This window comes from Corynebacterium guaraldiae (assembly GCF_053480195.1).
This window is the reverse complement of record NZ_JBRBAU010000004.1, coordinates 113,762-169,781: the sequence shown is the minus strand read 5'-3', so window position 1 is coordinate 169,781 and position 56,020 is coordinate 113,762. Positions and strand designations below refer to the sequence as shown.

General features: G+C 60.7%; 54 protein-coding genes and 1 pseudogene (1 of these 55 only partly in view). 38 read left to right on the top strand and 17 right to left on the bottom strand.

What is annotated here, in order from left to right; genetic code table 11:
• Positions 1-639, top strand: partial view of a DUF4921 family protein gene (locus tag ACUY3D_RS04830; protein WP_448240436.1) — the final stretch only. The gene continues 675 nt to the left of window position 1, outside the view; the window shows 639 of its 1,314 coding nt (coding positions 676-1,314); the start codon falls outside the window, past its left edge; its stop codon occupies positions 637-639.
• A 44-nt stretch (positions 640-683) separates the two neighbouring features.
• On the opposite strand, the gene yaaA is transcribed toward ACUY3D_RS04830, so the two are convergent.
• Entirely contained in the window at positions 684-1,406 is a 723-nt protein-coding gene (gene yaaA / locus ACUY3D_RS04825) for a peroxide stress protein YaaA (protein WP_448240435.1), read from the bottom strand.
• A 32-nt stretch (positions 1,407-1,438) separates the two neighbouring features.
• Here yaaA and ACUY3D_RS04820 point away from each other — a divergent pair, with 32 nt between their 5' ends.
• Complete coding sequence (locus ACUY3D_RS04820; protein WP_448240434.1) at positions 1,439-3,208, top strand: proline--tRNA ligase; 1,770 nt, start codon at positions 1,439-1,441, stop codon at positions 3,206-3,208.
• A gap of 27 nt (positions 3,209-3,235) precedes the next feature.
• Positions 3,236-3,631, top strand: a complete 396-nt coding sequence (locus tag ACUY3D_RS04815) for a DoxX family protein (protein ID WP_070754140.1) — start codon at positions 3,236-3,238, stop codon at positions 3,629-3,631.
• Between the two features lie 30 nt (positions 3,632-3,661).
• Here ACUY3D_RS04815 and ACUY3D_RS04810 read toward each other — a convergent pair whose 3' ends face one another.
• Complete coding sequence (locus ACUY3D_RS04810) at positions 3,662-4,516, bottom strand: hypothetical protein (RefSeq protein WP_448240433.1); 855 nt, start codon at positions 4,514-4,516, stop codon at positions 3,662-3,664.
• A 37-nt stretch (positions 4,517-4,553) separates the two neighbouring features.
• Here ACUY3D_RS04810 and rimP point away from each other — a divergent pair, with 37 nt between their 5' ends.
• From rimP to ACUY3D_RS04765, 9 genes are all read left to right on the top strand, one after another.
• Positions 4,554-5,120 carry a ribosome maturation factor RimP gene (gene rimP / locus ACUY3D_RS04805; RefSeq protein WP_448240432.1) on the top strand — a complete coding sequence of 189 codons (567 nt, stop codon included), beginning with the start codon at positions 4,554-4,556 and terminating at the stop codon, positions 5,118-5,120.
• A 3-nt stretch (positions 5,121-5,123) separates the two neighbouring features.
• A complete protein-coding gene (gene nusA / locus ACUY3D_RS04800) occupies positions 5,124-6,140 on the top strand; it encodes a transcription termination factor NusA (protein ID WP_448240431.1) in 1,017 nt (338 codons plus the stop codon).
• A gap of 120 nt (positions 6,141-6,260) precedes the next feature.
• Positions 6,261-6,596 (top strand): YlxR family protein, encoded by a 336-nt coding sequence (locus tag ACUY3D_RS04795; RefSeq protein ID WP_448240430.1) that lies wholly within the window; start codon positions 6,261-6,263, stop codon positions 6,594-6,596.
• A gap of 109 nt (positions 6,597-6,705) precedes the next feature.
• Complete coding sequence (infB, locus tag ACUY3D_RS04790; RefSeq protein WP_448240429.1) at positions 6,706-9,426, top strand: translation initiation factor IF-2; 2,721 nt, start codon at positions 6,706-6,708, stop codon at positions 9,424-9,426.
• A gap of 150 nt (positions 9,427-9,576) precedes the next feature.
• The gene (gene rbfA, locus ACUY3D_RS04785) at positions 9,577-10,020 is read left to right on the top strand and encodes a 30S ribosome-binding factor RbfA (protein ID WP_448240428.1); all 444 of its coding nucleotides are present in this window, start codon (positions 9,577-9,579) and stop codon (positions 10,018-10,020) included.
• The gene (locus ACUY3D_RS04780; protein ID WP_448240427.1) at positions 10,021-10,983 is read left to right on the top strand and encodes a DHH family phosphoesterase; all 963 of its coding nucleotides are present in this window, start codon (positions 10,021-10,023) and stop codon (positions 10,981-10,983) included. It abuts the gene before it with no gap.
• The gene (locus ACUY3D_RS04775) at positions 10,984-12,282 is read left to right on the top strand and encodes an MATE family efflux transporter (RefSeq protein ID WP_448240426.1); all 1,299 of its coding nucleotides are present in this window, start codon (positions 10,984-10,986) and stop codon (positions 12,280-12,282) included.
• 44 nt (positions 12,283-12,326) lie between these two features.
• Positions 12,327-13,148: a metallophosphoesterase family protein gene (locus ACUY3D_RS04770; protein WP_448240425.1), complete on the top strand. Its 822-nt coding sequence runs from the start codon at positions 12,327-12,329 to the stop codon at positions 13,146-13,148.
• Positions 13,141-13,815, top strand: coding sequence for a 4'-phosphopantetheinyl transferase family protein (locus ACUY3D_RS04765; protein WP_448240424.1), 675 nt, complete (start codon positions 13,141-13,143; stop codon positions 13,813-13,815). Before ACUY3D_RS04770 ends, ACUY3D_RS04765 begins: the two co-directional genes overlap by 8 nt.
• On the opposite strand, the gene truB is transcribed toward ACUY3D_RS04765, so the two are convergent.
• Complete coding sequence (gene truB, locus ACUY3D_RS04760; protein ID WP_448240423.1) at positions 13,812-14,705, bottom strand: tRNA pseudouridine(55) synthase TruB; 894 nt, start codon at positions 14,703-14,705, stop codon at positions 13,812-13,814. The genes ACUY3D_RS04765 and truB overlap by 4 nt on opposite strands.
• A gap of 37 nt (positions 14,706-14,742) precedes the next feature.
• Here truB and ACUY3D_RS04755 point away from each other — a divergent pair, with 37 nt between their 5' ends.
• The 4 genes from ACUY3D_RS04755 (at position 14,743) to ACUY3D_RS04740 (ending at position 19,403) form a co-directional block, all read left to right on the top strand.
• On the top strand, positions 14,743-15,723 hold the full coding sequence (locus tag ACUY3D_RS04755) for a bifunctional riboflavin kinase/FAD synthetase (protein WP_448240422.1): 981 nt from the start codon (positions 14,743-14,745) through the stop codon (positions 15,721-15,723).
• A complete protein-coding gene (locus ACUY3D_RS04750) occupies positions 15,724-16,641 on the top strand; it encodes a nucleoside hydrolase (RefSeq protein ID WP_448240421.1) in 918 nt (305 codons plus the stop codon).
• Between the two features lie 80 nt (positions 16,642-16,721).
• On the top strand, positions 16,722-16,991 hold the full coding sequence (rpsO, locus tag ACUY3D_RS04745; RefSeq protein ID WP_010190317.1) for a 30S ribosomal protein S15: 270 nt from the start codon (positions 16,722-16,724) through the stop codon (positions 16,989-16,991).
• A gap of 141 nt (positions 16,992-17,132) precedes the next feature.
• A complete protein-coding gene (locus tag ACUY3D_RS04740; protein WP_448240420.1) occupies positions 17,133-19,403 on the top strand; it encodes a polyribonucleotide nucleotidyltransferase in 2,271 nt (756 codons plus the stop codon).
• 90 nt (positions 19,404-19,493) lie between these two features.
• Here ACUY3D_RS04740 and ACUY3D_RS04735 read toward each other — a convergent pair whose 3' ends face one another.
• The 3 genes and pseudogenes from ACUY3D_RS04735 to ACUY3D_RS04725 form a co-directional block, all read right to left on the bottom strand.
• Complete coding sequence (locus ACUY3D_RS04735; protein ID WP_448240419.1) at positions 19,494-20,153, bottom strand: AMIN-like domain-containing (lipo)protein; 660 nt, start codon at positions 20,151-20,153, stop codon at positions 19,494-19,496.
• A gap of 10 nt (positions 20,154-20,163) precedes the next feature.
• Positions 20,164-20,552 (bottom strand): annotated as a pseudogene (locus ACUY3D_RS04730) (VOC family protein).
• Between the two features lie 224 nt (positions 20,553-20,776).
• The gene (locus ACUY3D_RS04725; protein WP_448240418.1) at positions 20,777-22,066 is read right to left on the bottom strand and encodes an HNH endonuclease signature motif containing protein; all 1,290 of its coding nucleotides are present in this window, start codon (positions 22,064-22,066) and stop codon (positions 20,777-20,779) included.
• A gap of 307 nt (positions 22,067-22,373) precedes the next feature.
• Between ACUY3D_RS04725 and dapB the strand changes: the two genes are divergently transcribed.
• The 7 genes from dapB (at position 22,374) to ACUY3D_RS04690 (ending at position 32,203) form a co-directional block, all read left to right on the top strand.
• The gene (gene dapB / locus ACUY3D_RS04720; protein ID WP_448240417.1) at positions 22,374-23,120 is read left to right on the top strand and encodes a 4-hydroxy-tetrahydrodipicolinate reductase; all 747 of its coding nucleotides are present in this window, start codon (positions 22,374-22,376) and stop codon (positions 23,118-23,120) included.
• On the top strand, positions 23,120-23,869 hold the full coding sequence (gene thyX, locus ACUY3D_RS04715; RefSeq protein WP_448240416.1) for an FAD-dependent thymidylate synthase: 750 nt from the start codon (positions 23,120-23,122) through the stop codon (positions 23,867-23,869). The genes dapB and thyX overlap by 1 nt, the downstream gene beginning before the upstream one ends.
• A 71-nt stretch (positions 23,870-23,940) precedes the next feature.
• A complete protein-coding gene (dapA, locus tag ACUY3D_RS04710) occupies positions 23,941-24,849 on the top strand; it encodes a 4-hydroxy-tetrahydrodipicolinate synthase (protein ID WP_448240415.1) in 909 nt (302 codons plus the stop codon).
• Positions 24,850-24,851: 2 nt separating this feature from the next.
• On the top strand, positions 24,852-26,921 hold the full coding sequence (locus ACUY3D_RS04705; protein ID WP_448240414.1) for a ribonuclease J: 2,070 nt from the start codon (positions 24,852-24,854) through the stop codon (positions 26,919-26,921).
• Between the two features lie 43 nt (positions 26,922-26,964).
• Complete coding sequence (locus ACUY3D_RS04700; RefSeq protein ID WP_448240454.1) at positions 26,965-27,606, top strand: TIGR03085 family metal-binding protein; 642 nt, start codon at positions 26,965-26,967, stop codon at positions 27,604-27,606.
• 77 nt (positions 27,607-27,683) lie between these two features.
• Positions 27,684-30,905 carry a DNA translocase FtsK 4TM domain-containing protein gene (locus ACUY3D_RS04695; RefSeq protein ID WP_448240413.1) on the top strand — a complete coding sequence of 1,074 codons (3,222 nt, stop codon included), beginning with the start codon at positions 27,684-27,686 and terminating at the stop codon, positions 30,903-30,905.
• 179 nt (positions 30,906-31,084) lie between these two features.
• Positions 31,085-32,203, top strand: a complete 1,119-nt coding sequence (locus tag ACUY3D_RS04690; RefSeq protein WP_448240412.1) for a TerC family protein — start codon at positions 31,085-31,087, stop codon at positions 32,201-32,203.
• Positions 32,204-32,247: 44 nt separating this feature from the next.
• Here ACUY3D_RS04690 and ACUY3D_RS04685 read toward each other — a convergent pair whose 3' ends face one another.
• Positions 32,248-32,538 carry a YciI family protein gene (locus tag ACUY3D_RS04685; RefSeq protein WP_448240411.1) on the bottom strand — a complete coding sequence of 97 codons (291 nt, stop codon included), beginning with the start codon at positions 32,536-32,538 and terminating at the stop codon, positions 32,248-32,250.
• Positions 32,539-32,585: 47 nt separating this feature from the next.
• Here ACUY3D_RS04685 and pgsA point away from each other — a divergent pair, with 47 nt between their 5' ends.
• The 4 genes from pgsA (at position 32,586) to ACUY3D_RS04665 (ending at position 34,994) form a co-directional block, all read left to right on the top strand.
• Positions 32,586-33,176: a CDP-diacylglycerol--glycerol-3-phosphate 3-phosphatidyltransferase gene (gene pgsA, locus ACUY3D_RS04680; RefSeq protein ID WP_448240410.1), complete on the top strand. Its 591-nt coding sequence runs from the start codon at positions 32,586-32,588 to the stop codon at positions 33,174-33,176.
• Complete coding sequence (locus ACUY3D_RS04675) at positions 33,173-33,658, top strand: nicotinamide-nucleotide amidohydrolase family protein (protein ID WP_448240409.1); 486 nt, start codon at positions 33,173-33,175, stop codon at positions 33,656-33,658. Before pgsA ends, ACUY3D_RS04675 begins: the two co-directional genes overlap by 4 nt.
• Before the next feature lie 45 nt (positions 33,659-33,703).
• Positions 33,704-34,051: a helix-turn-helix domain-containing protein gene (locus ACUY3D_RS04670; RefSeq protein ID WP_448240408.1), complete on the top strand. Its 348-nt coding sequence runs from the start codon at positions 33,704-33,706 to the stop codon at positions 34,049-34,051.
• Between the two features lie 106 nt (positions 34,052-34,157).
• Entirely contained in the window at positions 34,158-34,994 is an 837-nt protein-coding gene (locus tag ACUY3D_RS04665) for a PspA/IM30 family protein (RefSeq protein WP_070527143.1), read from the top strand.
• A 3-nt stretch (positions 34,995-34,997) separates the two neighbouring features.
• Here the strand turns inward: ACUY3D_RS04665 and ACUY3D_RS04660 are convergent, their stop codons facing one another.
• The 3 genes from ACUY3D_RS04660 to ACUY3D_RS04650 are packed head-to-tail and all read right to left on the bottom strand — an operon-like array spanning position 34,998 to position 36,891.
• On the bottom strand, positions 34,998-35,612 hold the full coding sequence (locus ACUY3D_RS04660; protein ID WP_448240407.1) for an energy-coupling factor transporter transmembrane component T family protein: 615 nt from the start codon (positions 35,610-35,612) through the stop codon (positions 34,998-35,000).
• A gap of 5 nt (positions 35,613-35,617) precedes the next feature.
• Positions 35,618-36,310 carry an energy-coupling factor ABC transporter ATP-binding protein gene (locus tag ACUY3D_RS04655; protein WP_269948082.1) on the bottom strand — a complete coding sequence of 231 codons (693 nt, stop codon included), beginning with the start codon at positions 36,308-36,310 and terminating at the stop codon, positions 35,618-35,620.
• Between the two features lie 5 nt (positions 36,311-36,315).
• Entirely contained in the window at positions 36,316-36,891 is a 576-nt protein-coding gene (locus tag ACUY3D_RS04650; protein WP_070524504.1) for a biotin transporter BioY, read from the bottom strand.
• Positions 36,892-37,119: 228 nt separating this feature from the next.
• Here ACUY3D_RS04650 and ACUY3D_RS04645 point away from each other — a divergent pair, with 228 nt between their 5' ends.
• The 6 genes from ACUY3D_RS04645 (at position 37,120) to ACUY3D_RS04620 (ending at position 42,835) form a co-directional block, all read left to right on the top strand.
• Complete coding sequence (locus ACUY3D_RS04645; protein ID WP_269948083.1) at positions 37,120-37,524, top strand: hypothetical protein; 405 nt, start codon at positions 37,120-37,122, stop codon at positions 37,522-37,524.
• A 238-nt stretch (positions 37,525-37,762) separates the two neighbouring features.
• Positions 37,763-38,896, top strand: coding sequence for a recombinase RecA (gene recA / locus ACUY3D_RS04640; protein WP_070524502.1), 1,134 nt, complete (start codon positions 37,763-37,765; stop codon positions 38,894-38,896).
• Positions 38,897-38,905: 9 nt separating this feature from the next.
• A complete protein-coding gene (recX, locus tag ACUY3D_RS04635; protein WP_144014986.1) occupies positions 38,906-39,505 on the top strand; it encodes a recombination regulator RecX in 600 nt (199 codons plus the stop codon).
• An 8-nt stretch (positions 39,506-39,513) separates the two neighbouring features.
• Positions 39,514-41,064 (top strand): tRNA (N6-isopentenyl adenosine(37)-C2)-methylthiotransferase MiaB, encoded by a 1,551-nt coding sequence (gene miaB, locus ACUY3D_RS04630; protein ID WP_269948084.1) that lies wholly within the window; start codon positions 39,514-39,516, stop codon positions 41,062-41,064.
• A 21-nt stretch (positions 41,065-41,085) separates the two neighbouring features.
• Positions 41,086-41,718: an Rv2732c family membrane protein gene (locus ACUY3D_RS04625; RefSeq protein WP_269948085.1), complete on the top strand. Its 633-nt coding sequence runs from the start codon at positions 41,086-41,088 to the stop codon at positions 41,716-41,718.
• 28 nt (positions 41,719-41,746) lie between these two features.
• Entirely contained in the window at positions 41,747-42,835 is a 1,089-nt protein-coding gene (locus ACUY3D_RS04620; protein ID WP_448240406.1) for an alkene reductase, read from the top strand.
• Here the strand turns inward: ACUY3D_RS04620 and ACUY3D_RS04615 are convergent.
• Both ACUY3D_RS04615 and ACUY3D_RS04610 read right to left on the bottom strand, forming a co-directional pair.
• Positions 42,817-43,893 carry a GNAT family N-acetyltransferase gene (locus tag ACUY3D_RS04615; RefSeq protein WP_269948086.1) on the bottom strand — a complete coding sequence of 359 codons (1,077 nt, stop codon included), beginning with the start codon at positions 43,891-43,893 and terminating at the stop codon, positions 42,817-42,819. The genes ACUY3D_RS04620 and ACUY3D_RS04615 overlap by 19 nt on opposite strands.
• An 18-nt stretch (positions 43,894-43,911) precedes the next feature.
• Complete coding sequence (locus ACUY3D_RS04610) at positions 43,912-45,228, bottom strand: DUF349 domain-containing protein (protein WP_070596677.1); 1,317 nt, start codon at positions 45,226-45,228, stop codon at positions 43,912-43,914.
• Positions 45,229-45,359: 131 nt separating this feature from the next.
• Between ACUY3D_RS04610 and ACUY3D_RS04605 the strand changes: the two genes are divergently transcribed.
• Genes ACUY3D_RS04605 through dapF form a run of 3 tightly spaced genes read left to right on the top strand, consistent with a single transcriptional unit; the run spans position 45,360 to position 47,766 of the window.
• Positions 45,360-45,992, top strand: coding sequence for a hypothetical protein (locus tag ACUY3D_RS04605; protein ID WP_269948087.1), 633 nt, complete (start codon positions 45,360-45,362; stop codon positions 45,990-45,992).
• Positions 45,992-46,918 (top strand): tRNA (adenosine(37)-N6)-dimethylallyltransferase MiaA, encoded by a 927-nt coding sequence (miaA, locus tag ACUY3D_RS04600; protein WP_269948088.1) that lies wholly within the window; start codon positions 45,992-45,994, stop codon positions 46,916-46,918. The genes ACUY3D_RS04605 and miaA overlap by 1 nt, the downstream gene beginning before the upstream one ends.
• 11 nt (positions 46,919-46,929) lie before the next feature.
• On the top strand, positions 46,930-47,766 hold the full coding sequence (gene dapF, locus ACUY3D_RS04595; protein WP_269948089.1) for a diaminopimelate epimerase: 837 nt from the start codon (positions 46,930-46,932) through the stop codon (positions 47,764-47,766).
• A 17-nt stretch (positions 47,767-47,783) separates the two neighbouring features.
• Here the strand turns inward: dapF and ACUY3D_RS04590 are convergent, their stop codons facing one another.
• Positions 47,784-48,317 (bottom strand): hypothetical protein, encoded by a 534-nt coding sequence (locus ACUY3D_RS04590; protein ID WP_070524492.1) that lies wholly within the window; start codon positions 48,315-48,317, stop codon positions 47,784-47,786.
• A gap of 21 nt (positions 48,318-48,338) precedes the next feature.
• On the bottom strand, positions 48,339-49,121 hold the full coding sequence (locus tag ACUY3D_RS04585) for a hypothetical protein (RefSeq protein WP_448240405.1): 783 nt from the start codon (positions 49,119-49,121) through the stop codon (positions 48,339-48,341).
• 122 nt (positions 49,122-49,243) lie between these two features.
• Here ACUY3D_RS04585 and hflX point away from each other — a divergent pair, with 122 nt between their 5' ends.
• Together hflX and ACUY3D_RS04575 are read left to right on the top strand one after the other, a co-directional pair.
• Positions 49,244-50,722, top strand: coding sequence for a GTPase HflX (gene hflX / locus ACUY3D_RS04580; protein ID WP_070686213.1), 1,479 nt, complete (start codon positions 49,244-49,246; stop codon positions 50,720-50,722).
• Between the two features lie 34 nt (positions 50,723-50,756).
• The gene (locus tag ACUY3D_RS04575; RefSeq protein ID WP_070531384.1) at positions 50,757-52,037 is read left to right on the top strand and encodes a uracil-xanthine permease family protein; all 1,281 of its coding nucleotides are present in this window, start codon (positions 50,757-50,759) and stop codon (positions 52,035-52,037) included.
• A 363-nt stretch (positions 52,038-52,400) separates the two neighbouring features.
• Here the strand turns inward: ACUY3D_RS04575 and ACUY3D_RS04570 are convergent, their stop codons facing one another.
• From ACUY3D_RS04570 to ACUY3D_RS04560, 3 genes are read right to left on the bottom strand one after another with little or no spacing between them, the layout of a single operon-like run.
• Entirely contained in the window at positions 52,401-52,670 is a 270-nt protein-coding gene (locus tag ACUY3D_RS04570) for an HPr family phosphocarrier protein (RefSeq protein WP_010190265.1), read from the bottom strand.
• 58 nt (positions 52,671-52,728) lie between these two features.
• Positions 52,729-54,825 (bottom strand): PTS fructose transporter subunit IIABC, encoded by a 2,097-nt coding sequence (locus ACUY3D_RS04565; protein WP_448240404.1) that lies wholly within the window; start codon positions 54,823-54,825, stop codon positions 52,729-52,731.
• 22 nt (positions 54,826-54,847) lie between these two features.
• Entirely contained in the window at positions 54,848-55,819 is a 972-nt protein-coding gene (locus tag ACUY3D_RS04560) for a 1-phosphofructokinase family hexose kinase (protein WP_448240403.1), read from the bottom strand.
• Between the last annotated feature and the right edge of the window lie 201 nt (positions 55,820-56,020).

Here is a 56,020-nt window from a genome sequence, read left to right as displayed (position 1 = left end):
AACCGCTATGCCTCCTATGTCGCCGTGTTCCAGAACTGGCTGGCACCGGCGGGCGCGTCCTTCGACCACCTGCACAAGCAGCTCGTCGCGATTGATGCTCTGGGAATGGCGGCCCACCAGGAAAATGCGATTCTGCGTGCGCACCCCAACATGTACAACGATTGGGCAGTTGGGTATGCGGCAAAGCGCAACCTCGTTATCGCAGAGAATGATTATGCGGTGCTCTTCGCTGGTTTCGGCCACCGCTATCCCACGCTGGAGATTTTTTCCAAATCGCCGCGCTGTGAACCGTGGGAACAGACCCCCGGCGAGGTACGCGGGATGTCGGATCTGATCCATGCAGCTCACGCCGCAGTGGGGCCGGATGTGGCCTGCAATGAAGAGTGGCACCACCGCCCACCCAGCGTGGATCTGCCGCAGCCGTGGCGCGTGATGATCAAGCTGCGCGTGTCCACGCTGGCCGGCTTTGAGGGCGGCACGAAGGTCTACATCAACACCATCGATCCGTGGGGCTTGCGTGATCGCGTCGTGGACGCCATGTTCCGCCTTCGCGAGCGCGGAAAGATTGCCTCCGGCATCTCCATCGCCACTGAGTGCGAGCTCAAACGCAATAGTTTGCGTTATAACCCGCTGGTTTGAATAGTCCACTCCTCCGCAGGCAGATAAATTGATAAATAGATAAATCAGACCACGAGCGCTAGCTCGGTGCCGCGCAGTTCGGTGCTCATGCCCGCCTCCTGGGCTACGCGAGCGGCATCCTCGAGGGAGGAGACGCTCTCGCCCTGGAGGGCGAGTACGCGAGCGAGCTCGCCCTTGTAGTGCTTGTTGAAGTGGGAGACTACCTTGCGGGAGCCATCCTCTTGCACTGACTCCACGCGCACGGTGGCAGCGTCCTTGAGCTTGCCCAGTTGCTGGTAGGTGCCCGAGCGCATATCGATGAGGAACTCGCCTGCGGCGACAAGCGCGCGCAGCTCATCCGTGATCGCCGTACCCCAGCGTGACTTCAGCGTGCGCCCGCCCAGCTTGGTGCCGCCGGAGAGGCGGTAGTGCGGGATGAGATCATCGGCGCGCAGCAACCCGAAGAGTGCATCACCCACAGCGAGGTGTTGACGCGCGGCTGGGGGAAGGGAGGGGGAATCGAGGGCGTCGTAGAGCACGCCCGTAAAGCGCTCCAGCGCGGGCATGGTGGGGGAGGACGCCAACTCGCGGTTGGACTCGGCTTCCCCACGCAGCTTGTCCGAGAGCTTGAGTACCTTTTGTGCCTCGTCGAGGTCCAAAGACGACAATTCAGCAGCTATTTCTTGACGGATCGGATTTAGAGCGGGGAAAGAGAGCTCGTCCCAGTTCAGGGCCGCGCCGCTGCCGCCGTGTGCTTTGGTCTCAGAAGGAGGGAGGATGATCAGCATGGCTACATGCTAGCGATGTAGACTGAGCAACCATGATTACACGTCTTTCTGAGCTTTTCCTCCGCACTCTTCGTGAGGATCCGGCTGATGCCGAAGTCCCCAGCCACAAGCTTCTCGTCCGCGCAGGCTATGTGCGCCGCGTCGCGCCGGGTGTGTACACCTGGTTGCCATTGGGACTGCGCGCCATGCGCAAGATCGAAGACGTTATCCGCCAGGAAATGAACGCCATCGGTGGCCAGGAGATGCTCTTCCCAGCGCTGCTGCCGCGCGATCCTTATGAGCAGTCGAACCGTTGGACGGAATACGGCGATAACTTGTTCAGGCTTAAGGATCGCAAGGGTGCAGACATGCTGCTGGGCCCGACCCATGAGGAGATGTTCGCCACCGCGGTGAAGGATATGTACTCCTCCTACAAGGACTTCCCGGTCACGCTGTACCAGATTCAAACGAAGTACCGCGATGAGGAGCGCCCGCGCGCTGGCGTGCTGCGCGGCCGCGAGTTCACTATGAAGGACTCCTACTCCTTTGACATGACGGATGAGGGGCTCGATGAGTCCTATGCCCGTCACCGCAAGGCCTACCAGAACATCTTCGACCGCTTGGAGATCGATTACGCGATCTGTAAGGCCACCTCCGGTGCGATGGGCGGCTCGGCCTCCGAGGAGTTCCTCGCCGTGTCCGAGGTGGGCGAAGATACCTTCGTGCGCGCCACGGAGGGAGATTACGCGGCCAACGTGGAAGCGGTCGTGACCCAGGCGCCGGAAGAGATTCCCTTCGACGGTCTGCCGGAGGCGCAGGAGCACGAGACCCCGGACGCCGAGACTATTGAGTCTCTGGTGGAGTGGGCACAGAGTGCTGGCATTACTGTCGACGGCCGTGCGGTCACCCCAGCGGACACCCTGAAGTGCATGATGATCAAGGTGGCTGCGCCCGCGGCCGCAGAGGAAGAGAAGGAATGGGAGCTCGCCGCCGTTCTCATTCCGGGCGACCGCGAACTGGATGAAAAGCGCCTGGAGGCGTCGCTGGAGCCGGCCGAGTTTGAGCTCGCCGGTGACGGTGACTTCAAGAAGAATTCCTTCCTGGTCAAGGGCTATGTCGGGCCGCGCGCCCTGAACGCTCACGACGTGAAGGTTTATGCTGACCCGCGCGTTGTCTCCGGTACCTCCTGGATTACCGGCGCGGATGCCCCGCAGCGCCACGTTGTCGGACTGGTGGCTGGCCGTGACTTCACCGTGGATGAGTTCATCGAGGCCGCGGAGGTCAAGGAGGGTGACCCGGCACCGAACGGTCAGGGCACTCTGACCTTGGAGCGCGGCATTGAGCTTGGCCACATCTTCCAGTTGGGCCGCAAGTACACCGAAGCATTCGACGTCCAGATTCTGGATGAGAACGGCAAGCGTGCCGTGCCGACCATGGGCTCCTACGGCATTGGTGTCACGCGCATGCTTGCTGTGCTGGCGGAGCAGCGCCACGATGAGAAGGGCCTCAACTGGCCAGTGGCCGTGGCGCCCTACCAGGTGCATGTCGCCGTGGCCAACAAGGACGCCGCCGCGCTCGAAGCCGGCCAGAAGCTTGTGCAGGACCTGGACCGTGCGGGCATCGAGGTGCTTTTCGACGACCGCCCCAAGGTTTCCCCGGGCGTGAAGTTCAAGGATGCGGAGCTGCTGGGCATGCCGTTCATCGCCATCCTGGGCCGCTCCTTCAAGGACGGCATCATTGAGCTGCGCATCCGCGGCGGCGAAACCCGTGAGGTCCCCGCAGACTCCATCGTGGACACCTTAACGGAGCTCATCCGCGGCTAGGTGCGTTAAGCGCGTTGGCTCGCGGGTATGAGTTCTCACAACCCCGCACTGACATATTCAATGGCTGCAGCACTCTCTGCCATGGGAGTGCTGCATTTTGCTAAGCCGAAGCCCTTCGAGTCCATCATCCCGCCACAACTTCCAGGGTCGGCTCGCTTCTACAACTTCACCTCTGGCGCCTGGGAAGTGGTGACCGGTGCACTCCTGGCGAACCCATCGACGCGGCCTGCAGGCGGCCTTTCAGCCCTAGCTTTGCTCGCCGCCGTGTGGCCGGCGAACTTCTACCAGGCCTACAGGGACTTAGAAAGCGGCAAGGCATCAACCGGCAAGAAGATCTACCACGCGGTGCGTCTGCCGTTGCAGATTCCGGTCATGCGCTATGCCTGGTCGCTGTACGCCGAAAAGAACGCCAAACGTCGGTAGCTCAGGAAAATCGAGCCCGCGAGGGAGGAATTAAGCTGCACTGATGCGGTGAGATTGGGCGGCTACAGAAATAAGCCAGCTTCGCCATTCAGCATTGGGTGCCGCTTGGTTGGGCGCCTCCTGTGAGGCGGCGGAGGCCCATGTCACCGTGTCACTATGCGCGACGTCGTCAAGGAACGCGCGCGCTGAGGCGGCGTCTACGGGCAGCTCACCGGAGGACGAGGTGTAGGCCGCTGCGGGCTGTGGGACTGGTCCGATTTTGGCTACTGCTTCTTGGAGTGCGAGGACGCGGTTCTCGTGCAGAGCGAGGCGCTCATCAACCAGCTCTTCGACGTCAGGTGTGACATAGGAACGAGCAAAGTCCAAGGCATACACCTGCTGGTATTCCCAGTCCAAGAGTTCGGTGGCGAGGTCAGCGTCATCCTCTGTCAGCTCCGGCACAGCGCCCGGTTCATCGGTGGAGCGGGCCTCCATTGCGATGGCTTGGGCCACGAGCAAGGGCCGAGATTCCGGGGAGACCGCGTCAAGCTGCTCCTCAGTCGATGAAGAAGCTGCGGCAAGCACGGCAGCCGCATCAGCGGCCTCGTGTGCTTCACCCTCACGATTCACTTCGCAGGAGCGCGGAACGTGTCCTTCCTCGTCGCGGCCGCAGAGGCGCTCAATTTCGGAGTAAAGCTCGTCTGCGTGCTGCGCGCGCAGGGACGCGGCATCGGGATCGAGTTCCTGCAGTGCGTGGGCGTCGGCGCTGGCATCGTGAGCCAGAGAGGTCAACGTAGGGTCTGCATGGGGGCCAAAATAATCCACGATCGCGTCGGTGGCTTGGCAGCCGCCCAGCCAGGGGGCGGCGCAGACTAAGAGGGTGGGCACAACTACTCGGCGGTTCACGCGATAGACCCTACCCGGGTGTCCTAGTCTAGAGCGCATGGCATTCCCAACACCCGCGCAACTAACCGAAATCCTGCAGCCTGTCGCCGCCGCGCGCGGCCTCGACATTGAAGACGTGAAGACCACTCGTGCAGGAAAGAAATCCCAGGTCATCATCCGTGTTGACGGTGACGAACGCCCAAGCTCCGATCTCATTGAGGAGCTTTCGCAGGAGATTTCGGCGCTCTTTGACGCCCAGGAAGAGGCGGGCGCCCTCAACTTTGGCGCGGGCTACACCCTGGAGGTGTCGACGCCGGGGGTGGACTTTCCGCTGAGCGCTCCGCGCCACTGGCGCCGCAACCGAGGAAGGCTCCTGGGCTACGCACTCACCGAAGAACCTGGCACGACCCGCGTCGCCCGCATCGGCGCGCTGTCCGAGGATGAAGAATCCGTGGCGCTCATCACCACCGTGAAAAAGGAGGTGCGCTATCAGGTTGAGCGATTGGAAAATCTAAGCCGCGCAGTGGTAGAAATTGAATTTGCCCAACCTTCAGCCATGGAGCTGGAGGCGGCAAAGCAGACGTTCGACTTCGCCGAGCAGAACTCGGCAACCCGAGAGGACTAACAAGTGAATATTGACCTAGAGGCACTTCGCACGATTCAGCGCGAGCGCGGCGTCCCAGTAAAGGACCTGCTCGAAGCGATTGCGGGTGCCCTTTTGTATTCCTACCTGGATCACCGTTCCGAGTCAGCCGAGACCAAGGCGGAAGGTACGAAGTCACGCGTCGACATCGACGCCGACAGCGGTGCTGTCACCGTCATCGTGACTGAGAGTGATCCGGAGACTGGAGAGGTCATCAGTGAATACGACGACACCCCGGACAACTTTGGGCGCATCGGCGCGCAGGCGGTCCGCGATGCCATCTTGCGTAAGCTGCGCGAGAATGAGGCGGAGCGAACCTACGATTCCTATTCGGAGCTCACCGGAACGGTTGTGTCGGGCGTCGTCCAGCGCGATATCCACGCCAACAAGCGCGGCGTCGTCGTGGTGCAGCTGGGCACGGAGCATGACTCCCAGGATGCTTTCCTTCTGCCTGCCGAGCAGCTGCCGGGGGAGAAACTCGAACACGGTGACCGCGTCAAGGCCTACGTTGTGGGCGTGAACCGCAACGGTGCCAAGGTGCAGATTACGCTGTCGCGTACCCACCCAGAGCTGGTGCGCGGCCTGTTCGAGCTGGAGGTCCCGGAGGTTGCTGATGGCTCGGTCGAACTCATTGCTATTGCCCGTGAGGCCGGCCACCGCTCGAAGGTATCCGTTCGCGGTCACGTTAAGGGGCTCAATGCCAAGGGCGCGTGCATCGGCCCGAAGGGTTCGCGCGTGAGCAACGTGATGCGTGAACTTGGTGGTGAGAAGATTGACATCATCGATTTCAACGAAGATCCTGCCGTCTACGTGGGCAACGCCCTTGCTCCGTCGAAGGTCGTTCGCGTAGAGATCCTCGACTCGGAGGCACAAGTGGCTAAGGTGACTGTGCCGGATTATCAGCTCTCGCTCGCAATTGGTAAGGAAGGTCAGAATGCCCGCCTCGCGGCGCGCCTGACTGGATGGAAGATTGATATTCACTCTGATGCCGCTCGCGATTAGCTTTCCAACGAGCCTGCGGTGGGATTAAAGGTTTGGCCCGTTTTCGCGTAGACTAGACAACGGCCCACATGCAGGAATGCTGTGGCGCAGGAATAGTGGCGATACGACGTAAGGAGTTGGATGTCTCAAGGACAGCGGCTCCGCACGTGTATTGCTACGCGTCAAAAGCATCCCGACACGGAACTGCTCAGGGTGGTCGCAGATAGGGACGATCCTTCAGGGTGCCGTGTTGTTCCGGATCCAGGCCGCCGCCTTCCCGGTAGGGGAGCGTGGATTAGACCGGATCTGGAAGCAGTAGAGCTGGCGGAGCGAACCCGTGCCTTCAGGCGCGCGCTCCGATTGTCCACAGACGTGGACACAGGTCACGTACGTGAGTACCTCGCTGCGAAGCAGCAGGTGCAGTCGGCGGGCAATCGCCCGTGCGACCCAGAGTTAAAAAGGAAGACCGAACACTGATGAGCGCACAACGATGAAGCAGCATCAGCGATGAAAGTCCATAGCCATTAACTAGGGGTCAAGCCGTGTTCCGCGGCCTTGGCTCCTAGAAAGATTAAAGAGGAGACAAGTGCCCGGAAAGCTACGTGTACACGAGTTGGCAAAGCAGCTCGGTGTAACCAGCAAGGAACTGCTCGCCACGCTGAAGGAACAAGGCGAGTTCGTCAAGACCGCATCCTCGACCATCGAACCGCCGGTGATCAAGAAGATGCGCGCACACTATGAAGCAAAGGGCGGCAACGACAAGCCCGCAGACAAGAAGGCGTCTGCAGCCACCCCCGCTTCCGCCGCCAAGAAATCTGCTGCCAAGAAGACTGCAGAGGCGAAGCCGGCTGATAAGAAGCCAGCAGCCACGCCAAAGCCTGGTCCGAAGCCGGGCGGCGCCCCCAAGCCAGGGGCTGCCCCCAAGCCGGGTGCTGCTCCGAAGCCAGGCGGTGCCCCGAAGCCGGGCGGCGCTCCCAAGCCCGGAGCACAGCGCAAGGGTGGCGAACGCGCTGTTACCCCGCGTTCTATGCCGAAGCCTGGCGGTACCCGCCGCGTGGCCAATAACCCGTTCTCCACGGGTAGCTCCAGCGATCGACCCAGCCCAGGGCCGCGCCCGGGCGGCAGCAAGGGTCAGCGCTCTGGCGGCAAGCCTGGAGATAACCGCGGTGGTAAGGGCGGCGCACGCCCGCAGGGCGATGGCAACCGCGGCGGTGGACGTCGTCCTTCGCCAGCGATGATGCCTTCGCATCCGAATCCGGCCAGCATGCCATCGAAGGCCGCAGGTAGCGGCGGTGGCGGTCGCGGCCGTGGCGGCCGCGGTGGTGGTCCAGGCCACGGCGGTCCAGGCCACGGAGGTTTCCGTGGTGGACGCGGCGGACGCCGCGGTGGCACCGCTGGTGCTTTCGGACGTCCCGGTGGCGCACCGCGTCGCGGAAAGAAGTCGAAGCGTCAGAAGCGCCATGAGTTTGAAGAGCAGCAGAAGCATGAGGTAGGCGGCGTACGCTTGCCTGATGGCGGCGGTAAGGTTGTTCGCCTTCGCCGCGGTGCTTCCCTGGCTGACTTCGCCGAGAAGATTGGTGCGGATCCCGCAGCATTGGTGCAGGCGCTCTTCAACCTCGGTGAGATGGTGACTGCTACGGCCTCCGTATCTGAGGACACCCTTCAGCTCTTGGGCTCGGAGATCAATTACGAGGTCCAGGTTGTCTCCCCTGAGGATGAGGACCGCGAGCTGCTCGAGTCCTTCGACCTGCAATTCGGTGAGGACGAGGGCGGCGAAGAAGCCCTTGAGAAGCGCCCGCCAGTCGTGACCGTGATGGGTCACGTTGACCACGGTAAGACCCGCCTTCTGGATACCATCCGTAAGACCAACGAAGGTGCGGGCGAGGCCGGCGGTATTACGCAGGGCATCGGTGCTTACCAAACTACGGTGGACGTTGAAGACGGTCCGCGCACCATCACCTTCCTGGATACCCCGGGTCACGAGGCGTTTACCGCCATGCGTGCCCGCGGTGCTAAGTCCACCGACTTGGCCATCCTGGTGGTTGCTGCCGATGACGGCGTGATGCCGCAGACCATCGAGGCAATCAACCACGCGAAGGCAGCGGATATCCCTGTGGTCGTCGCGGTGAACAAGATTGATAAGCCGGAAGCTTCCCCTGACAAGATCCGTGGTCAGCTCACTGAGTACGGCCTTGTTCCGGAGGAGTACGGCGGCGACACGATGTTCGTGGACATTTCTGCGAAGAACAACATCAACATCGACGACCTGCTCGAGGCTGTCATCCTGACCGCGGACGCTTCCCTCGAGCTCACCGCTAACCCGGACATGGACGCGCAGGGTTCTGCCATCGAGGCTCACCTTGACCGCGGTCGAGGCCCGGTGGCGACGGTCATCATCCAGCGCGGTACGCTGCGCATTGGTGATTCCATCGTGGTCGGCGATGCCCACGGCCGCGTGCGTCGTATGCTCGATGAATTCGGTAACGATGTGGAAGAAGCCGGTCCGTCCCGTCCGGTCCAGGTGCAGGGCCTCAATGGCGTGCCAGGTGCCGGCGATAACCTCTTGGTTGTTGAGGACGACCGCGTGGCTCGCCAGATCGCCGCACAGCGCGATGCTCGCAAGCGCTCCGCCCTGCAGGCGAAGGCGCGCAAGCGCGTATCCCTCGAGGATCTGGATGCAGTGCTCAAGGAAACCTCGACGCTCAACCTCATCCTCAAGGGCGACAACGCCGGTTCCGTCGAGGCACTGGAAGATGCCCTTCTGGATATCGAGGTCGACGACGAGGTACAGCTCAACATCATCGACCGCGGTGTCGGTGCGGTGACGCAGACCAACGTCACCCTGGCTGCTGCTTCCGACGCCGTCATCATCGCCTTCAACGTCCGCGCTGAGGGTAAGGCCACCGAGGAGGCCAACGCCGAGGGCGTTGATATCCGCTACTACACGGTGATTTACCGTGCTATCGAAGAGGTTGAGGCAGCGCTGAAGGGCATGCTCAAGCCCATCTACGAGGAGCGCGACACCGGTGCAGCGGAGATCCGCGCGCTGTTCAAGTCCTCCGCGGTCGGCACCATTGCCGGTTGTATGGTCACCGAGGGCAAGGTCAAGCGCAACGGCAAGGTGCGCCTCGTGCGCGACGGAAACGTCATTACTTCCGATGCCAAGATCGAGTCCCTGCGCCACGAAAAGGATGACGCCAACGAGATTAACGCCGGATACGAGTGCGGTATGGTTCTGTCCTACCCGGACATCCAGGTAGGCGATATCATTCAGGCCTACGAAGAGGTCGAGGTTCCGCGCGACTAGCCGCACCTGAGTTCTTCACTTAGTAGCAGAGCTCAGATACTAAAGCCCAGCCAGTTAATATTCTGGCTGGGCTTTAGTCGTTTCGGCCGAACGGCGTCGAATCGGTATCCTAGACTAGTTGCCAGTAACCGTACGCAAAGGAGCTTCACCATGGTTGATCACGCACGCGCCGCACGCATGGCTAAGCGCATTCGGACAATCGTTGCGAGTGCGATTGAACGCCAGATTAAGGATCGCCGCCTAGAGCTGGTTACCATCACAGATGCCCGCGTTACGGGTGACCTGCATGATGCCACCGTGTATTACACGGTGCGCGGAACGGATATTGATTCCGAGCCGAATTTTGACCAAGCGGCCGAAGCTCTTACGAGGGCCAAGGGCCAATTGCGCAAGATCGTGGGTGATGAGCTGTCCGTTCGCTTTACCCCGACGTTGTCTTTTGAGCTCGATACCGTTCCTGAAGCCTCCGCTCACATGGAGGATGTGCTTGCACGCGCACGCGCACGCGATGCGGAGCTGGCCAAGCTGAAGGAAGGCGCGAAGCCGGCGGGGGATGCGAACCCGTATAAGACCTCGGATGAGGAAGAAGACTAAGTGTCACGAACCAACTACGAAGCCGCAGTTGATGCGCTGGTCCAGGCCAGCAGCATTTGCATCATTACCCACTTGCGCCCCGACGCCGACGCGGTTGGCTCAGCGGCGGCCCTCACGTTGGCGCTTCGCCAGCGCGGTAAGCAGACCCGCACCGTGATTGGCCAGCGCCGAGACATTTCCGCCAACCTGTTTTCCATTCCCACCGTGGATGAAATCGAGTTGGTAGATGAGCTCCCGCAGGGCTATGACCTCTATGTCACTGTGGACTGCGGATCGATCGACCGGACCGGGTCGGTAGCACAGGGTATTGAGGAGATGGCGGCCGTTGGACGCGTCCTGTGTATTGATCACCACGCTTCGAACGACGGCTTTGGTGCGATCAATGTTGTGGATCCGGTATGCGAGTCCACCACGGTGGTGTTGCTCGATATCTTAGATAGGCTGTCCATCCAGATTGATCGCGTCATCGCGCACTGTCTGTACGCGGGGCTAGTGACCGACACAGGTAACTTCCGGTGGGGCCGCCCAGCGATGCACGATATCGCCGCGCGCCTGATGCTCTATGGGCTCGATACCAAGCAGATCGCGTTGGAGCTTATGGATGCCAGCACCGCCGATGACCTGCAGATGATCGGTCGCGTCCTCTCCGGCCTCAGAATCGAAGCAGCAGGAGAGCACCGCCTCGCTGTCCTCTTCGTGCCGCATGAGGAAGTCAGTAGGCATGCGGATTCAGCGATTGAGTCCTTCGTCGATTATGTCCGCGCCCTGAAAGGCACAGACATCGGGGTTGTGTTCAAGGAGCAGGCCCCCGAAGTGTGGGCGGTGTCTTTGCGCTCCTCAGTAGTGAACTGCGCCGAGGTGGCCCTCACTTTTGGCGGAGGAGGCCATATTCCAGCCGCCGGCTATACCGCGCACGGCACGCCTGAGGAGGTTATTGCGCAGCTGGTAGGTGTGTTGTCCTAAATGGCTTCCGAGCAACCAGTCAAGGTTTCTGCGGCGGAAGTCTTCCGCCTCGCTGTGCCCGCTTTGGGTGTTTTAGCGGCCATGCCGCTGTATTTGCTTCTGGACACCGCGGTAGTGGGGCGGTTAGGCGCGCAGGATCTGGCCTCGCTGGGAGCTGCGGCCACGATCCATTCGGTGGTCACTACCCAGCTGACCTTCCTGTCCTATGGCACAACCGCGCGTGCTTCGCGTCTGTTCGGTGCAGGCAAACGTGAGGAAGCCGTAGCCGAAGGCGTTCAGGCCACCTGGGTTGCCGTCGGCGTTGGGCTGGTCCTGGCGATCCTTATGTGGCTCTTCGCCGGGGTCTTTGCCTCTTGGCTAACCGGCAACCCCGAAACGGCGAAGGGGACCGCGCAGTGGCTGCGCATCGCCGCCATCGCGATTCCCTTTACCCTTATCACCATGGCCGGCAACGGTTGGATGCGAGGTGTTCAAGACACCCGCAAGCCCTTGTACTTCACCCTTGCCGGTATGATTCCTGGCGCTATTGCAGTGCCCATTTTTGTCCACGCGTGGGGGTTGCAGGGATCGGCTTTAGCCACGGTGCTGGGGATGGGAATCATCGCGGCATTCTTCCTATGGGAACTGCGTCGTGAGCATACCGGCTCGTGGGAAGTCCGCTGGCGCGTCGTACGCCGACAGCTCGTACTGGGGCGCGATCTCATTGTGCGTTCGCTGAGTTTTCAAGTGGCCTTTCTATCCGCAGCAGCTGTGGCTTCGCGCATCGGAACCGCACAACTGGCTGCGCATCAAATCTTGATGCAGTTGTGGAACTTCTTGTCCCTTGTGCTGGATTCACTGGCAATCGCCGCCCAGGCCTTGACCGGCGCGGCGCTGGGTGCAGGCTCAGCGCGCTATGCCCGCACGGTGGGTAGAAAGGTGACGCTCTACTCGACGTCCTTCTCCCTTGGGCTTGCTGTGATTCTTGCGCTGGGTTCCGGTATCATCCCGCGGATCTTCACCACGAGCCCGGAAGTCCTCGAGGTGATCTCCGGGCCTTGGTGGGTTATGACGTTCCTCGTCATCATCGGCGGGGTGGTCTTCGCCTTGGACGGTGTTCTCCTCGGCGCTGGGGATGCAGCGTTTCTTCGCACGCTGACCTTGGCGTCGGTACTTCTAGGCTTCCTTCCCGGCGTCTGGTTGGCTTTTGCTCTCGGCACCGGGCTCAGCGGAGTATGGGGCGGGATTGCCGCGTTCATCTTCATCCGCATGGTGGGCGTCGTCTGGCGCTTTCGCTCAATGCGCTGGGCGCGGGTCTAAGCCTGTGGTAGAAGTAGAGGGAATGTTCGTGTGAAGGAGGCATTATGACCACTCTGTGGGCCGTCTCCGATCTCCACGCGGCGGTGCGCGTCAACGGTGAGCGCATCGATGAACTCGTGCCACCGAATCCCCATGACTGGTTGATTGTCGCAGGAGACGTCGCCGAGCGCATTGACCTGGTGATCAACACCTTGGCGCGGCTGAAGAACCGCTATGCCACCGTCATTTGGGTGCCCGGCAACCATGAGCTCTTTTCTCGGGGACAGGATGCATTTAAAGGCCGATCGAAGTACGACCGGCTTGTTGAAGGCTGCCGTGAGATCGGCGTGATTACCCCAGAGGATCCTTTTCCGGTCTTCGGAGGGGTGACCGTCGTCCCGCTGTTTACGCTGTACGATTACAGCTTTCGTCCGCCAGGCACCACGGTCGAACAAGAGCTTGCGAGCGCAAAGCAAAAGCAAATCGTTATGACTGATGAATTTGCCATCGCCCCCTTTGTCGATGTGCGTGCGTGGTGCTGGGATCGACTGGCCTATTCAATTAAGCGTCTGTCACGGGTGGAAGGGGAGACCGTCCTCATCAATCACTGGCCATTAGTCCAGGAGCCGACCCTCTACTTGCGCTGGCCCGAAGTGGCATTGTGGTGCGGTACCCGCCACACGCGTGCGTGGCCGCGACGTTACAACGCCAAAGCCGTGGTCTATGGACATCTTCACATGCCAAACCGAGCCAATATCGACGGCGTGGACCACATCGAGGTTTCGCTAGGGTATCCGCGTGAATGGCAAGCACACGGAGGTCTTCAACCGTGGCCGTATCCGGTGCTCACCATCGATGAGAAGACAGGGAGGGCCGAGCATGCTTGAGCCTTCCCTCTTTCCGGAGTCTGCGCGCTACTGCTACGTGCGCACGGATGAGTCGATGACTAATCTCCTCAATTTCCATCACCTATCCCCAGAAGAGCGCGCTGTGGTCTCGCAGGCCGTGGACATCCGCAAATCGGAATTCGGGGATGCCCGCTGGTGTGCTCACCGGGCGCTGAAGGAGCTTAACTACACCGGAGACGAACCGATTTTGCGCGGTGAGCGGGGCATGCCGCTGTGGCCGGAGGGCTACACGGGATCGATGACGCACACCGAGGGGCTGCGCGCAGCGGTAGCAGCGCCCACCACACACGTACGCTCGATGGGACTCGATGCCGAACCCGCGGAGCCCTTGCCGGAACACGTGCTGACGATGATCGCCCGGCCAGGGGAGATGCCGCAGCTATCCCGCCTCCGCGCAGCGGGCATCTCATGCCCGGACCGCCTGTTGTTTTGCGCGAAGGAAGCCACCTACAAGACGTGGTTCCCCATGACACGGCGGTGGCTCGATTTCGATCAGGCCGAAATCGACTTGCGCCTCGACGGAACTTTAGTCTCCTACCTCCTAGCGCGACCGACCCCAGTGCCGTTCATTACCGGCCACTGGATCATTCGGGACGGCTATGTCATCGTCGCTGCCGCGGTCCCGGCGCTCAACTTTGAGGACTAAAGAGTGGAGGGGCGAGCGACAAAAACCGTGGCCAGGCGCTTGCCCTTCTCTTTGATCAGAGCGACAGATCGGCCCTGCGGATCGACGGCCGCGTAGGTGCCTTTCAACCCACGCGGCTCCAGCCACTTACCCATGGCCAAGGCCTGGGCTTCGTCATCGGTGACCTCCAAGACCGGATAGCTACGGGCGAGCGCCTCGTCGAGGCTCAAGGACAGCTTCGGGGAGGCTTCGAGGGCGTCGAGGGGGAGGGCGTCGTCAAGCGTAAAAGGCCCTACCTCCGTGCGGCGCAGCGCGGTGAGATGGCCGCCGACGCCGAGCGCTTCCCCCAAATCCCGAGCCAGCGAGCGGATGTAGGTGCCCGAAGAACAGGCCACCGACACGTCCAGATCAATGAACTCTCCGGTGCGCCGCGTATCGAGGATATCGAAGCGGCTGACCGTGACCGGGCGCGCTGGAATCTCAACCTCTTCGCCCGCCCGCACCCGTTCGTGGGCACGCTTGCCATCGATTTTGATCGCGGACACCGCTGCCGGACGCTGCATAATATCGCCGGTCAAGGCAGCGACCTCGTGTGCAATGGCTGAATCCTCTATGGCGTCCGCCGATGCGCCCCACGTGCTTTCCCCCTCCGCGTCGTCGGTGTGGGTCGCCATGCCCAGCCGGATCGTGGCGTCGTAGGCCTTGGTGGAGGCCACCATGTGGGCGAGGAACTTGGTGCCGCGTTCAATGCCCACGACGAGCACCCCCGTGGCCATGGGATCAAGCGTGCCTGCGTGGCCCACTTTGCGGGTGTGGAAGAAGCGGCGGAGTTTTCCCACGACGTCGTGCGAGGTCATGCCGGCGGGTTTATCCACGACGACGAGTCCGGAGCGTTCGAGCGGATCAGTCATGCCCTGCAGTCTAGGGCACTGTCTGTTGTGGGATAGCATGGTGCCCGTGGATATTTGGTACGGAATCGATAGCATCCCCGCTGACCTCGGTCCGACGTCGGTGACGATTGGCGTCTTCGACGGCCTGCACCGGGGCCACCAGCAGCTCGTGACGAAGGCAGTCGAGCACGCGCGCAATAATGACCAGCGCGCCGTCATGGTGACCTTCGATCCGCACCCTGTGTCCGTCTTCTTGCCGGAGCGCGCGCCGTTGTCCGTGATTACGTTTGAGCGCCGCATGCAGCTGGCGGAAGAGATGGGCATCGAAGCCGTGCTCGTCATCGACTTCACTGAGGAACTCCGGGGCGTTGAGCCACGCGAGTACGTGACAGACCTCCTTGTGGGGCGCTTGCACGCAGAACACGTCGTGGTGGGGGAGAACTTCACGTTCGGCGCGGGCGCGGCCGGCACGGCGGAGTCCTTGGCGGAATTTGGCGCCGAGTTCGGCTTCGGCGTTGACATCGTGCCCTTGCTTGACGACGACGGTGAGCGCATCTGCTCCACCAACATCCGCGCCGCTCTTGCCAAGGGCGATATTGCGCGTGCGAATTGGGCGCTGGGGCGTCATTTTACGGTGACTGGGCCCGTCGTGCGTGGTGCGGGGCGCGGTGGAAAGGAACTGGGTTTCCCAACCGCCAACCAGTACTTCCCGGAATCTGTCGCCATCCCAGCCGATGGCGTCTACGCGGGCTGGTTCGTGGTCGAGCCCACCGGCGCCCCTTTGGAAGGCGATATGGAGCCCGGCGTTCCTTATCCAGCGGCCATTTCGGTGGGCACGAACCCCACCTTCGGCGACGAGGAGCGCTCTGTGGAGTCCTTCGTGTTGGACCGCGATGCCGACCTCTACGGCCACGAGGCCACCGTGCATTTTGTCGATCACGTTCGCGACATGGAGAAATTCAACTCCGTTGAGGAGCTCCTAGCGGCTATGGAGCGCGACGTCGCCCGAGTCTGTGACATCCTTGCTCGCGAGGCCTAAATGAAGATCATCCTCGACCTCGACACCGGAATCGACGATGCCCTTGCGCTCGCCTATGCCATAGCGCACCCCGACCTCGAATTGATCGGGGTCACGGGCACCTATGGCAACGTTCCGGTGGCGTTGGGCGTGCGCAACACGCTGGCGTTGCTCGAGCTTCTCGACGCCGAAGATGTCCCCGTCTTCACCGGCCCGACGCGGCCGGGCTTTAGCGTTGCCCCCATTTCAGCTTTCATCCATGGCCGCAATGGCCTTGGGGAAGTACTTCTGCCTCCGCCGCGCCGCAAGGCATACGAGGATGCAGTGGGCTTTCTTGTCCGTTCGGTCCGGGAGCATGGTGAGGATCTGGTCATTGTGCCGACGGGGCCGTCGACAAGCATCGCAGCCGCCATGCGCAAAGACCCGGACTTTGCCCGCAACGCACGCATCGTGATGATGGGCGGCGCACTGACCGTGCCCGGGAACGTCACTCCTTATGCCGAGGCCAACGTCTTCCAGGATCCCCAAGCCACGGACTATGTTTTCCGCCATGCCTGTGACCTCACCATGGTGGGGCTCGATGTCACGCTACGCACGTTGCTCACCACGGAGCAGACGAAGCAGTGGCGAGGAACACGGACGGGCAAGATTTACGCGGACATTGTGGATTACTACATCCGCGCCTACAAAACGACCTCCCCGCACCTCGGCGGTTGTGGGCTCCACGATCCCTTGGCGGTAGCAGTGGCAGCCGATCCTTCGCTGGTCACATGCCTCGACCTTAATCTGCGGTGTGAGGATAATGGGCGCACCATCGGTGACCCGGAACGCCTGGATAACCCCACCACCCGCGTGGCCGTTGCTGTCGACGACGCGCGCTTCGTCGAGGATTTGATGTCGAAGCTGGGAAGCCTCTATACTTCTACTTCGGCTTGCTGACTGCGGTCCACAGTAGTCACGGGCAGCGCCTTTTAGGCGCAACATTTCATGTGGACTGAAATACAATAGGAGATTTTTTCATGGCTTTGAGCACCGAGAAGAAGGCTGAAATCCTTAAGGAGTACGGCCTGCACGAGACCGACACCGGCTCCCCGGAGGCACAGGTTGCGCTGTTGACGTCCCGCATCAACAACCTGACCGAGCACCTCAAGGATCACAAGCACGATCACCACTCCCGTCGTGGTCTGCTGCTCATGGTTGGTCGCCGTCGTGGCCTGCTGAAGTACCTGGCCGCTAACGACGTTGATCGTTACCGCGACCTGATTTCTCGCCTGGGTCTGCGCCGCTAAGCGTTCGACATTTCAGCCCCCGCACCTAGCGTGCGGGGGTTTTCTTATCTCATCTGCTAAAATCCTTGGGCGTTGTCAGAAAACATCGAAGAAGAGGCGGCACCGAAGATCGCCATGACAGCTCCAAGGAGAGTCACATACATGAGCGCTAAGAACGCTAAGAATCAATCGAACAACTCCGTCGAGTTTCTTATCGACGACGATTACGGCATCACCGAGGCCATTGCCACCCTCGACAATGGTGACTTTGGCACCCGTACTATCCGGTTTGAGACGGGCCAGCTGGCTCGCCAAGCCGGTGGCTCCGTGACCACCTACCTGGACGAGGACACCATGCTGCTGTCCACGACCACCGCTTCCAACCAGCCGCGTGAGGGCTTCGACTTCTTCCCGCTGACCGTGGACGTCGAGGAGCGCATGTACGCCGCCGGCAAGATCCCGGGTTCCTTCTTCCGTCGTGAGGGTCGTCCCTCTACTGAGGCGATTCTGGCCTGCCGCCTCATTGACCGTCCGCTGCGCCCGACCTTCGTGAAGGGCCTGCGCAACGAGGTCCAGGTCGTCGTCACCGTGCTTTCCATGGACCCGGAGGAGTACTACGACGTCGTCGCCATCAATGGTGCTTCTGCCTCCACCCAGCTTTCCGGTTTGCCGGTTTCTGGCCCGGTGGGTGGCGTGCGCATGGCACTGATTGCCGATGACAAGCACCCGAAGGGTCAGTGGGTGGCCTTCCCGAACAACGAGCAGCACGAGCGCGCCCTGTTTGAGATGGTCGTGGCTGGCCGCATTGTGCAGAAGGGGCGCAAGGACGACGTCGCCATCATGATGGTGGAGGCGGGTGCCGGCGTGAACGTGGCCGAGCGCATCAAGGAAGGTGCTCCGGCTCCGCAGGAATCCACCGTGGCTGAGGGCCTTGAGGCTGCCAAGCCTTTCATCAAGACCCTGTGTGAGGCACAGGCAGGTCTGGCCGAGCGCGCCGCCAAGGAGACCCAGGAATTCCCGCTCTTCCCGGCCTATGGGGATGATGTCTACGCTGCTGTCGAAAAGGCTGCATCCAAGAAGCTGGAGAAGTTGCTTACCATCCCGGGCAAGCAGGACCGCGACGATGCCACCAATGACTACATGGAGCAGGTCGAGGCAAAGCTCATCGAAAACTTTGATGACCTCGACGAGGCCGATGCATCCAAGCAGATTCGCAATGCTTTCAATGCAGTGATGAAGGCAATCGTCCGCAACAAGATCCTCACTGAAGGATTCCGCATCGATGGCCGTGGTGTGACCGATATTCGCGACCTCGGCGTTGAGGTTGATCTCGTTCCGCGCGCCCATGGATCCTCCCTCTTTGAGCGCGGTGAGACCCAGATTCTGGGTGTAACTACGCTGGACATGCTCAAGATGGAACAGCAGATCGACTCCCTGACCCCAGTCGAGTCCAAGCGTTACATGCACCACTACAACTTCCCGCCGTATTCCACCGGCGAGACCGGCCGCGTGGGGTCCCCGAAGCGCCGCGAAATCGGCCACGGTGCTCTGGCTGAGCGCGCCCTGCTGCCGGTTATCCCGTCCCGTGAGGACTTCCCTTATGCCATCCGCCAGGTTTCTGAGGCCCTCGGCTCCAACGGCTCGACCTCGATGGGCTCCGTCTGTGCGTCCACCCTTTCCCTGTACAACGCGGGCGTTCCGCTGAAGGCGCCGGTGGCAGGTATCGCCATGGGCCTCGTTTCTGGTGAGGTCAATGGCAAGGAAAAGTTCGTGGCGCTCACCGATATCCTCGGCGCTGAGGACGCTTTCGGAGATATGGACTTCAAGGTCGCTGGCACCTCCGAGTTCATCACCGCTCTGCAGCTGGACACCAAGCTGGATGGCATTCCTTCGCACGTGCTTGCCGACGCCCTCGAACAGGCCCGCGACGCCCGTGCCGCCATCCTCGACACCATGGCTGAGGTCATCGAAGGCCCTGACGAGATGTCTGGACTTGCGCCGCGCATTACCTCGGTGACTATCCCGGTGAACAAGATTGGTGAGCTCATTGGCCCGAAGGGCAAGACCATCAACGCCATCACTGAGGAAACTGGCGCCGATGTCTCCATCGAGGAAGACGGCACTGTGTATATCTCTGCCGCTACCGGTGAAGCCGCTGAGGCAGCCATTGAGCGAGTGAATGGCATCGCTAACCCGCAGCTACCTAAGGTTGGTGAGCGTTTCCTCGGCACCGTGGTAAAGACCGTGGCCTTTGGTGCCTTCGTCTCCCTGACTCCGGGTCGTGACGGCCTGGTGCACATCTCGAAGCTGGGCGGAGACGAGCGCATTGAAAAGGTCGAAGACGTCGTCAACGTCGGTGACAAGATTCAGGTCGAAATTGCCGACATTGATAATCGCGGCAAGATCTCCCTGGTTCCGGTTGAGGAGGACTAATCCTCAGATCACCTAGGAACTACTAGGACGAGGGCCCTGCCACATAGCTTTTAACTAGCTGAGGCAGGGCCCTTAGCGTTGCCGTGGCCGCTAATCTTGGAAGTCGAGTACCAAGCGCTTGGGGTGCTCAAGGAAAGTCACCGAATACGGTGTCTTCTTGTGTAGGCCAATGATCAATTGGGTTTGTGCCTCGAATGAGGTGGTGTATACGACCTCCCTCACCACACCAGTACCGGGAGTAGTTCCCGGCTTCATAAATTTTTCTTCAAGCTGGGGAGTGGAAGGCCACGGGGTGCCTTCGATTCCCAGGTTGAGAAAAGCGTTTCCTTTCACCTCGACTGGGTGGCCTGAAGCCTGTTGATGAGGGCTGTCGGTAAATGCCGTGAACCATCCCGGCTCACCTTCTCCTTCGAGATCAACGACCACCCGCGTGAAACCGTCGTGACCGCCTACGCGCACACCTGTCGGGGTGAGGTTGCCCAGCCGCGCTGGCATGTTGTGCTGGTCATCGAGCGCGGCCGTCCCCATTCCCGCAAAGGCAGCAACATTGGCGTCCTGCTGCGAGGGTGCATCCTGCGTGTCAGTGGGCGGCGGCTCCGGCCCATCGATAGCAGCGGAGCTAGACGGAATTGCACTGAACTGCGGCGCCGGAGTCGTGTCTGACCCACGTTCCGCGCATGCAGTTAGAGGCATTACGCATACAGCGCTAACGGCTGTGATGATAGCGACTGAAGAAGGTAAGTGTGACATTCTTTATTCTCTATTTCTTGAGCTGTACCAGTTGGATGAGGTTTCCTACGGTGTCATCGAAGACAGCGATGATGGAGGGGCCGACGTCGGTAGGCACCATAGTGAAATGCACTCCCTTTCAGTGAGCTCGCTATATTCCCTCTCCACGTCTGCGGATAGGAACTGGGTGACAGGGAAACCGTCAGCCTTGAGTGCTGCTGTGTAGTCCCTGGCCGCGGAATGGGCCTTGGGCTCGAGCAGGAGCTCCGTATTTCCTTGACCTTCAGCATTGGTCACCGTGAGCCACCGAAAGTCTCCGTGGGTTACATCGTCCTTGACTCGAAAGCCGAGCGTATTGACATAGAAGTCGTGCGCGCGAGCAACGACATCGACAGGTACTGAAGCAATGTAGATCTGCAATCACTCCATGTAAACGAGCATGACGAAACCTCGCCGGCCGCCCTGCCAGCAGTCAGGGAGACCTGACTAGGGCTGAGTGATACAGTCGTCGTTCTTTTCGACGGTGGGCCGGGGTGGGTTCTTTGGTTCTGTCCTTTCGGTTGTTTGGGGTGGTGTCGTTGTTTGATTCGACGAGGGTCCGGTCCCCTTGTTCTTCGTCATCGCCGTCGTTTGATTCGACGGGTTTAGAAGGGGATGTCGTCGCCGTCGGTGTCGGTATGGGGTTCGGCTTCGGCTTCGGCTTTGGCTTTGGCTTTGGCTTTTGCTTGTTGTTGTGCGTAGTCGTCGAGTTCTTGCTTGAGGTGTTGGGCTTCTTCACGCACACGTTTCCTGGTGGCGGTGATGTGTTGGGCTACGGTTTGTGCCCAGCGTTTTTGCTTTGGTGCTAGTGGCCCGTCGGCTTCGGTAATAGTCCAGGTGCCGTCTTCATATAGCCAGATGACATCCCCGCTGTAGGGGTCCAGCAGGTATTTTAAGGTGCCATCAGTTTTCATGTTGTGGTGTCCTTGGCATAAGCATGCCAGGTTCTTCGGGTGGGTTGGCCCGCCTTCAGCCCAGTTGTGCCGGTGATCCAACTGGCTTAGAAAAGCAGGCTCGCCGCATCCGCCGACCCGGCAGGTCCCATCACGGCCTTCGACATGTTTGCGCATGACAACACCGGGCTGGTAGCCATCTGCTTCGGGGATATCTCCGGTTAAATCCCGCATCTTGTCATGCGGCATAGCCTCAGCCCGCCAGCCGAAGCCTTCAATAAAGGTCGGTGCATCCTCAATGTCGCAGGCTTGGTAGGTGTGAAGGATAACGGTGGCTGGTGGTTTTATCTCGCCGCTTAAGAGTTTGATGACTGCCTCAGGGACAGTGATGTTTTCTTTAGCGGCGGTCTGGTGAATGAAGGCATCGAGTTTAATGCCGGTGTCTTCTTCGACCTGGAGTTCCAGCCAGGCTGACGTACCGTTAGAAGAAAAGCAGTACGTATCTTTAGGCCGGGTATCGCGAAATGCGATGGAATCATCCAGGGTTTTACAAAGGTCGCGGACTTTACGCCTGATTTGACTGCGCGTGGGAAAAGCCTGATTCGGTTTAGAAGGGGTGAAGAAGTCGGCCAGGATAGTGTCGATAAAATCCAGGGTTTCCTCAGTTAAGCCGGTTAGCGCTGACATGGGTTGATCGATAGCGATGAGGGACTCAATATCCAGCAGGCACAGGGTGTCTTGTATGGCTTTGACTTTCGGCAGGCTATCAAGCCGGTGGATGGCACGCAGGCCTGCTTTGATGTGGCCTTCCGGCAGTGACCAGGCAGCCACTAGGGATAAAGCGGTGGTGTTGATATCAGCTTGCAGGCTAGGCATAGCACCCACCCAGGTGTTGTAGATAGCTCGGCGTGCTGCCGCGCGGGCTATAGCGTGTGGATTATTCGGATTCGTCGTCGAGAAGAAGAAAGAGGAGGTTGAAGGGTGTGCGGCGGTGGTGGTCATGGTATCTCCCCCGAGAAACATGAGTTAGAAGAAATGTTCTAATCATGATTCTACCGGCACGCACCACACATGGCCATAGCCAGCAATAAATTCGTGTCAAGCCGTCACTACAAACGGGGGTAGGCGTGTCAAATTAGATTGGATGTGCGATATAACTGTGGCAGGTCAGTAAAACTGACTAAACGCAAGTGAACTACGCAATTGGTCGAGGCTTATGGTGGCCTTCTCCGCCCTGTCCCAGGCCCTACCGGCGACGGGGATAGACTGGGCACAGCTAACCGTATAAACACGTATGAAGGGATTGTGAATGACTATCAAGGTGGGTGTCCTTGGCGCTAAGGGCCGCGTGGGGCAGGCAATCGTGGAAGGCGTCAACGCTGCAGAAGATCTAGAGCTTGTCGCTGAAATTGATCGCGAAACCCCGCTGGAGAAACTAGTCGAAGCAGGCGCCGAGGTTGCCGTCGACTTCACTCAGCCCGCATCGGTTATGGGTAATCTCGAGTTTTGTATTGCCAATGGAATCCATGCTGTTGTCGGCACCACGGGCTTCGACGAGGAGCGGCTCGCCAAGGTAGAGGAGTGGACTAAGAAGGAGGGCGCTGGCAACGTTCTCATCGCTCCAAACTTTGCTGTCTCAGCTGTATTGACCATGGTGTTTGCCGCTCAAGCGGCGAAGTTCTTTGATAGCGCCGAGGTCGTTGAATACCACCACCCGAACAAGCTTGACGCGCCGTCCGGCACGGCGGTTCATACTGCGCAAGGAATCGCGAAGGCTCGCCAGGAAGCCGGCTTGGACGCTATGCCGGATAAGACCGAACAGTCCCTTGACGGTGCGCGAGGTGCAGACGTTGATGGCGTCCACGTCCATGCAGTCCGCATGCAGGGAATGGTGGCGCATGAAGAGGTAATCTTCGGTACCCAAGGACAATCCCTGACCATCCGCCAGGATTCCTATGACCGCTCTTCCTTTACTCCCGGTGTCCTGCTGGGTGTTCGAGAAATCGCGTCCCATCCAGGCTTGACCGTGGGGCTTGAGAAGTACCTGGGGCTGTAATGGCGAGGGTTTCTGAGCTTGATGTCCAGCTTATTGCCGCAACCGCTTTCCACGCGCCGCGAGGAGTGGATTGGAAGGCGGACGAGGGGGCGTCGGAAAGCGAGGCTTTAGTCGAGTTTGCTGGGCGTGCCTGTTATGAGTCCTTCGACAAGCCGAATCCCCGTACCGCCTCAAACCAGGCCTATCTGCACCACATTCTGGAGGTAGGCCACGATGCATTGCTGGAGCATGCCACGGCGACGCTATATATAAGAGGGTTGTCGCGCTCGGCAACACATGAGTTGGTACGCCACCGGCACTTTTCCTTCTCTCAGCTTTCACAACGCTTCGTGCATTCTGAGGAAGCAGAGGTAGTGCTGCCCAAGTTCATCGCAGAGGATGAACAGCTAACGCGGTTGACCCTGCAGGCGGCCGATGAAGCGAGGTTTGTTTACGAGGAGCTCCTTGACGCCCTCGAGTCCAAACTGGATGAGGAGCCAAATGCATTGCTGCGTAAGAAGCAGGCGCGGCAGGCAGCGCGTGCGGTTTTGCCCAATCTCACAGAGTCCCGCATAGTAGTGACCGGCAACTACCGGGCCTGGCGCCACTTTATCGGTGCTCGGGCAACCGAGCAGGCTGATACTGAGATGCGCCAATTGGCCGTGACATGCTTGAAGCTGTTGAGAGAGCAATCGCCGGTGCTTTTCGACGACTTCCACATCACCACTTTGTCCGACGGGACCGAAATGGCTTCGAGCCCGTACGCTTAAAGGCTTTGCAGGAGACTCGCGCACGACCCCGATGCGGCCAATAGGGGCGAAAGCGGGTAATCTTGACGCCTATGAGCACAGGTATGACAGCACAGACAGGCGTCGACACCTTCGGACGCGTAGGCGTAGCTATGGTCACTCCATTTGACCAGGATGGCGCCTTGGACGTGCCCGCTGGCCGTCGCCTGGCAGCTCATCTGGTTGATAACGGTATTGATTCACTCATTTTGGCTGGGACCACGGGTGAGTCACCGACGACGTCGTTGGATGAGAAACTGGAGCTGTTTGCAGCTGTAAAGGAAGAGGTAGGCAGTCGCGCTAAGTTGTGTGCGGGAGCGGGAACCAATAACACCGCCACCAGCATTTCAGCAGCGCGCGCTTTCGCTGATGCGGGAGCAGACAGTCTCTTGGTTGTAACTCCGTATTACTCCAAGCCTTCCCAAGCCGGTGTGTATGCGCACTTTAGCGCTGTCGCTGACGCCGTGGACCTCCCCATTTGTCTGTATGACATCCCTGGCCGCTCGGGCATTCCGATTGAGACGGAGACCCTTCTTCGCCTCGCGGAAGTGCCGAACATCAAGGCCGTCAAGGACGCCAAGGGCGATCTTGTAGCGGCTGCACCGCTTATCCAGGAAACCGGATTGGCATGGTACTCCGGAGATGACGGGCTGAACTTGCCGTGGCTGGCCCTCGGTGCTTCAGGCGTTATTTCCGTGATTGGTCATATTGCTCCGCGTGCCCTGGCTGATCTCTACGTGGCCTTCGACGAAGGTGATATCGCACGTGCACGTGAGATCAACGCGAAAACTTTGTCCCCGCTCGTCGAGGTGCAAGGCCGCCTCGGAGGAGCAACTCTTGTTAAAGCTGCCCTGCGCCTGCAGGGCATTGAAGTTGGAGAACCTCGTCTCCCGGTTTCCGCGGCTGACGCGGATGAGGTTGAGGTTCTCCGTCACGATTTGGAAAAGGCTGGAGTCCTTTAAGAATGACTGAATCCCGTAACCGTTCCCGCAAGGTGACCCGTAAGGCGGGTCCGCCTTCGGAGACCGAGACCGCCTCGAATGAGGCGGCTTCGCCGGTTTTCCAAGCGCCGAAGGAATCGACTGCTTCCGGCGCATCCTCTAAGGAGTCTGGAAACTCTGAAGACGGCAACCGTCGTTCCCGTTCTCGTGGTTCCCGTGGCGGCCGTGGTCGCGGCCGCGGCGGCAACAATAACCACAACAACGGCAATAACAACAACGGTGGTCGCAACAACCGCAATCGCAACAACAACCGCGGCCGTCGCAACGTACCTAAGTCCATGCAGGGCGCGGATCTGACCAAGCGTCTGCCGGAGCCGCCGAAGCAGCAGAAGGATTCTCTGCGTATCTATGCCCTGGGTGGTATTTCCGAGATCGGTCGAAACATGACCGTCTTCGAGTACCAGGATGAGATGCTCATCATCGACTGTGGTGTGCTCTTCCCGTCCTCCGGTGAGCCGGGCGTGGACCTGATTCTCCCGGATTTTGGTCCGATTGAGAAGAAGATTCACAAGGTCAAGGCACTCGTCGTAACCCACGCGCACGAGGACCACATTGGTGCTATCCCGTGGCTGCTGAAGCTGCGCCCGGATATCCCGATTGTGGCATCCCGCTTCACCATCGCGTTGATTGCTGCCAAGTGTAAGGAGCACCGCCAGAAGCCGAAGTTCGTTGAGGTCAACGAGAAGTCCGATGTGAACTACGGTCCGTTCCGCTGCCGTTTCTGGGCAGTGAACCACTCCGTCCCGGATGCACTTGGCGTCATGCTGGGTACCCCGGCCGGCAACATCATCCACACCGGTGATATCAAGCTGGACCAGACCCCGCTGGATAACCGCCCGACGGACCTGCCGGCCCTGTCGCGCTACGGCGACGAAGGCGTGGACCTCATGCTGTGTGACTCCACCAACGCCAACATTCCGGGTGTGTCCGCCTCTGAGGGTGATATTCCGGCAACGTTTAAGCGCCTGGTTTCTGGGGCAAAGCAGCGCGTGATCATCGCCTCCTTCGCCTCGAACGTCTACCGCGTGCAGGCGGCTATCGACGCCGCCGTGGCTGCCGGCCGCAAGGTTGCCTTCAACGGTCGCTCCATGATGCGCAACATGGAAATCGCGGAGAAGATGGGCTTCCTCAAGGTGCCGCGCGGCACCATCATCCCGATCGATGAGGCAGCCAAGATGGCTCCGCACAAGGTGCTGCTCATCACCACCGGTACCCAGGGCGAGCCGATGGCGGCGCTGTCTCGCATGGCCCGCCGCGAGCACCGCCAGATCACGGTCCGCGATGGTGACCTCATCATCTTCTCCTCCTCCCTGATTCCGGGTAACGAGGAAGCCGTGTTTGGCGTTATCAACATGCTGTCCCAGATTGGCGCTGAGGTCATCACGAACAAGGAAGCTAAGGTCCACGCCTCCGGCCACGGTTATGGTGGCGAGCTGCTCTTCCTTTACAACGCTGCACGCCCGAAGAACGCGATGCCGGTGCACGGCGAGTGGCGCCACCTCCGCGCCAACAAGGAGCTGGCTATTTCTACCGGTGTGGCCCGCGACCGCGTGGTCTTGGCTCAGAACGGCGTTGTCGTCGATCTGCGCAATGGCCGTGCCGAGGTCGTCGGCCAGATCCCTGTGGGCAACCTCTACGTCGACGGTGTGTCCATGGGCGATGTCGACGCAGATACCCTGGCGGACCGCACGAACCTGGGCGCTGGCGGTGTCGTGTCCATCACCTGTGTCATCGATAACCGCACGTCGCGCCTGCTTGAGCATCCGACGGTGTCTACGACGGGCTTCTCTGACGATGACCGCGGTATCGTGCCTGAGGTCGCCGAGATGGTGGAGAACACCATGAATGATCTCGCGGCTGAGGGCGAGAACGATACCTACCGCATGGTGCAGAAGCTGCGCCGCAAGGTCTCGAAGCTCATGGACTCCAAGTACAAGCGCGAGCCGGTGATTCTACCGACCATCGTCCCGACGAACTCGGATATCTTGATACCCGACGACGACGAAGTTCACGCTTCCCGCGAATCGCTTTAAAGTTGAGGCCACAAGCGCCCCAGTGTTCCCGCCTCCGGTGGGTATGCTGGGGCGCATGTCGTTTTCTTCAGCAGAGCGCGCCAAAATGGTGGCGTTGTTCCATGAGCTTGGTCCTGATGCCCCGACGTTGTGTGAAGGTTGGACAACCCGAGACCTAGCAACGCATTTGTGGGTGCGTGAGAACCGCCCTGATGCTGTGCTCGGTTCCTTTATCCCAGCGCTATCCTCTCATGCTCGGAGTGTTTCGGATGGGGTCATCGAGGACATGACGTATGGGGAGCTGGTGGATGCGTGGGGGAGGGGAGCGTCTAGGTTTAGCCCTCTGCGCTATGCAGACTCCGTGATCAACGCGGCCGAGCACTTTGTCCATCATGAGGATCTCCGCCGAGCTAATGGCCACAGTGAACCAAGAGATCTTTCGCGAGCAGCCAACAAAGAGCTGCTGGCGCCGTTGAAACTGCTGGGCACACGGTTGCTGTCACGCTCACGCCTGCCCGTTGTCCTAGAGCCGCAGGGTTTCCCCCCGATCGTGGCTGCGGATAGGCACCGTGTGTCTGGACAAGGCGACGCCATAGTTCGGGTACGCGGTACCGTTTCCGAAGTGCTCTTGTGGGCCTTCGGCCGCGACGTCGCTGATGTCGAGATTGAAGGTGATGAATCCGCGATCGTAAGGTCAAGCCTGTAGGCTGAACTGTCAATTTTCTTCGCCGTACGTGTGTGGCGCATGTTGTTAATGGTGCTTTTGCTACTAGAGTGGCAAACATGTCTGTCAAGAACGCTCCGTCTCGCGCCTCCGGCCGAGGTCGCACGGCCAATCGCTCGCGACCGTCGGGCCGCACAAGCTACTCGCTGTCGTCTGCAACCCGCGCTGCCGAGACCTCCGAAGAGAGGACCGGCAGCGCCTTTCGTGCCGTTGGTCACGGGCTGGGCACTGTATTTGGCGCTACCGCCCGGGGCATGGGGAGCATGGCGCGGGGAGTCGGGCACGGCCTCGCCGGACTCAAGCCAGCTGAAGCGAGAGATCGGGACGAGGATCTTTATGATTCCGCTTATGATGCGCCCTATGGCGAAGAGGCTTTTGATGATTACGACGATGTGAGGGAGCCAGGGGAAATTTCTGGACGCGCGAAGAATAAGAAAACAAGCAACAGGGCTGAGGGCGGCACCTCGTCGAAAAGCAAGGTGACCCGTGCCCAGGACGTTGACGGCGAGATGCCGACGACCATCATGGAACGCCCCGCCCGAGTAGAGAAGAGCATTCGCGTCTCCAACCCGGATGCGGTCGCGCTCGTGCTGATTGGTGTGGCCATCATTCTGGCATGCGCTACGTGGTTCCAGGTGGCTGGCATTATCGGTGAGTATCTCACCAATGCTGTGCGCTATGTGATTGGCGCGGGTGCCTATGTTCTTCCTGTTGCGCTCGTCGCCGTAGCCATCGCGCTCATGATGGACCTTTCCGGCCCAGCCGGCCATTTCAAGCCGCGCGTGGTTGGCGGCACGGCCCTCATCGTGGTCTGCATGCTTAGCCTTATCCATATTTTTGCTGGGCTCCCGGACCTTACGTGGAACAACAACGCCGCCGGTGAGGCCGGAGGTGCCATCGGTTTTGCTATTGGTGAACTGCTCGTGGCAGCCTTCTCCAGCTACGTGGCGGTGCCCTTGCTCTTCCTGTTGATTGTCTATGGTGCGCTCAACATCACCGGCATCACCCTGCGCGAAGCGTATGACTTTGTCGCTGCTCAGTTCTCCGCGCTCGTCGGTGGACTACGTGATCGGAAGGACCGCTCGGAGAACGAGCTGCTTGACGACGCCTCCGCGGACGACTACGGCTATGTCAGCGATGACATCGACGCCATCGCCGAGGGGCGCGAGCGCCCCACGCGCCCGGCACATACCCCGCGCCCGCGCCAGCGCACGCAGCACACGCAGAGCTACCAGGCTCTGCCGGATGAAAACGCCACGGTCTCCTTTGACTCGGCGGCACAGCCCACGAAGCAGGAGCCGGTCCAGCACGGTCGCCCCTCCTTTGCTGCCGCAGCCGAACGCCGTGCCGATGACACCGATGAGATTCCCGTTGTTCCGGAGCCGGATCCGGAGCCGGAGCAGAAGACAGCACCGAAGCCTGTCGAAAAGCCAGTTGAGAAACCTGCGCACAAGCCTGCACAGAAGAAGCGTCCTCGCGTAGACGTTGGTGGTGCCGCTGGTGCGGCGCTGGGGGCGGCGGCCGCGGGGGCGGCCGGGGACGACGTTGTCTCCGCCGCGCACTCCGAGGCGGTCCGTATGTTCCAGGAGCGTTCCGGGCGCGATGCGCGCACGGGCGCCAAGGTCGACGAGGATGTTCAAGACGCGGCACAACAAGCACCTGCGGCCCCGAGCGGTGCGGAAGATACCGCATTGGGAGGCGGTTATGACGTGCCGACGACTGACCTGCTCACGGCCGGCAAGCCTGCGAAGGCTCGCACGGAGGCCAACGACCGCATCATCGAAGCCATCACTGAAGTCTTTGAGGAGTTTAAGGTCGATGCCCAGGTCACCGGGTTTAGCCGTGGCCCGACGGTGACGCGCTATGAGATTGAGCTGGGACCAGGCGTCAAGGTTTCGAAGATTACGAACCTGCAGTCCAACCTGGCTTATGCAGTGGCGACGGATAACCTGCGCCTGTTGACCCCGATTCCGGGCAAGTCTGCAGTCGGTATCGAGGTGCCCAATGCGGACCGTGAAATGGTGCGCCTGCGCGATGTTTTGGATTCCCCGGCATTGCGTGCTGATAACGATCCGATGCTCATTGGCTTGGGCAAGGACATCGAGGGCCAATTCACCTCTTTCTCGGTGAAGAAGATGCCGCACCTTCTTGTGGCCGGTGCAACCGGTTCAGGTAAGTCGGCGTTCGTGAACTCGATGCTGGTTTCGCTGCTGACCCGCGCGACCCCGGAGGACGTTCGCCTCATCCTGGTGGATCCGAAGATGGTCGAGCTCACGCCCTACGAGGGCATTCCGCACCTCATCACCCCGATCATTACGCAGCCGAAGAAGGCTGCAGCGGCCCTGCAGTGGCTTGTTGAGGAGATGGAGCAGCGCTACATGGACATGCAGGCTGCCCGCGTGCGCAAGATCGAGGACTTCAACCGCAAGGTCCGCAGCGGCGAGTACCAGGCCCCGGCAGGCTCCCAGCGAGAGATGCGTCCGTACCCCTACATCGTGTGTGTGGTTGACGAGCTTGCAGACCTCATGATGACGGCGCCGAAGGAGATCGAGGACTCCATCGTCCGCATCACCCAGAAGGCCCGTGCGGCGGGTATCCACCTCGTGCTCGCAACACAGCGTCCGTCCGTGGACGTGGTCACCGGCCTTATCAAGACCAACGTGCCTTCCCGCTTGGCGTTCGCGACGTCCTCTCTTACGGACTCCCGCGTCATCTTGGACCAGGGTGGTGCCGAGAAGCTCATCGGTATGGGCGATGGCCTGTTTATCCCGCAGGGCGGGCGCCCCGTGCGTATGCAGGGCGCGTTCGTCTCAGACGAGGAGGTGCAGGCGGTTGTCGACGCCGCGAAGGCACAAGGCGCACCGAACTACACCGAAGGCGTGACGGAGGATAAAGCCAAGGATGCCAAGAAGGAGATCGACGAGGAGATCGGCAAGGACATGGACGACCTTCTCGAGGCCGTCGACCTTGTGGTCACGTCCCAGTTGGGCTCCACGTCGATGCTCCAGCGTAAACTGCGCATCGGCTTCGCTAAGGCCGGCCGCCTCATGGACCTTATGGAATCACGCGGTGTGGTTGGTCCTTCGGAAGGCTCTAAGGCCCGTGAGGTGCTGGTCAAGCCGGAAGAGCTCGACACCATCATTTGGATGATCAAGGGTGCTGACCCGGCAGAGGCTCCGAAGGAGGTCCAGGATGCTGAAGGCGCTGACGGGGCTGAGGACGAGTCAGCAGATACCCGCACCGTCGAAATCTCTGCCAACCCCTCCACAGGTGCGTTTTAGATTCCGTGTAGGATAGGACGAGTCTTGGAGGGGAGTACCCCAATCCTCGGCGTCGATCGTCAACACGGCAACTGCGGTACAGTTCCCGGTCGCGCCGGCTAGCGATACTCTGCGTGAGCGTCACTAGCGGGGGAGACCTCCGGTCTTTGTAGTCGCGTCGACCGGAGGGATTACGCATTATGCATGTGCCACTTTGGGTCTGGGCCATCACCATGGCGGTGATCCTGGGCTTCTTTATTTTTGATTTTTACAGCCATGTTCGTTCGCCTCATGAGCCCACGCTCAAAGAATCCGGTGGGTGGACGCTGTTCTATATGTCCATCGCCGTTGTCTTCGGCGGTGTTGTGTGGGTGTTGTGGGACGGCGAACATGCTGCACAGTTCTACACCGGCTGGGTGACGGAACAAGCGCTGAGCGTGGACAATCTATTCGTCTTCTCGCTCATCATGGGATCCTTTAAGATTCCCCGCAGATACCAGCAGAAGGTGCTCCTCATCGGAATCGTTTTGGCACTGGTATTCCGCCTCATTTTCATTCTGTTGGGCGCGGCGATTATCGCTGCGTGGTCCGATGTCTTCTACCTTTTTGCGATCTTCCTTATCTACACCGCGGTGAAGCTGCTCATTGATGAGATCAACGACGCCCCGGAGACCGATCCCAATGACATGTTGGTGGTCAAATGGCTGCGCAAGGTCGTACACGTAACCCCGCGCTACCACGGGGATAAGCTGACCCACCGTGAAGATTCCGGGGAGAAGAAGGGGAAGTTCGCGCTTACCCCGCTGTTCGTGGCGCTGGCGGCAATTGGGCTTATCGACGTCATGTTTGCCTTCGACTCCATCCCCGCCATCTACGGCATTACCTCGGAGCCCTTCCTAGTCTTCACCACCAACGCATTCGCGCTCATGGGCCTGCGCCAGATGTTCTTCCTCATCGATGGTCTGTTGGACCGTCTGGTTTACCTGCCTTATGGCCTGGGTATCATCCTGCTGTTCATCGGCGTCAAGCTGTTGTTCCACGCGTTGCATGAGAACAACTTGCCGTTCATTAACGGCGGCGAGGACGTGTCCGCCGTACCGGAGATTTCCACGCTGATGTCGCTGTTGGTCATCGTCGGCGTGCTCGCTATCACTGTGTTGCTGTCGGTGTGGAAAGACAAGCGCGACCAAGCTCAGGGTGGCGTGGTGATTTCCCACAACCACTACGACTGGGACGATTTTGGCAACAAGATCGTTCGTAACAAGCAGGGAGAGCTCGTGGGCAAGGCAGAGGACCTGCCGAAATCCGAGCTGCCCTAACTCCGAGTGCTGCCCGAGTCCCGGGCAGCGTGGGGGGGAAGAGTTTAGAAGGAATTAATGACGGGATTCCATTCGCGGAAGGCACGGCCCGTAACGGCGCCTTCAACGTAGAAGGGGTCCTGGTCCATGAGGGCGATTACCTCGGCCACCTCAATTGACTCGTCCTCAAACTGCAGGACGATGAGCGCCCCGCCCTTGGAATCGGTGAAGGGGCCCGATCCACAGATCTGGCCTTTCTCATGGAGAGCGCCGATAAACTCGCGGTGCTTCGGGCGAACTTTTGCGATGACTGGGTTGGATGGATTGTATTCATAGGAGACAGCGAAGTACTTCATAGTGACCATGGTAGTGCTCGCGCGAGGGGTAGGGAGGCCACGGTAGGATGAAGGGCGTGAATGATTCTCAGGCTGCGCACAACCACTCTCAAACCGCGGATGTAAATCCCGAGGTCTCCAATTGGAATCTTCCCAATATATTGACCAGCTTGCGCATCCTCTTTATCCCCTTGTTCGCCTGGTTGGTTCTAGCTGGACATGAGTGGTGGGCCTTTGGGTGCTTTGCGCTCCTCATGCTCACGGACAAGCTGGATGGCGATATCGCACGCTCGCGTGGGCTCATAACAAATTTTGGCAAGATTGCGGATCCCATCGCGGATAAGGCCCTGATGACCGCGGCCTTCGTGTGCCTCAACATCACTGGTGCTCTGCAAGTGTGGATCACCGTTGTCATTCTCTTCCGTGAGTTCGGGATCACTATGTGGCGCTTCTTCTTGCTGCGCCAAGGCAAAGTGGTGCCGGCTTCCCAGGGTGGAAAGCTTAAGACAGCGCTGCAGACCTTGGCGGTGGCGTTGTATCTCTGTCCGCTGCCGGGGTGGATGGACCTTCCGAGCTTCCTCGTCATGTTGGCTGCGGCCTTCGTTACTGTCCTGACCGGCATCCAGTACCTTATCGATGGCCGTAGGGAGAACCAGTGAGCATTGAGGTGCAACTAGTATCCACGCTCCGCGAACGCGGCGAAACCGTGGCGTTCTGTGAGTCCCTTACTGCCGGTTTGGCCGCTGCAACGGTGGCGAGTGTGCCGGGAGCCTCGGCGGTGTTGCGGGGCGGTCTGGTGACGTATGCGACAGAGGTCAAGGCACATTTCCTCAACACAACCGTGGAAGAACTAGACGAACAAGGCGTGGTGTCCGCAGCTACTGCCGCGCAGATGGCTGAGGCTGCGGTCGTCGAAACGCGTGCGGATTGGGGGATAGGGATGACTGGTGTGGCCGGGCCGGACCTTCAGGAAGGTAAACCTGCGGGAACCGTGTATGTGGGGCTGTGCGGGAGGGGCGACGGGGGCGTCGCCAAGCGCGGCGTCCTCTATGAGCTTCCCGCTGAGGGGCGCAACGCGATTCGTGCCGCTGCAGTTGAGGCGGCGTTGAGTCTTCTCCTATCAACTCTTGAAGAAAAATAGTTGATTGTGGGAACAACGAGAGGTGCTGGGCCGTTGTACGGAGTGATGAACACTTCAGTTGCATTACTTGATAAGCCCACCCAGACCAGCACGCGGTCGGCGCGGACCCCTGAGCCGCTGCTGCGTGAGGCGCTTGGACTGACGCTTCGCGCCTTCCGTGCGGATAAGGGTGTGACCCTTCGTGAGCTCGCCGGTGTAGCGCGCGTGTCCCCGGGATACCTTTCAGAGTTGGAGCGCGGCCGCAAGGAGGTTTCTTCCGAGCTTCTGGCATCCGTGTGCCACGCGCTTGATGTCAGTGTCTCCGATGTCCTTATTGAGGCAGCCGGCTACATGGCTTTGCCGTCGATGGACGAAGAGCTAGCGTCCACCGCACCCGCTGCATCGGAACTGTAGAACCGCGGCGTAGCACTGCTTGCTTCGCTAATATTAGGCAGGCAGAGAATTCTTTTCGAACACTTTTTATTTACCCAACGAACTGCTGAGAAAGGCACCTTCTGTTATGGCGAATCCATTCGTAAAGGCCTGGAAGTACTTGATGGCTCTCTTCGATTCGAAGATCGAGGAGAATGCTGATCCGAAGGTACAGATTGAGCAGGCAATCGAGGAAGCTCAGCGCCAGCACCAGGAACTCTCGCAGCAGGCTGCGGCGGTCATCGGTAACCAGCGTCAGCTGGAGATGCAGCTCAACCGCCGTCTCAGCGAGATTGAAAAGCTGCAGCAGAACACCCGCAACGCTCTGAGCTTGGCGGACAAGGCTCGTGCCGAGGGCGATGCACAGAAGGCAACCGAGTACGAGAACGCCGCAGAAGCCTTCGCCGCTCAGCTGGTCACTGCTGAGGAGTCTGTTGAGGACACCAAGAAGCTGCACGATCAGGCACTGCAGCAGGCGGAGCAGGCTAAGAAGGCCGTTGAGCGCAATGGCATGGCCCTGCGTGAGAAGGTCAACGAGCGCTCGAAGCTGCTGTCCCAGCTTGAGCAGGCCAAGATGCAGGAGAAGGTTTCCGAGTCCCTCAACTCGATGAATGAGCTGTCTGCCAACGGCAATACCCCGTCCCTGGACGCGGTGCGTGACAAGATCGAGCGTCGCTACTCCAAGGCCTTGGGTCAGGCAGAGCTCGCGGAGAACTCCGTGTCTAATCGTATGCAGGAGATTGAGCAGGCCGGCGTGCAACTGGCTGGCCACTCCCGTCTCGAGCAGATTCGCGCGGAGATGAACAACCCGAAGGCCGTGGAGGGCAACTCCCAGCAAGCAATCGGCTCGGCAGGAACCCAGGCTCAGCCGAACGTGCAGAACGATGCCGTTCAGGCTCGACTGCGCGAGCTGCGCGGAGAATAGGGCTTAGTCTCCAACGCCGCGCGCTTGAAGGGCCTCACCCATGGCGCGTGCGCGGCGGATAGAGCGAATGATAACCGGGGTGCCAAAAGCGGTCAGTGATGCCGTGGCACCCCGGGCTTTTCGTGCGTCTAGCACCTCGACGACGGTTCCCAGCATGAGGGGAAGCAGACGAATAGTCAGGGACATCGCCAGCGTGATGTTCTCAACGGGGACCCCGAGGCGCCCCAGCGGGGCAAGGGCGCGGTCCAGGGAGTCCATCATTTCCGAGACTTTCGTCGTGAGCGTCAGCAGAACCGCCGCGCTAATCGCCGCGTAAATCGTGAGAAACATGATGGCAGCCGCCGTGAAGCCCTTCTGCCACCACTGAAATGCGGCGAGCGCGACGAGGAGATAGAGCGGCGGAACGAGCTGGCCGAGCGCGACGCGAAAAGGAACCCGGGCAATAGGGAAGAGGGCAAGGGGGAGAGCGAGGCTTAGCGCGGCCCAGCCAATCGTGTGCACGGCCAGCGAAGTCACGAGGATGAAGCCGATGAGTACGAGGAATTTCACCGCGGCGGGGATGCGGTGGATGATGGTATTGGCATCGACGTAGAAGCCGAGTGGGATGTTCTTGGGCATGAGCACTAGAGGGGGCGGGATTCCATGAGCTTCGTATAGAAGGGAATGACCTCGTCGGGTGTTCCATCGGCGGCTACGCGGTGGTCGTCAATGCACAGAACGCGGTCAAAGTCGGAGAGGAAGTCCAGGTCGTGGGTAACCACGATCAGCTGCTGCTCCAGGCGGTCAAACTCGCGGCGAATGCGGTCACGGTTGCGAAGATCGAGCAGGGTTGTCGGCTCGTCGGCGATGATAACGGTCGGTTCCATGACCAGCACCGCAGCCAGCGCGAGGAGCTGTTTCTGCCCGCCGGAGAGCGAGTGTGGGGATTGCTCGGCCAGGGCGTCGAGGCCGAAGCGTCTGAGGGCGGCGTCGACACGCGCGGTGCGTTCCTCCCGAGGCAGCTTGAGGCGCCGCAGGGAGAAATCCACGTCATCGCGTACCTGCGGCATGACGATCTGGTTCTCGGCGTCTGAGAACACGAATCCCACGCGGCGCCGGATTTCTTTGCCGTGCTTGCCGACGTCCATGTTGTCCACCAAGACCTCACCGCGTGAGGGCTCACCGAGACCATTGATGAGCCGGACGAGGGTTGACTTGCCGCCGCCGTTGGCGCCGATGATGCCGACGCGTTGTTCGCTCAAGTTGAGGGAAACGTCGTTAAGCACCGGCGTCTCGTCGAAGGTGACGGACACGTTACGGAATTCAATGAGCGGCACGGGAGCTACTTCGCCTTAGCGGTGCGTCGGCCCATCAGGTCTGGGAACGCTGCGTGGACGCCGACCGCAATCACAACCATCACGGCGACCTTGATGAGATCAGGGATGAGGAATGGCCCTTGGGCGATGGTGGCTGCACCGAAGGACATGTCAGAGCGGTACATCAGGCCGAGAATTCCGCAGAAGTACTGGACGGCGAGGCCAACGACGCCGGCGATAGCGAGGATGAGTGTCATTCCGCCCTTGTTGCGCGGGGCGCGGTAGGCGATGAGTCCGGCGATGGCCGGGGCGACCACATAGCCAACGAGGTAGCCAACCGTGGGGCCGGCGAGAGCGCTCAACGCGCTACGTCCGCCGGCGAGGATGGGAAGGCCGACGAGGCCGAGGGCAATGAAGAGCAGGCCCACGAAGAGGCCGCGGCGGCCGCCGAGGACCAGACCCGCGAGGATGATAACCGCGTTTTGAAGAACGATGGGTACGCCCGCGGTGGGAGTAGGAATAGAGACAAAAGCAAAGACTATGATGAGCGCGGTAAAGACCGCGACGTACGCGATGTCAGTCGCGACGGAATTCTTTTTCATGGGCCAAAGTTTATCCAGTGGGATAACTGTGCAGCAAATAGCACCTTTTGAACAGTGTTCAAGTACGCAATTTAGGACGCGCATCCACCCCGAACGGGGTATCTTTGGTGCATGGAAATTGGGCAGAAACAAGCGTGGCTTAAGGGTTTAGGGTGCCTTAGGGCGCGCTATGGGGCAGTAGCACTTCTTTCCGGTGTGGCTATAGGCGGCTTAGCTGGATGTTCGTTGGTGAATTCCGCGAATGTCATCGAAAATATCGATGAGGCCGCTGGGGTCGAGGAAGGGGAGCCGGGAAGCGTAGACATGCCGATCGGTGACATCTTCGATTCGGAGTATGAACGGGTGATCATTATTTGCCCCGGCGCTACCGAAAGGGATGTCCTCGCCGCCAGCGATGGAACCTGGCAGGGAGGTACAGATGAGGACGATGAGTGGGTGCCACCGGCGGCGGGTAGCGTTGAGCTCTACCGCGATGTGCAAGGGCCGGGGTATTCCAAGTATATGAGTAGCAGGGCTGACCTCGATGACCTGGATGTTTGCAGCTCGTTAGGGGAGGAGGTGGCCGTTCTTCAGACTGCTGAGAAGGTGACCTTCTCGCGGCACGAGCAGGACGGTCCTTGGGTACTTCAGTAGTGGAGGCTGTCGCTGGGACACGCGCTTGGGCGAAATGGAAAATCGAACACTTGTGTGTGTATTGTGGGACGTGGTCCGGCAGGCACGTTAGGGTGACTTCGTGGCTTGAGGAGAGGGCGCTAAGGCTGTTTGGGTCGCGCTAGGGAACCTCAGCTGCCACGTGGCAGTCTAACTAGGTGCCACCTTTAATGAACGCGTAAGAACGCACTACAACTGACGCACGATAGTGAGGAAATGAATGGCTACGAAGAAGAAGTCCTCGGCAGCAAGCAAGGGCGATGATCGTCAAAAAGCCCTTGACGCTGCCATGGCGATGATTGAGAAGGATTTTGGTAAGGGCGCCGTTATGCGCCTGGGTGATGATGATCGCCCGCCAATCCAGGCTATTTCCTCCGGTAATACGGCCATCGATATTGCATTGGGCGTCGGCGGCTTCCCGCGTGGCCGTATCGTGGAGATTTATGGTCCGGAATCCTCGGGTAAAACTACCGTTGCTCTGCACGCGATTGCATCGGCGCAGAAGACTGGCGGTATTGCGGCCTTCATCGATGCTGAGCATGCTCTCGATCCGGAGTACGCACGTCTGCTTGGCGTTGATACCGATAACCTGTTGGTCTCCCAGCCAGATACTGGTGAGCAGGCTTTGGAAATCGCCGATATGCTCGTGCGCTCTGGCGCCATTGACATCATCGTGATTGACTCGGTTGCTGCGCTGACCCCCAAGGCGGAGATCGAAGGTGAGATGGGTGATAGCCACGTTGGCCTCCAGGCTCGTCTCATGTCCCAGGCGCTGCGTAAGATGACGGGTGCTCTGTACAACTCGGGGACCACCGCCATCTTCATCAACCAGCTCCGTGAGAAGATCGGCGTCATGTTTGGATCGCCGGAGACCACGACTGGCGGTAAGGCGTTGAAGTTCTATGCCTCGGTGCGCTGCGATATCCGCCGCATTCAGACCCTCAAGGACGGTCAGGATGCCATCGGTAACCGCACCAAGCTCAAGGTTGTAAAGAACAAGGTCTCCCCGCCGTTCAAGATCGCTGAGTTCGACATCATGTATGGCGAAGGTATTTCGCGCGAGTCTTCCATTATTGACTTGGGCGTCGAACACGGCTTCATCAAGAAGTCTGGTTCCTGGTTTACCTATGAGGGTGACCAGCTGGGCCAAGGCAAGGAGAAGGCTCGTAACTTCCTCAAGGATAATCCGGATCTGGCGGATGAGATTGAGAAGAAGATCTTCGTCAAGCTCGGTGTGGGTGCTGCCGCTGCCGAGAGTGGCGACAACGTGGCCATGGATGTGCCAGGAGCAGATGATCCGCTGACGGATGAGTCTGTGGATCTGGTTCCGAACGTCGATTTCGACGACGACTAAACGGGATCAATGGCACAACCCTCACCGGAGAAGATTGAGAAGCTGCGCCAGGCCCTCGAATCCTATGAATCAGGTGACGCGGGCGGACAGCTAGTTGACGCAGAAGCCGAAGCTGCGAAGGCTCCCGTGCGTTCTCGTGCGCTCGGTCTGCTGGACCAGAGAGCGCGTTCCCGCAAGGAACTGCGTGACCGCCTTGTTGCTGCGGACTTCGAGCCCGACGTGGTCGAGGAGGTTGTTGATGACCTCGCAGATGTCGGCCTTGTTGATGACGCGAGCTTTGCCAAGGAATGGGTTCGCCAACGCCATGCGCGGCGCGGCAAGTCGTCCCGAGCCCTCAACGTGGAGCTCAAGGAGAAGGGCGTTGATGCCGCTGATCGGGCCGCAGCCTTAGAGCAGATTACAGAAGAATCTGAAGAGGCTGTCGCCCGCCAGGTTGCGGAGAAGAAGGCGCGGACGCTTAAAAAGGTTCCGGCCGACCGGCATGAAAGGGACAAATTCCTGCGCCGCATCGTGGGAACGCTCGCGCGGCGCGGCTACAACCAGGAACTTGTCATGCGCATATCCATCGAGGCTCTTGATGCGCGCATCGCCGAATTAAAGGCATTATGAGTAGCCGGATGGGCCAGTTAGAATGTCCCCCCGTGAGCTCCCCCGAAATCAATAGCCAGCCCCGCACCTATGAGGTGCGGACTTTCGGCTGCCAAATGAACGTTCATGACTCCGAGCGCATCTCCGGTTTGCTTGAGGAAGCCGGCTACTCGGCGGCACCGGATGGCGCCGAGCCTGACCTCGTAGTCTTTAACACCTGTGCTGTGCGTGAGAACGCCGACAAGCGTTTGTATGGAACCCTAGGTGCGCTGAAGAAAACGAAGGAAAACCACCCCGGCATGCAGATCGCTGTGGGCGGCTGCTTGGCGCAAAAGGATAAGGACACAGTCCTTGACCACGCGCCGTGGGTCGATGCGGTATTCGGCACCCACAACATGGCGGCTTTGCCGACACTTCTCGAACGCGCCCGCCACAATGATGAGGCCCAGGTTGAAATCGTCGACGCGCTTGAGGCTTTTCCCTCCGTGCTGCCGGCCAAGCGCGAGTCCGCCTATGCCGGGTGGGTATCGGTCTCCGTGGGCTGCAATAACACCTGTACTTTCTGCATCGTTCCTTCCCTGCGCGGCAAGGAAGAGGACCGCCGCCCTGGCGACATCCTCGCAGAGGTTCAGGCCTTGGTGGAGCAGGGAGTGTCCGAGGTGACGTTGCTGGGCCAAAACGTCAATGCCTATGGCGTCAATTTCGCTGACCCGGACCTGCCGCGAGACCGCTTCGCCTTTTCCAAGCTGCTGCGGGAAGTGGGCAAGATTGAGGGGCTTGAACGCCTGCGCTTTACTTCCCCGCACCCGGCAGAGTTCACCTCCGATGTCATCGATGCCATGGCGGAGACTCCGGCTGTGTGCCCACAGTTGCACATGCCGCTGCAGTCTGGCTCCGACAAGGTCCTCAAAGACATGCGCCGTTCCTACCGCACGAAGAAGTTCCTGGGCATCCTCGACGAAGTGCGCGAGAAAATGCCGCACGCCGCCATTACCACCGATATCATCGTGGGCTTCCCCGGTGAGACGGAGGAGGACTTTGAGGCCACCCTGGATGTGGTGCGTCGCGCCCGCTTTGCCTCCGCCTTCACCTTCCAGTATTCGCCGCGTCCGGGAACCCCGGCTGCGGTCATGGAGAACCAGATCCCGAAGGAGGTCGTGCAGGAGCGCTTCGAGCGCCTCGTAGCGCTGCAGGACTCCATCCAGGCCGAGGAGAACGCGAAGCTCATCGGCACCGATGTGGAGCTCCTGGTCCAGGCGGAAGGCGGCCGCAAGTCCGCCGAGACCCACCGTCTTACCGGCCGTGCTCGCGATGGCCGCCTCGTTCACTTTGCTCCCGTCGATGGTGAGGGCAAGGACATCTCCGCGGAGATTCGCCCTGGCGATGTCGTGCACACCACCGTGACGGATGCGGGCTCTTTCTTCCTCGTGGCCGATTCCGGTGTCAGTGAGCACCGCCGCACCAAGGCCGGCGACATGTCGGCTGCGGGGCAGACCCCCACCACGGCACCGATTGGGGTGGGGTTGGGCCTGCCGGGCGTCGGCAAGCCCAGCGCTCCCGCTGATTCCTGTGGCTGCTAGAAGGGAGTAGGCTCCGATTCTATGAGTGATGACTTGAAGCAGGTGCGCGATGCTGTCGCCGCAGAAAAGCGCGCGGCGAAGACCATCGAACTGGGAAAGCACAAATATGCGCTCATCGTGTCTGTCGTGGCGTGGGTAGCGTATCTGGTGTTGCCTTATGCCGGTGATGCCCGTGGATGGGAAGCACTCTTCGTAGGCGGAACCGCCGAGGGAGTGCGAATTTCACTTATGGAGACCGTTAGCGCCTGGTTAGCGTTGGGTGGCGCGGGAATTCTGACTACCGCTACGATCCTTACGCGGCGGACGTCTGTGGCTCTCGCCGCATGGATGATGGTGACCATCTCCTTTTTCGTTAACTTGTGGGGATTCTGGTACCGCGGCGGTGCCGCTGAGGGGGCATCTATTGGTATGTACGTGGGCGCTGTGTCTACGTTGGTGGCCTTCCTGGTGTACTGCCAAGTGGCGTTGCGCCGCAGCCCTGAGCAGCTAGCCGCCGCTGAGCGTGTCCGTGAAGTCTCGGGGCAGCTTGACCACGTGGGTGTCTTGCAAAATGAAGCCGCGACCGCGCTTCCAGCGGAACAGAACCCGCTGCTTATCGACGACCGCCGCTCGCGTGCCGCCTCACGCCACCGGAGTCAGGCGGGCGAGGAATAAGCGCTCCTAGATTCATGTTGTGGAGTGCATGGCTACACTCTTTGATTCCCTAGAACTAGGACGCCTCACGCTGCCGAACCGTGTGACGATGGCGGCTTTGACCCGGTCGCGCGCAGGTCGCGACGGTGTCCCCACGCAGTTGCACGAGAGGTACTACGCGCAACGCGCCTCCATGGGGCTTATCGTGACAGAAGGCGTGTTCCCAGCGGTGACCAGCCGTGCCTTCCCAGGCCAGCCTGGTATCGAGACACCAGAGCAGATAGCTGGGTGGCGTCGCGTGGCGAATTCCGTTCACGATTCCGGCGGGCGCATCTTCATGCAGGTAATGAATGGCGGGCGTTTGTCTCATGCCAGCCTTCTTGAAGGAGCGGAGCCGGCAGCTCCCTCCGCGCTGGCCTCCGGCACTGCGGTGAGAGATTTCGAATCCCGCAAGGAGTGCCCAGTGCCCCGAGCACTCGATAGTGAAGAGATGCCGCGCATCATCGATGAGTTCCGGCAAGCCGCACGCAACGCTATTGACGCAGGCATGGATGGCGTAGAGATCCACGGTGCCAACGGCTATCTCCTGCATCAATTCCTTTCCCCGAGCTCGAATCACCGCGACGATGCTTATGGCGGAAGCCCGCAGAAGCGCTATCGCCTTGTGGAGGAGATCCTGCGTGCGGTGGCTGAAGAGATTGACGCGGACCGCCTTGCGCTGCGCCTATCGCCGCAAAACAATATTCAAGGCATTGAGGAAAGCGACACTGAGGATGTGCGCGCCACCTATGGTGGGCTGCTTCGCGCCATCGAAGACCTCGGCTTGGCCTATGTTTCTTTCCTTCACGCAGAGCCCACTGGTGAGCTCATCACCGAGCTGAGCACTCATGTTCGCGCCAACGGGAAGACACGCGTCATCCTCAACTCAGGCTTTGGTCGCATCACCCAGCGGGAGGAGGCCGAGCAGCTGGTGCAGCACGGCGATGCCGTGGCGGTGGGGCGGCTGGCCATCTCGAATCCGGACCTAGTCCGCCGCTGGCAGGAGGAATTGCCTGTTACCGCGCCGGATGAGAGCACGTTCTACACGGGAGGGGAGCGCGGCTATACCGACTACCCCGTTTACACGGTGAGCTCGTAGGCGCTGCTGGCGGAGATGACGTGCGCCCCAAGGCGGGCATACAGCGCGTTCATCGCTGGATCGGCCTGGGCCACTGAGCAATACGCGCGGCGAACGGTGGGCCAGTGGTGCGCCACTGCGTACTGAGCGTGCTGTTTGGCGCGCGTGGCGAACCCGCGGCGTCGGTATTCACGGTCAGTCACTGTGAGCGTCCACTCGCACACCTCGGGGTCTGCATCGCCGTGGCGGGAGAGCTCCGTGAGGGCGACGACATTACCTTGGTCGAGAATACCCACGAGCAGAGTGTGCGCTCCGCGGGAGCGCAGTCGGGCGTGGGCCTCCTTGAGGCGCTGCCGCGTCCACACGATGGGCTCGACGCTCAAGTCACCGTAGACCGCGTCGGTGGAGGCGAGGGTGAGCAAGCGGAGGACGTCGTCAAGCAGTGCATCCGGAATGTCGTAGTCCGGCCAGACGTGCGCGCCGAGGACCGGGGAGGTGGCAGCGATGTCGATGTACATCTGGCGCTCGGCGTGCTTCTGGCGAAAGCCCAGTTCGAGGTAGGCCTGCGACATCGGGTCGTATGAGCGGTCCGCGTCCGGCGGGTACAGCATGCCAACCTGGGCATTCTTGCGGCCTAGCTGGCGGGTAAGGCGGAGGGCTTCGCGCGCCAAGGTCCGCGTGACCTCGAGGGCTTCCGGCTCCAGCTCTTCCCCGGGCAGGGGGAGGAGATCGGCGGCGAGGACGCACTCGATGTCGGCGTTATCTGTCTCTTCCAAAAGCGGAAGCGAGATGTGGATGAAACCGTCGAAGTCAATTTCCGGGCTGGGCTCGGCGGCCGAAATAACTGGCAAGCCTAACTCTCCAGCTGGGCCCAAGACGGAGTCTGTCAGACCAAAGAGGTAGGTGCGTGACTCCGTAGAACCTTGGAGACGCTGGAGCACGCGACGTGGAGAGCCACTGGCTGCGGGATCACCGCTGGCCTCTTGCGCGGCAAGGTTAGCGTCGAAGACGAAGCTGCGGAGACAATCAGCGGGCTCAGCGTGGGCCGAGCCCGGCGGGGCGACGATGTGAACGAACACTCAGGCTACGCAGCGCGCTTACTTGCCGTTGACAGCAGCCGCGGCGGCATCCGCGAACTCCTGCCACTGCTTGGCCTGGGTACGCAGATCCTCTGCCTTCTTGGTATTGCCCTTGGCCTCAGCTGCTTCTGCTTGAGCGGTGAAGTCATCCACCTTGGCCTGGAACTGAGCCACGCGGGCCTGGGCCTCCGGATCGGTCCGGCGCCACTCTGAATCCTCGGCATCGCTTACGCGCTTTTCCAGAGCGGAAATCTTAGCCTCGAACTCGCGCACCTGATTGCGCGGGACGAAACCAATCTCCTCCCACTTTTCTTGCAGCTCTCGCAGCTTGGCCTTTGCCGCGTCGAGCGACTTGGTGGGATCAATCTGGGAGTCATATTCCGCAATGAGTGCGTCCTTGGCGGCGGCGTTCTCAGCGAACTGCTTGTCGCGCTCATCGTTGACGGCGTTGCGGGCGTTAAAGAAGTGGTCCTGCGCGGCGCGGAAGCGGGCCCAGAGCTTGTCATCGATCTCGCGCGGCGCGCGGCCAGCAGCCTTCCACTCCGTCATGAGGTCGCGGTAAGCGCGCGCCGTCTCACCCCAGTTAGTGGATTCCTTGATAGCTTCTGCGCGCTCAACCAATTCTTCCTTCTTGGCGCGGGAAGCAGCGCGGTTGCGGTCGAGCTCAGCGAAGTGCGAGCCGCGGCGGCGGTTGAAGGAATCCCGGGCGCGGGAATAGCGCTTCCACAGGGCATCATCCGTGTGGCGGTCGATGCCGCGGATCTGCTTCCATTCCTCGAGGATGGCGCGGATGCGGTCGCCGGCGGCCTTCCACTCCGTCGAGTTAGCGGCGATGTCCTCGGCCTCTGCGGCGAGCTTCTCCTTCTTTGCGATTGCCTCCTCGCGGCGGCGGGCCTTATCGGCCTGTGCTTGCTCGCCGGCTTCGACGGAATGCTCGATGACGGTGCCCAGGCGCTGATCCAAGGCTGCGATATCACCAATTACCGCCTGCGTGGGCAGGGACTCTCGCAGCTCTGCCGCGGTAGCCTTAATCGATGCTGCATCGCCCGGATGTGCATTCAGGCGGGATTCCAGCAGCTCGATCTCGGTAGACAAATCATCGTAGCGCGCGCCAAAATGCGCTAGGCCTTCTTCGGGAGTGCCCGCCTGCCATTCACCGATCTTGCGTTCGCCCTCGGGTGCTTTGACATACACCGAACCATCAGCATCAACGCGGCCCCACTGAGTGGGATCGTTCTTCACGGGCTGCACCGGGCGAGCTGCCGGGGCGGACGGAGTTGGGCCGGGACGAGAACCCTTGCGGGGCATGGCTCCAGGGGAAGGAATAGCGGACATGGTAGGAAACCACCTTCGGTACTATCGCGCCGCGCGACACGGCTGCCAGAACTTATGTCACACAACACTACCGTTTCAGCCGCGCAGCCGCGTGTTAACCCCGAAAAACTAACCTTATAGGATGGGAGTCGATGCAGAATCTCATGATTATGCCAGCCTCACCGGCCTTGGCGGAAGAACTCTCACCCAGCGATGATGCCTCGCGTGCGCTGCTCAGTGCTGCGTGCGAGTTGGCCCGTGATGCCGCACGCGTGAGCGGCAGCAGCCCCCTCCAGGTGGACATTGTGGGATCGCGCGATGTGCGCTGGCGTACCGAGCACACAGGGAGCTTGAAAGCATGGGGAGCACCGCAGGTCAACGTCGGCGGCGGGAATTTCCTTCCGGAAATCATGGCCCGCTACGTGCTTAGCCGTGCGCTTAATCTCACTTCCGATGAACCGGGCTCCGTGGTGGAGGATTCTCGCGCTGAGCTCGGTGAGGTTCGCCCCGGGCGCTTGACTGTGGTCTGCGTTGACGGTTCGGCCGGCCTGACCGAGCGCGCGCCGCTTGCGCTTGTCGATGGCGCACGGGATGCACACCTGTGGTGCGAAAGCATCCTAGCGGGAGGGGAAGGCCACTGCGACGAAGAGCGCCTCCGTGCTGCCGGTGTGCTCGAGACGAGCCTCTGGGCGCAGCTGGCAAGCGTGCACCCGCGTCACGCGGAACTGCGGGCGGCGGATTCAACCCTGGGGGTAGGACGCTATGTGGCGGGGTGGCAGTGCTAATGCCTGATATTCAAGCACCCGGCCCAACCCCTATCGCGGTGGTGGGCCCGACGGCCTCCGGGAAATCAGCGCTCGGGGTAGCCCTGGCCCACGAGCTCGACGGGGAAGTTGTCAACGTCGACTCGATGCAGCTCTACCGGGGCATGGATATTGGCACAGCCAAGCTGACAATGGAGGAACGTGAAGGCATTCCGCACCATCAGCTGGATGTGTGGGACGTGACGGAAACGGCGTCGGTAGCGCGCTATCAGGCCTCCGCCATCGCGGATATTGACGGCATCCGTGCACGCGGTAAAACCCCGATCCTGGTGGGCGGCTCCATGCTGTATGTTCAATCGCTCGTGGATAACTGGCAATTCCCACCCACTGACCCGCAGGTGCGGGCCCGCTGGGAGGCCCGGCGCCAAGAGATTGGTACCGATGCTCTGCACGCGGAGCTGGCCGCTGTGGACCCAGCGGCCGCAGCCATCATCGAGGACAAAGATCCGCGCCGCACCGTGCGCGCGCTGGAGGTTATCGAGCTTACTGGGAAGCCCTTCAAAGCCAGCCAGCCACCGAAGAATGCTCCGCCCCGGTGGGGGACGATAATCCTCGGTCTGCGCACGGATTCCAGCTGGCTGAACCCACGCATTGAGCTGCGCAGCCGCCTCATGTTCGATAAAGGGCTCGTGGAGGAAGTTGAAAGCCTCCAAGCCCACGGTCTGAAGGCTGATTCCACAGCAGGCCGGGCGATCGGTTACGCACAGGTGCTGCAAGCCCAGCGCGGCGAGCTGACATGGGAAGAAGCAGTGGAGCGCACCATTACCGGAACCCGCCGCTATGTGCGCCGCCAGCGCTCCTGGTTCAACCGCGACAAGCGGATCCAGTGGCTCGATGCTGCGGCCGAGACGCCGCCGCAGGCATTGCGCATCGTGGAAGGACAGTAGACTTTAAACCTATGAAGTTTGCAAAAGGCCACGGAACTGAGAACGACTTCGTCATTGTGGAAGGAACAGAAGCGCTGCCGCCGGAAAAGGTAGTGGCTCTGTGTGATCGTCGTGCGGGAATCGGTGCGGACGGCGTGCTGCGCGTTATCCGCGCCGGTCAGCTGCTTGCCAATGGGGAGATTGAGGAACTCGCGCCGGGCATCGCTGCGGAGGACTGGTTCATGGACTACCGCAATGCGGATGGCTCGATTGCGGAGATGTGTGGCAACGGCACCCGGGTCTTCGCGCACTGGGTCCGCTCCCGGGGGTTGGTGGATACCGACACCTTCACCGTGGGCACACGCGCCGGAGCCAAGCAGGTGACCGTGCACTCCTTCAACGACTCGGCGGCCGAAGTCAGCGTGGAGATGGGCCCAGCACAGGTGCTCGGCGTCTCCACAGCGTCGATGGCGGGGGAGAGCTTTGCCGGCCTTGGCATAGACGTGGGAAATCCCCATTTGGCGGCGGTTATCCCAGACCTTAGCGCAGAGGAATTGGCTGGAAAGCGCCTCGAGCAACCGGTATTTGATACGGACTTCTTCCCGGCTGGCGTCAACGTCGAGCTGGTCACGCCCTTGGAGAATGGAACGGTTCACATGCGCGTCTTCGAGCGCGGCTCGGGCGAGACCCGTTCGTGCGGCACCGGGACGGTGGCGGCAGCGTGCGCCGCGCTTGCCGACGCCTCCCGCATCACCGGCAGCGTCCGCGTCATCGTCCCCGGCGGCCAGGTCCAGGTAGAAATCACCGAGGACGGTTCCACGCTGACGGGCCCTTCGCGCATCGTGGCAACTGGTGAAACGTCACTATAGAGCTTTCAGGACGGTGTTTAGCGTCCGTCCTCCTTTTCGTAATTGGTTCCCAAGGCCAAGGCGGCGCGGCGGGCGGCGAGCCAGGCTTCTTTGAGCTCGGCGGCGCGTTCATCGGCTACCTTGAGCAGGGATTCAAGCTCACTTGTCTCGGCATTCGGCGAGTTTACTCGAGCGTCGAGGCGGCGTAAGAAGCGTTGCGCGCCATGCATCTCGTAGTGGAACGCTTCGATGGCGGGGTTGGCGCAGTCGGCGTCGACAAGCGCCGGGCGGTGCAACGTGCGGTCGGCGAGGGACTCTGCGTCGTCGCTCGTGGCAAACGTCGCGTAATCCTCAAGCACTCCCGTGATGTCCTCCACCGTGAGCGCAATAGAAGCCCGCAGTGCCGCATGTTCAGAGGCGTTGGGGCGGGCGTCGGCAAAGAGCCACAGCGCTGCGCACACAAACGCGGCGAGGATAACCCCCGGCAGCTTCAGCGTCAGAATCAACACCGCAGCGGTAACCACGGCGAGAAGCAGCGCAAGGCCGCGACGCTGAGATGCGGAAAAACTCATGTGAACTACTCTACGGAAGTTCTAGTGACCGCCGCAGCCGCCGGAGCCGCAGGCGCACCCGCCTTCGCCGCCGCAGCCGCCGGTAGGCAGCGCGATCGAGGCGGTCAGCATTGCCGAACCCGCAAGAACGGAATCCTTTACCGGGAGGTCTCCAAAGCTCTCGGGCAAGCAGAGATCGAAGGGGAACGCACCATCCATGACCAGATGCATGAAGCGTTCACCGGTGAGCTGGTTGTGGCGCCACTCGGATTCCATGACCCGTGCTGCAAAGTTGCAGCCCGGGGTGGGGGTTTCGGCGCCGGAGCCAGCCGCGACAATGTCCGCGCCCGCGGACTCAAACGTGGCCGGGTAGCTTCCTTTCGCTGCTTCGTAGGCATCTGTGCTGTCGAATGCGGAGACGTTGAGACCCATCGCAGTGAGCTCTACTTGCTGCCACTGCTGGGTGTCTTCGTCAGCGAGGAGCGGGCCCTGCGCCAGATTTGCCGTCGCCTGCGCGAGCACGTTGCCGAAAGGATCAATGATCTCCAGGAAAGCCAAGACATCATTAATCATCGACACGTGGGCGAAGCCCTGGGTAACGCCCTCGAAACCAATGAAGGTGGCGAAAGGCTCGACGGCGAGGATATTGAGTTGCGCGCCGGAAGGATCCGCGAACTGGATAAGTTGTCCCCCGCGAACCTCCCCGGTCACTGCCAGTTGATTGGTGGAAATGGCTGCCTCGACGGCGTCCTGCCAGCGCTCGTAGTTAAGGCCGATGGCCTGCATCTCTGGGTGGGAGGTTTCTTTCACGGTCATGTGCACCATTGTATCTGTCGCAGAGGGGACTCAAAAACCATCGCTGATACGTCACCGCGCTGCGGCAGTTCGTGGGAACAGGAAGCGGAGATTCCCAGTTGAGAGCGGCAACGTGCAAGAATAGGGAGCATATGACAAAAGAAACCCATGATGATCTCCTCGCGCAGGCTTTTGGTGAGCCCGCGCCCAAATCACAGGAGCCAACTACCGGTGATCTCGACCTTGCGGAGCGCAACGCCTTCCGGCGAGTAAACCGTGAGACCACCATCCGCGCGGAAGACACCACCGATGGCTACGAGGTGGAGTATCGAAAGCTGCGCCTTGAGCAAGTGGTGCTCGTGGGAGTGTGGACCGAAGGTACCGTGGCCGAGGTCGAGGCTACGATGGCGGAGCTAGCCGCCCTGACGGAAACCGCGGGAGCCGAAGTCGTCGAAGCCTTGTACCAGAAGCGCGATAAACCGGATCCGGGCACCTATATCGGTTCGGGCAAAGTGAACGAGCTCAAGGACATCGTGGCTGCTACTGGCGCGGATACCGTGGTGTGCGATGGCGAGCTAACCCCAGGCCAGCTCTCTGCCTTGGAGCGTGCGCTCAACACCAAGGTCATTGACCGCACCATGCTCATCCTGGATATCTTTGCGCAGCACGCCAAGTCCAAGGAAGGCAAGGCCCAGGTCTCGCTCGCGCAGCTGGAATACCTCTATACCCATACCCGTGGTTGGGGTGGAAACCTCTCGCGCCAGGCGGGCGGCCGCGCCGGCTCCAACGGTGGCGTGGGCCTGCGTGGTCCGGGTGAGACCAAGATTGAGACGGACCGCCGCCGCATCCGCACGCAGATGGCCCTGCTTCGCAAGGAGCTTAAGGCGATGAAAACGGCACGTGAGATTAAGCGTTCGCGCCGTGCGTCATCGACGATCCCTCAGATCGCCATCGCCGGCTACACCAACGCTGGCAAGTCCTCCCTCATTAATGCAATGACGGGTGCCGGCGTGCTGGTGGAGGACGCGCTCTTCGCGACCTTGGATCCCACCACTCGCCGCGCCGAGCTTGCCGATGGCCGCCAGGTCGTCTTCACCGATACCGTTGGGTTCGTGCGCCATCTACCCACGCAGTTGGTGGAAGCCTTCAAGTCCACCTTGGAGGAGGTCCTCGCAGCAGACCTGATGCTGCACGTGGTGGACGGGTCGGATCCCTTCCCGCTGAAGCAGATTGAGGCCGTCAACCAGGTCATTTATGACATCGTGAAGGAGACCGGTGAGGAGGCACCGCCGGAGATCGTCGTGATCAATAAGATTGACCAGGCCGATCCGCTGGTGCTGGCGGAACTGCGTCACGTCCTCGACCGCGACAACGTTGTGTATGTCTCCGCCAAGACGGGGGAGGGCATTGATGAGCTCACCACGCGCGTGGAGCTGTTCCTCAACTCTCAGGATGAACACGTGCGGCTTCTCGTGCCGTTTACCCGCGGGGACGTGATCGATCGCATCCACACCCAAGGCACCGTGCGCGGCGAGGACTACACGGGGGAGGGCACGCTTGTCGACGTCCGCCTGCCAGCTTCCGTCGCCGCCGAGCTCAAAGAATTTCGAGTTTCTGACCAAGACGCTTAGGTTTCGGTGCTCGCGTGAGCCATAATTAAGGCTCGTGAGTAGTTTTGGCTGGGCCGTCCACGGGGACGGAAAGACGATTAAGCCGGGCGCGGTTGTCGCACCCGAAGAACGATTGAGCTGGGGCCGCACCATCGGCATCGGCATGCAGCACGTGGTGGCCATGTTTGGTGCGACGTTGCTCGTGCCCACCCTGACCGGATTCCCGGTCAACACGACGCTGCTGTTTTCGGGTTTGGGAACGATTCTGTTCCTCCTGATTACCCGCAACCGCTTGCCTTCCTACCTGGGCTCCTCATTCGCGTTCATTGCGCCGCTGAGCGCCTCCCAGCAGTACGGCATTGGCGCGCAGGCAGGTTCCGTCCTCGTGACTGGCCTGGTCTTGGTGGCCATTGGTCTCGCGGTGAAGGCGGCGGGCCGAAAGGTCCTCGACGCTGTCATGCCGCCGGCCGTCACCGGTGCCATTGTTGCGCTGATCGGCCTCAACTTGGCTCCCAATGCAGCCACCAACTATTCGAGCCAGCCGCTGGTTGCCACGGTGACGCTGGCGGTCATCATCCTCGCCACTGTCGCTGGGCGGGGCATGGTTTCGCGTCTGTCGATTCTGATTGGTGTCGTCGTCGGCTGGGCTTTCGCGGCCGCCACGGGCAACCTCGGTGAGGGCGCGGTGGAGTCTATCCGCGAGGCGGCTTGGATTGGCTTCCCGCAGTTCCATGCGCCGGAGTTCCACGTTTCAGCCATCGCGGCAGCACTTCCGGTGTTGGTCGTTCTGATTGCTGAAAATGTCGGCCACGTTAAGGCGGTCTCTGAGATGACCAAGCGCGACCTCGATGATCTCGCTGGCGATGCTCTCATCGCGGACGGCCTGGCTACCTCCCTGGCCGGTGGTTTCGGTGGTTCCGGCACCACAACCTACGCGGAGAACATTGGCGTCATGGCCGCCACCCGCGTCTACTCGACGGCCGCCTATTGGGTGGCTGCTGTTACCGCTATCGCGCTGGCTTTCATCCCGAAGTTTGGCGCGCTTATCTTCACCATCCCCACCGGCGTGCTGGGTGGTGCTTGCATCGTCCTCTACGGCCTCATCGGCATGCTTGGCGTGCGCATCTGGATGGACAACAAGGTCAACTTCAACAACCCGGTGAACCTCACTGCGGCGGCAGTGGCGCTCATCGCAGGCATTGGCAACCTCACCCTCGACGTCTTCGGAGTGACGCTGGAAGGTATTGCCTGGGGCTCGGTTGGCATCATCGTGCTCTACCCGGTGATGAAGAAGCTCTACGGCACCATTGGTGAGGGACGCGGCGCGAAGTACTAGAGGCGCTTCCGCCGATTAGCGAGGATAAGGGACCGGAGTAAAGGCACCTTCTGGACGCGTATTTACGCAAAACCCCAGGTGAATGTGTGCAGAAATCTGCATAAGGTGCTTGTACTTCGGTCCCTCTGCGGTATGAGGCAGCGCATCCACATGGTTCTACTCACATGGTTCGGGTCAGAAGGTTTTCTTGGGGTCAAGTGAACCTTCTAGGCACCTCTATATGGTTTCCTTGCCCCCCAGCAAAACCGTTTGAGTAGAGCCCGATGACTAGAACCATTTGCTAGACAACCAAGCAACGAAAAGCTCCCGCCACCCTCATCAAAGAGGGAAGCGGGAGCTGCCGTTCTATAAACGGAAAGTGCTTTAGGAAGCGTCGAGGTCCTGCTCGATAAGGCCAGCAATCTTCTCGACAGCTGCCTCGTTCTCGGAGGTCACGGTGACTTCGTCGCCCTGCTCGGCGCCGAGAGCCATGATCATGAGGGAGGAAGCAGCATCGGTCTCATCCTCGTCCTCATCGCCAACGAGGGTGAGGAAGATGTCCTCATCGAACTCAGCGGCAGCGTCTGCGATGATGGAGGCCGGACGTGCGTGCAGTCCGACGGAGGAACCAACCTTGACGGTCTTAGAAGCCATGATGATAATCCTTTCGAATTACGGTATTTCGTGCTTACAAGTGTACGCGGGTTAAGGGTTAGGCGGCAGCCTTGGCCATGTCGGCCTTTGCTGCAGCCTCTTCAGCAGCCTTGTTGGGCCAGAATCGCTTCATCGCGATGACCGCGATGGTGGACACGATGACGCCGGCAAGGATGGCCACGAAGTACGCCCACGCAGGTTCGATGGCGAAGATAACGAAGATTCCGCCGTGCGGGGCGCGAGACATGACGTCAAGGGACATCGACAGCGCACCAGTGACCGCGCCACCGAGCATCATCGAAGGGATGACACGCAGCGGGTCGGCGGCAGCGAACGGAATGGCGCCCTCGGAGACGAAGGACAGGCCCAGCAGCCACGCGGACTTACCATTCTCCTGCTCCGCAGGCGTGAACAGGTTCTTGCGTACGAAGGTAGCGATCGACAGCGCAATCGGCGGAACCATGCCGGAGGCCATGACGGCGGCCATGATTTTCATGGAGGCCTCGTCGCCCGTGGACAGGCCAGCGGTGGCGAAGAGGTAGGCAGCCTTGTTGACCGGGCCACCCAGGTCGGAGCACATCATCAGGCCGAGGATGATGCCCAGAAGGACAGCGGAGGAACCAGACATCGAGGACAGCCAGTTCTGCAGGCCCTCCATGATGGCGGCCAGCGGGGCACCGAGAAGCAGGTACATGAGCAGGCCAGTGATCATCGTGGCGAGCAACGGGATGATAACGACAGGCATGAGGGAGCCGATCCAACGCGGTACCTTCCACTTGCCAATCCACAGCGCAACAAAGCCAGCAATGAGACCTGTGACGAGACCGCCGATGAAGCCAGCGCCGAGAGTCACGGCAATGGCACCACCCGCGAAGCCCGGCGCGATGCCTGGGCGGCCTGCCAGCGCGAAGGCGATGTAGCCGGAGAGCGCCGCGACGATGAATCCCATCGATGCTTGACCGATGGCGAAGAGCACGGCGCCGATGTACAGGGCGAACCCTGCCTTCTTGAAGGTCATCATTTCGCCGTCGACCATGACGTCATGGCCCGGCAAGTTGGTCAGCGAGTAGTCGGTGGTGATGGCCTGCCACCCATTAGCCATGTCATATCCGCCGAAGAGGAATCCCAGTGCCAGGAGGAGGCCGCCCGCGGCAACAAACGGAACCATGTAAGAAACGCCGGTCATGATGGCTTGCTGAATACGCTTGCCCCAGCCCAGACCCTGGCCATCTTCCTCAGCGCTAGAGGAGGAAGCGCCGGCAGTTCCTGCCACCTTGTGCGCGTTGGGGTTCTTCGAGGCGGCGATGGCCTCATCGATCATCACGCCCGGTTCGTTGATGGCGCGCTTGACGCCAGATTCGATGACCGGCTTGCCGGCGAAGCGCTCACGGTCACGAACGCCCACGTCGGTAGCGAAAATCACGGCGTCGGCAGCCGCAATCGTGTCTGCCGAAACAGAGGTGTTGTTGGAGGACCCCTGGGTCTCCACGGTGAGCTCGACGTCGTCGCGTTCCTCGGCGGTTTGGGTGAGGGCGTCGGCAGCCATGTACGTGTGAGCAATGCCGGTCGGGCATGCGGTGACGGCCACGATGCGCGTCTTCTTCGACTCTGCAGCCTTGCTCGAAGCAGGAGCCGCTGCCGCTGCACTCGCACCTGCAGTGGGTGCTGATTCGGTGGCCGCAGCCTTCTTCTTCGGCTTTTCTGCGTTGACAACGTCGAGGACGAGGGAGACGATCTCTTCTTTGGTCTTCGCAGTTCGAAGGGCTTCCAGGAAGTCCTTCTTCACCAGCGCGCGAGCGAGCTTCGAGAGAATCTTCAGATGGGCCTTGCCGCCGCCTTCCGGAGCGGCGATGAGGAATACCAAGTGGGCGTCCCCGTCGGGGCCCGAGAAGTCGACCCCGCGCGAGAGACGGGCGAAGGCCAGGGTGGGTTCAGACACGGCAGCAGAGCGGCAGTGTGGGATGGCAACGCCGCCGGGGACACCGGTGCCGGCTTTGGCTTCACGCGCGATGGCCGGGCCTGCCAGCTCGTCCACGGAGGTGGCGCGGCCGGTGTCGTGAACAAGCGTGGCCAGATTGGTAATGACTGATTCGATGCTGTCACCGAAGTCGGCGTCGAGCGCCACGAGGTCGGTGGTGATGAGTCGTGATGACATCGGTAGGTACTCCTCAGTACTACTAAAGGTCGGTGACGGCAGAAACCGTCGTGTGTTCGATATCTAGTTCTTCGGGGGTTGGAATCTGGGTTCCCGGGAGTGCTGCGGCTGCTGAACCGTAGGCCACAGCCTGGCGCAGGGCCTCGGGGTACGAGGCGCCGGAGCGGCGGGCGAGGATATAGCCGGAGAGCGAAGAATCGCCGGCACCCACGGTGGAGCGCAGGGTAATCGGCGGGGGAGTAGCAGCCCATGCTTCATTGGCCGTGACCAGCACCGCGCCAGCGCTGCCCAGGGTGACAAGAATCTCGGGGATGCCGCGCTTGACGACGACCCTCGCGGCCTCAACCACTCCGCTGAAGTCGCCGTCTTCGGCGGCGGCCTCAAGGGCCTGACCATCGACACCTGCAAGCTGGCCCAGCTCGAGGCCGTTTGGCTTGATGAGGTCGGGGCTGGCTACTTCGAGGTTGTCACCGAGAGCCACCATGGGCGCATCAGAGGTATCGACGGCTATGCGCAGATCAGGGTTGGCTTCGCGGGCTACCCGGATGAGCTGCGTGTACCAGTCGGTGGGAACGCCTTGGGGGAGAGAGCCTGCCATGACTAACCACTCGGCGTCGGCGCAGTGTTCTGCGAGTTCCTGTGCAACGGCTTGCTGCACGTCCGTATCGAGCGTGGCGCCGGGGCCGTTGAGCTTGGTCGTGCGGCCATTCGGCTCGGTCAGAGTGGTGTTGGTGCGCACCGCGCTGTGAGTGGGCACGGCCTGCACGGGTATCGATGCCTCGGCCGCGAGGGCCAAGAAAGGATCGGAGGCAACGGCGGGGAGCAGCGCCAGGCTGTCGACGTTGGCGAGCGTTACCGCGTGCGTAACGTTGACGCCTTTACCACCGGCAACGCTGGAGACGGATCCGGCGCGGTGAACAGCACCAGGTTCGAGTTCCTCGTTCAAGCGCACGGTGGCGTCGATGCTCGGGTTGGGGGTCAAAGTAAGGATCATCGTGGAGAATGTCCCCTTTCGCGGAGTGCGTATATTTGGGGCAAACGCGCCTCAGCGGCGTGAACAAGAGCTTCGGTGCGGATTGCCCGTTGTCAGCGTGAAATTAATGTTGCTTAATGTTGATTATTGCCCGTATGTGTCCGAATGTCAATGGAATCACTGTGGGTTTCGTTGCATTTTTGGCCGACTTGTGATGATCTG

Bases quoted from the DNA above. Each gene is read 5' to 3' on its own strand.
- ACUY3D_RS04605 (WP_269948087.1), top strand. From the start codon at position 45,360: ATGCAGAATCTCATGATTATGCCAGCCTCACCGGCCTTGGCGGAAGAA.
- thyX (WP_448240416.1), top strand. From the start codon at position 23,120: ATGGCGAGGGTTTCTGAGCTTGATGTCCAGCTTATTGCCGCAACCGCT.
- recA (WP_070524502.1), top strand. From the start codon at position 37,763: ATGGCTACGAAGAAGAAGTCCTCGGCAGCAAGCAAGGGCGATGATCGT.
- ACUY3D_RS04570 (WP_010190265.1), bottom strand. From the start codon at position 52,670: ATGGCTTCTAAGACCGTCAAGGTTGGTTCCTCCGTCGGACTGCACGCA.
- ACUY3D_RS04735 (WP_448240419.1), bottom strand. From the start codon at position 20,153: ATGTCACACTTACCTTCTTCAGTCGCTATCATCACAGCCGTTAGCGCT.
- miaA (WP_269948088.1), top strand. From the start codon at position 45,992: ATGCCTGATATTCAAGCACCCGGCCCAACCCCTATCGCGGTGGTGGGC.
- ACUY3D_RS04585 (WP_448240405.1), bottom strand. From the start codon at position 49,121: ATGGTGCACATGACCGTGAAAGAAACCTCCCACCCAGAGATGCAGGCC.
- ACUY3D_RS04610 (WP_070596677.1), bottom strand. From the start codon at position 45,228: ATGTCCGCTATTCCTTCCCCTGGAGCCATGCCCCGCAAGGGTTCTCGT.
- dapA (WP_448240415.1), top strand. From the start codon at position 23,941: ATGAGCACAGGTATGACAGCACAGACAGGCGTCGACACCTTCGGACGC.
- rimP (WP_448240432.1), top strand. From the start codon at position 4,554: ATGGCATTCCCAACACCCGCGCAACTAACCGAAATCCTGCAGCCTGTC.
- ACUY3D_RS04665 (WP_070527143.1), top strand. From the start codon at position 34,158: ATGGCGAATCCATTCGTAAAGGCCTGGAAGTACTTGATGGCTCTCTTC.
- ACUY3D_RS04795 (WP_448240430.1), top strand. From the start codon at position 6,261: ATGTCTCAAGGACAGCGGCTCCGCACGTGTATTGCTACGCGTCAAAAG.
- ACUY3D_RS04770 (WP_448240425.1), top strand. From the start codon at position 12,327: ATGACCACTCTGTGGGCCGTCTCCGATCTCCACGCGGCGGTGCGCGTC.
- ACUY3D_RS04670 (WP_448240408.1), top strand. From the start codon at position 33,704: ATGAACACTTCAGTTGCATTACTTGATAAGCCCACCCAGACCAGCACG.
- ACUY3D_RS04650 (WP_070524504.1), bottom strand. From the start codon at position 36,891: ATGAAAAAGAATTCCGTCGCGACTGACATCGCGTACGTCGCGGTCTTT.
- ACUY3D_RS04750 (WP_448240421.1), top strand. From the start codon at position 15,724: ATGAAGATCATCCTCGACCTCGACACCGGAATCGACGATGCCCTTGCG.
- truB (WP_448240423.1), bottom strand. From the start codon at position 14,705: ATGACTGATCCGCTCGAACGCTCCGGACTCGTCGTCGTGGATAAACCC.
- ACUY3D_RS04725 (WP_448240418.1), bottom strand. From the start codon at position 22,066: ATGACCACCACCGCCGCACACCCTTCAACCTCCTCTTTCTTCTTCTCG.
- ACUY3D_RS04765 (WP_448240424.1), top strand. From the start codon at position 13,141: ATGCTTGAGCCTTCCCTCTTTCCGGAGTCTGCGCGCTACTGCTACGTG.
- yaaA (WP_448240435.1), bottom strand. From the start codon at position 1,406: ATGCTGATCATCCTCCCTCCTTCTGAGACCAAAGCACACGGCGGCAGC.
- dapB (WP_448240417.1), top strand. From the start codon at position 22,374: ATGACTATCAAGGTGGGTGTCCTTGGCGCTAAGGGCCGCGTGGGGCAG.
- recX (WP_144014986.1), top strand. From the start codon at position 38,906: ATGGCACAACCCTCACCGGAGAAGATTGAGAAGCTGCGCCAGGCCCTC.
- rbfA (WP_448240428.1), top strand. From the start codon at position 9,577: ATGGTTGATCACGCACGCGCCGCACGCATGGCTAAGCGCATTCGGACA.
- ACUY3D_RS04660 (WP_448240407.1), bottom strand. From the start codon at position 35,612: ATGCCCAAGAACATCCCACTCGGCTTCTACGTCGATGCCAATACCATC.
- hflX (WP_070686213.1), top strand. From the start codon at position 49,244: ATGACAAAAGAAACCCATGATGATCTCCTCGCGCAGGCTTTTGGTGAG.
- ACUY3D_RS04620 (WP_448240406.1), top strand. From the start codon at position 41,747: ATGGCTACACTCTTTGATTCCCTAGAACTAGGACGCCTCACGCTGCCG.
- ACUY3D_RS04685 (WP_448240411.1), bottom strand. From the start codon at position 32,538: ATGAAGTACTTCGCTGTCTCCTATGAATACAATCCATCCAACCCAGTC.
- ACUY3D_RS04695 (WP_448240413.1), top strand. From the start codon at position 27,684: ATGTCTGTCAAGAACGCTCCGTCTCGCGCCTCCGGCCGAGGTCGCACG.
- ACUY3D_RS04740 (WP_448240420.1), top strand. From the start codon at position 17,133: ATGAGCGCTAAGAACGCTAAGAATCAATCGAACAACTCCGTCGAGTTT.
- ACUY3D_RS04700 (WP_448240454.1), top strand. From the start codon at position 26,965: ATGCTGGGGCGCATGTCGTTTTCTTCAGCAGAGCGCGCCAAAATGGTG.
- rpsO (WP_010190317.1), top strand. From the start codon at position 16,722: ATGGCTTTGAGCACCGAGAAGAAGGCTGAAATCCTTAAGGAGTACGGC.
- ACUY3D_RS04625 (WP_269948085.1), top strand. From the start codon at position 41,086: ATGAGTGATGACTTGAAGCAGGTGCGCGATGCTGTCGCCGCAGAAAAG.
- dapF (WP_269948089.1), top strand. From the start codon at position 46,930: ATGAAGTTTGCAAAAGGCCACGGAACTGAGAACGACTTCGTCATTGTG.
- miaB (WP_269948084.1), top strand. From the start codon at position 39,514: ATGGGCCAGTTAGAATGTCCCCCCGTGAGCTCCCCCGAAATCAATAGC.
- ACUY3D_RS04560 (WP_448240403.1), bottom strand. From the start codon at position 55,819: ATGATCCTTACTTTGACCCCCAACCCGAGCATCGACGCCACCGTGCGC.
- ACUY3D_RS04590 (WP_070524492.1), bottom strand. From the start codon at position 48,317: ATGAGTTTTTCCGCATCTCAGCGTCGCGGCCTTGCGCTGCTTCTCGCC.
- ACUY3D_RS04705 (WP_448240414.1), top strand. From the start codon at position 24,852: ATGACTGAATCCCGTAACCGTTCCCGCAAGGTGACCCGTAAGGCGGGT.
- ACUY3D_RS04755 (WP_448240422.1), top strand. From the start codon at position 14,743: ATGGTGCCCGTGGATATTTGGTACGGAATCGATAGCATCCCCGCTGAC.
- ACUY3D_RS04820 (WP_448240434.1), top strand. From the start codon at position 1,439: ATGATTACACGTCTTTCTGAGCTTTTCCTCCGCACTCTTCGTGAGGAT.
- ACUY3D_RS04775 (WP_448240426.1), top strand. From the start codon at position 10,984: ATGGCTTCCGAGCAACCAGTCAAGGTTTCTGCGGCGGAAGTCTTCCGC.
- pgsA (WP_448240410.1), top strand. From the start codon at position 32,586: ATGAAGGGCGTGAATGATTCTCAGGCTGCGCACAACCACTCTCAAACC.
- ACUY3D_RS04815 (WP_070754140.1), top strand. From the start codon at position 3,236: ATGAGTTCTCACAACCCCGCACTGACATATTCAATGGCTGCAGCACTC.
- ACUY3D_RS04565 (WP_448240404.1), bottom strand. From the start codon at position 54,825: ATGTCATCACGACTCATCACCACCGACCTCGTGGCGCTCGACGCCGAC.
- ACUY3D_RS04690 (WP_448240412.1), top strand. From the start codon at position 31,085: ATGCATGTGCCACTTTGGGTCTGGGCCATCACCATGGCGGTGATCCTG.